The following is a 54460-nucleotide window of genomic DNA, read 5'->3' on the forward strand; positions in this document are numbered from 1 at the left end:
CTGCACGCAGTTCGCGCCAGCTTCGCCCATGTGGTAGCCGCTGATACTGATGGTGTTAAAGCGCGGCATGTTGCCAGAACACCAGGCGATGATGTCGGCGATAATGCGCATCGAAGGTTTTGGCGGATAAATGTAGGTGTTGCGACACAGGTATTCTTTCAGAATATCGTTCTGAATGGTCCCGGTGAGCTGTTCCGGCGTTACGCCTTGTTCTTCTGCAGCGACGATGTAAAACGCCAGTACCGGCAGCACTGCGCCGTTCATGGTCATTGATACCGACATCTTATCCAGCGGGATCTGGTCGAACAGTACCTTCATATCTTCGACAGTATCGATCGCCACGCCCGCTTTGCCGACGTCACCCGCCACACGAGGATTATCAGAGTCATAGCCACGGTGAGTGGCAAGATCAAAGGCGACGGAAAGCCCTTTTTGCCCGGCGGCGAGGTTGCGGCGGTAAAAGGCGTTGGACTCTTTGGCAGTTGAGAAACCGGCGTACTGGCGAATGGTCCACGGCTGCGCGGTATACATGGTGGCGCGCGGACCGCGCACATACGGCGGCAGGCCGGGGAGAGTACCGGTTACTTCCAGATTATCGAGATCGGCCTCGGTATACAGCGGCTTGATGGCAATCCCTTCCGCCGTCTGTCTTTCCAGAGATTCGACGGTTTTTTCCCGGCGACTGAGTTCTTTATTGGCGAGTGTTTGCCACTCCTGTACGTTTGCCATTTTTTGCTCCGTATTACGCAATAAGTTGAATCTTTACGAATACGGTGAGCTTTTTCCGTCAGCTTGTCGCCAGCAAAAAATAGCCAACAGGGCGTCGTTTTTTGCCGCATGGTGTGTTTGATTTTGTGATGTCTTTCAAAGACGTGGCATGAATAACATGAAAAAGCGGTAAGAGGAGGGGAGGCCGGATAAGGCGTTACGCTGCCATCCGGCACTCAGAGACTATAAACAGTTTAATCCTGGCGCAGCACGTTGTGACCGTAAGCCAGCAGAGCGTCGGTGACGTTGCGCATCATGCGGCTTTCCGGCGCAAAGCGATGCCAGTAGAGCATCCGGCGCTGGAACAGGCCCGGCGTTAAGTCGATAAGCTCGCCGCTTGCCAGTTCTTTCTCAATCTGTAAGTGTGGGATCATGCAGCAGGTGGTGCCCTGACGCGCCAACTGGACGAAGGCTTCAGACGAGTTAACGATGTGGCACGGTACGCTGCCCGGCGGCAAATCGAAGTTCTGCTGCAGGAAGGCCTGATGCATATCGTCGAGGTGGTCAAAAGCCACCGCTGGTGCTTTCAGCAGGGCGGAGCGGGTAACACCATTTGGGAAGTAGCGTTCGGCAAACGCTTTGGAGCCAACAAAAAGATAATCGAGCGCGCCGAGCTTATCCACCAGGCAGCTTGGCAGCGCCTGATGCTGAATACTCACTGCACCCACTACTTCACCCCGGCGCAGACGTTCCTGGGTCCGGGTTTCATCTTCAACCTGCAGGTTCAGACGAATCGGTGAATTGGCCAGTACCGGCGCCAGCGCCGGAAGCAACCAGGTTGCCAGGCTGTCGGCGTTCACCGCCAGCGAGAGCAGCAGCGGCGTGGACCCGGTTTGTTCATCACCCAGCCACTCATCTTCCAGCAGCTCAACCTGGCGCAACAGGGCCAGAAGCTTTTGTCCTTGTTCGGTAGGGCGCGGGGGGACGGTACGCACCAGCAACGGTTGTCCGAACATATTCTCAAGCTGTTTTATGCGCTGTGAAACCGCGGATTGCGTGATGCACAGCTTTTGCGCCGCGCGCTCAAATCCTCGTTCACGAATAACCGCATCCAGTGCTTGTAGTGTTCTGTAGTCCGGACGTTTCATTGCTTTGACGCACTCCTGAAATTTTTGCTTGTTCTGCACTATGACACAATTTTAGGTTGGGTAAAGACGAAATCCGCCGCCAGCTTGCGGGTGTGGGAACATTTTTCTGCACAATGTTCTATAATGCGCGTGAATTTTCCCACCATATTCACACCACAGGCGAAACGATCATGACGCAGGATGAACTGAAAAAAGCAGTAGGATGGGCGGCACTTCAGTATGTACAGCCCGGCACCATTGTGGGCGTAGGTACCGGTTCAACAGCCGCACACTTTATTGATGCGCTGGGCACAATGAAAGGTCAGATTGAAGGCGCAGTGTCCAGCTCGGACGCCTCGACTGAAAAACTGAAAAGCCTCGGTATCCACGTGTTCGATCTTAACGAAGTGGACAGCCTCGGCGTATACGTTGATGGCGCGGATGAAATCAACGGCCATATGCAGATGATCAAAGGCGGCGGCGCTGCGCTGACGCGTGAAAAAATCATTGCTTCCGTGGCGAAGAAATTTATCTGCATCGCGGACGCGTCCAAGGAAGTCGATATTCTTGGCAACTTCCCGCTGCCGGTGGAAGTGATCCCAATGGCGCGTAGCGCAGTTGCGCGTCAACTGGTGAAGTTGGGCGGTCGTCCTGAATATCGTCAGGGCGTGGTCACTGACAATGGTAACGTGATCCTTGATGTACACGGCCTGGAGATCCTCGACGCCGTGGCCATGGAAAACGCCATCAATGCGATTCCGGGCGTAGTAACCGTGGGTCTGTTCGCTAACCGTGGTGCGGATGTGGCGCTGATTGGCACACCGGACGGCGTGAAAACTATCGTAAAATGATCTGACGGGAGCGTCTTCTCCCGTTAAAAAAATTTTGGCAGGGCAAATTTGGTGACTTGTGTCACGTTTATAATATTGTCCTGCCGATCCCTCCAAAGAAAAAGTTATCGCCAGTATTTTCCTCTGACAATTCCCGCTGAATGACATTTCCTCAGCATGACGACGCAAACGTTCATATTGCCGCAATATTATTTTTTGATATGTTGAAGAGGAGGATGAAAATCCCACACACAACACATCAGTTTGAACAAAAAAAGACAGGGTCGGGAAATGGCAAAGGTATCACTGGAGAAAGATAAGATTAAATTTCTGCTGGTTGAAGGTGTGCACCAAAAAGCACTCGAGAACCTTCGTGCAGCAGGTTATACCAACATTGAGTTTCACAAAGGCGCTCTGGACACCGAACAGCTGAAAGAGTCCATCCGTGACGCCCACTTCATTGGCCTGCGATCCCGAACCCATCTGACTGAAGATGTGATTGACGCCGCAGAGAAACTGGTCGCGATTGGCTGCTTCTGTATTGGTACCAATCAGGTTGATCTGAGCGCGGCGGCAAAGCGCGGGATCCCCGTGTTTAACGCGCCATTCTCTAACACACGTTCCGTTGCCGAACTGGTGATTGGCGAACTGCTGCTACTGCTACGCGGCGTGCCGGAAGCGAACGCCAAAGCGCACCGCGGCGTGTGGAATAAACTGGCTACCGGCTCTTTTGAAGCGCGTGGCAAAAAACTGGGGATTATCGGCTACGGCCACATTGGTACTCAGCTGGGCATTCTGGCGGAATCGCTGGGGATGCACGTTTATTTCTATGATATTGAAAATAAACTGCCGCTGGGCAACGCCACGCAGGTACAGCATCTTTCCGACCTGCTGAATATGAGCGATGTAGTCAGCCTCCATGTGCCGGAAAACGCCTCCACCAAAAATCTGATGGGCGCGCATGAGATTGCGCTGATGAAACCAGGCGCACTGCTGATCAACGCTGCACGCGGAACGGTTGTCGATATCCCTGCGCTGTGTGATGCGCTGGCAACGAAACATCTGGCAGGAGCGGCCATCGATGTCTTCCCAACGGAGCCTGCATCTAACAGCGATCCGTTCACCTCGCCGCTGTGTGATTTTGATAACGTGATCCTGACGCCGCATATCGGTGGTTCCACGCTGGAAGCGCAGGAAAACATCGGCCTGGAAGTGGCGGGTAAACTGACGAAGTATTCCGACAATGGCTCTACGCTGTCTGCCGTTAACTTCCCGGAAGTCTCGCTGCCGCTGCACGGCGGTCGTCGTCTGATGCACATTCACGAAAACCGCCCAGGCGTACTGACCGCGCTGAACCAGATTTTTGCCGAGCAGGGCGTCAACATTGCCGCGCAGTATCTGCAGACTTCCGCGCAGGTCGGTTACGTGGTTATCGATATTGAAGCGGATGAAGATGTGGCGGAGAAAGCTCTGCTGGCGATGAAAGCCCTGCCGGGAACCATTCGCGCTCGTCTGCTGTACTAATTTCCTCTACATGGGCAGGCGGTTGACCTGCCCATCTTTCCTTTGCTTTCCCTGCCTCAACATCTATTCCTGTAACGCATACATTCTGTTTTCGAGCCTTGCCGCAATGGGTAATTAAAGGCAGCGTTGCGTGTTGTACAGCACTAAAAGGAATTTACGATAGAGGCTCAGCATCGCGCTGAAACGGGAAAGCCCCTACCGAAGCAGGGGCTCTAAAAAGGAAAGGGACGATGATGAGAGTCGTCATCATGCTGCTGATCCTGTTAATCATCGCTTGGCCAGCATATTAACAGAGAGTACGCAGGGGGGAGGTTCGCCTCCCTCACCCTTCACCGAGGAATTTAGGTCAAAAAAACGGCGCTGTCAATCGGCAAAAAACGGCTACCACTCCCAAATTTTGGATGGCGTCACCACCGCAGGCAGCGGGATATCCCACTCTTCGACAGGCAATTTTTCCACTCGCTGACAATCGTGCGCGTAGCCTACGGGCTGGATCTGATGCTGCTGCCAGTTTTGCAATGTACGGTCATAAAATCCACCTCCCATACCCAGGCGTTGCCCGACCTCATCAAACGCCACTAACGGCGTAATCAGCACATCCAGCTGTGACAGCGGCAATACGTCGCGTACATCAAGCCGTGGCTCCCGGATTTTTAAGCGATTGGTGACCAGCTCGCTGTGCGGATGATAGTGCAGGAACAGTAAATTACCGGGGCTGAAGGGATGAAGAACCGGAAGATAGACGCGCTTGCCCACTCGCCACAGTTGATCTATTAGCGGCTGGGTATCGAGTTCGCCATCGAACGAGAGGAATACCGCCACGGTATGAGCGAGTACAACAGGGGGATAGCTGAGCATTCGGGTCGCGGCTTGCTGGCCGAAATGTTCTTGTTGATCGGGCGTTAATGCACGACGGCGTTGCCGAATGAGTTTACGTATTTCTTGTCGGGATAAAGGAAGTTCAGAAAGTAGTGTCATGGCTGTTGCCAGGTAGAAGGGAATCTCCGAGATGCCGCCGCAGGCTGTAACCCTTGAACCCTTGGTTCAAGGTGAATGCGTCGTCACAGTTTTAAGGCTTCTCGGACGGGCCGAGCATGCTCACCAACCGTGGAGCGCCACATTCTTGTGGTATGAAATATCGGCTCAGGGGACTGGCCCGCTTGCAAACATCTCAGAGAAATTTTGTCTTCACGGTCACTCTACCACAGTAAACCGAAAAGTGTTATTCAAAGTTTTGGCCCGTTTTTTCGGTTATGCGACCCTGATCAAGCAACGCCTGTTCGATGGTCTGTTGTAGCATCCGAATACGTTGTTCCATGCTCGCCGCGTAATCACGCGTCTTCGCTTTTTCCTGAGTTAATTCATAGCTGATGTTCAACGCGGCGATGAAAACCAACTGCTCAGTATTTGTGACTCTAGTGCGAACTTTCAGATCTTGCAATCGCTGATTCAGATCGTCCGCAGCCTGATTCAACGCATCCCTTTGTTCAGGCGGGCAATTCACTCGCAGTGAACGGCCAAATATTTGGATATCGACGGGTTGTGCAGACATGCCACCTTCCTGCTGATTGACTGCGCTGCCTTCGTCTCCAGACCGTGGGTCCGCGAAGGGGCGACACTATAGCTACCCTGGTATCAAGATACAAGCCCTTTTCTGGTCCACCAGGGTCCAAAGTGGTAGCATATCATGAATATCCTCCCTTTGATGACGAATGCTTATGTCTATACAGAACGAAATGCCTGGTTACAACGAAGTTAGCCAGTTTTTGAACCAACAAGGGGCCGGATTGACCCCCGCTGAAATGCACGGTTTGATCAGCGGGATGATTTGCGGTGGCAACAACGACAGCTCATGGCAGCCGCTGTTGCACGACCTGACGAACGAAGGTCTGGCCTTCGGTCACGAGCTGGCTCAGGCGCTGCTGAAAATGCACTCTGCCACCAGCGATGCGCTGGAAGATGATGGCTTCCTTTTTCAGCTTTATCTGCCTGAAGGCGATGACGTTAGCGTGTTCGATCGCGCCGATGCGTTGGCTGGCTGGGTAAACCACTTTTTGCTGGGCCTCGGTGTGACACAACCGAAGCTCGACAAAGTGACCGGTGAAACCGGCGAAGCGATCGATGATCTGCGTAATATCGCCCAGTTGGGCTATGACGAAGACGAAGATCAGGAAGAGCTGGAAATGTCGCTCGAAGAGATCATCGAATACGTGCGTGTTGCCGCGTTGCTGTGCCATGACACATTCACGCGTCAGCAACCGACCGCACCGGAAGTCCGTAAACCGACTCTGCACTAAGAACGAAACGCAAAGGAGAGTGTGATGAGCGAGATATCTCAGCAAGAATTCCAGCGTCGTCGCCAGGCATTATTGGCGCAAATGCAGCCCGGGAGCGCCGCGCTAATTTTCGCGGCACCCGAAGCGACACGCAGCGCGGACAGTGAATATCCGTACCGCCAAAGCAGTGATTTCTGGTACTTCACCGGTTTTAACGAACCTGAAGCCGTGCTGGTGCTGATTAAAAGTGATGACACTCATAACCACAGCGTTTTGTTCAACCGGGTTCGCGACCTGACTGCAGAGATCTGGTTTGGCCGCCGTCTGGGCCAGGATGCTGCCCCGGCAAAACTTGGCGTTGACCGGGCGCTGGCCTTCAGCGAAATCAACCAACAGCTGCACCTGTTGCTCAATGGCCTGGACGCGGTGTATCACGCGCAGGGTGAATATGCCTGGGCCGACGAGATTGTGTGCACTGCACTGGATAAACTGCGCAAAGGCTCCAGACAAAATCTGCATGCGCCTGCCGCGATTATCGACTGGCGTCCAATGGTGCATGAAATGCGCCTGTTCAAATCGCCAGAAGAGATTGCTGTTATGCGCCGGGCTGGGGAAATTACCGCACTGGCGCATACCCGGGCGATGGAAAAATGCCGTCCGGGGATGTTTGAGTACCACCTGGAAGGGGAAATTCATCACGAATTCACCCGTCATGGTGCGCGTTACCCATCCTATAACACTATCGTTGGCAGCGGCGCAAACGGCTGTATCCTGCATTACACCGAAAACGAAAGTGAAATGCGTGATGGCGACCTGGTACTGATTGACGCTGGATGCGAATACAAAGGCTACGCGGGCGATATCACGCGTACCTTCCCGGTTAACGGCAAATTTACGCCAGCCCAGCGTGAAGTCTACGACATTGTGCTGGAGTCGTTAGAGACTAGCCTGCGTCTGTATCGTCCCGGAACGTCCATTCAGGAAGTCACTGGCGAAGTGGTGCGCATCATGATTACCGGCCTGGTGAAGCTTGGTATTCTGCACGGTGATGTCGATCAGTTGATTACCGAGAATGCGCACCGACCTTTCTTTATGCATGGTCTCAGCCACTGGCTGGGTCTGGATGTTCATGACGTCGGTGTCTATGGCCAGGATCGTTCGCGTATTCTGGAGCCGGGAATGGTGCTCACGGTTGAGCCTGGGTTGTATATCGCTCCGGATGCTGATGTACCGCCGGCTTACCGCGGTATCGGCATTCGTATTGAAGATGACATCCTTATTACCGAAGACGGTAACGAAAACCTGACCGCTGGTGTGGTCAAGAAGGCGGATGACATTGAAGCTCTGATGGCTGTGGCGCGACTGCAATGAGCGTGATTATTGTCGGTGGCGGTATGGTCGGCGCGACGCTGGCGCTGGCCATTTCAGCGTTGAGCCATGGGACGTTGCCTGTTCATCTGATAGAAGCGAGCGAGCCTGAAACCGATCGCCACCCGGGATTTGACGCCCGGGCAATTGCGCTGGCGGCAGGAACCTGCCAACAGCTGGCGCGAATTGGCGTGTGGCAGGCGATTGCCGATTGCGCAACGGCAATCAAAACGGTACACGTCAGTGACCGTGGGCATGCCGGATTTGTTACGCTGGATGCGCAGGAATACTGTATTCCGGCTCTGGGCCAGGTGGTAGAACTGCACGACGTCGGGCTGCGTCTGTTTGCGCTGCTGCGTACAGCGCCGGGTGTTACATTGCACTGTCCTGACCGCGTAGCCAGCGTGTCGCGCACGCAGGAGCGCGTTGAAGTGACGCTGGAGAATGGCGAGATGATTACCGGTCGCCTGCTGGTGGCTGCCGACGGTACGCGTTCCGCACTGGCGACTGCCTGCGGTGTTGACTGGCTGCAACAGCCGTATGAACAACTGGCCGTCATTGCTAACGTCACGACTTCCGTTCCTCACGACGGGCGTGCCTATGAGCGTTTCACGCCGCATGGCCCGCTGGCTATGTTGCCAATGGCGGAGGGGCGATGCTCGCTGGTGTGGTGTCATCCGCTGGAGAAGCGTGAAGAGATCATTTCCTGGTCAGATGAACAGTTTTGCCGCGAACTGCAAAACGCTTTTGGCTGGCGACTGGGACGTATTACCCAGGCTGGTAAACGCAGCGCTTACCCGCTGTCTTTAACAACCGCGCTGAAAGCGATTACCCATCGTACCGTGCTGGTAGGGAACGCCGCCCAGACGCTGCATCCCATTGCCGGGCAAGGTTTCAACCTTGGCCTGCGCGATGTAATGAGCCTTGCTGAGACGTTGACGCAGGCGCAAAACGGCGCGGAAGATGTCGGTGATTATGCGGTGCTGGCACGTTATCAGCAGCGCCGCGCGCGCGATCGCGAGGCGACGATTGGTGTGACCAACAATTTAGTGTATTTGTTTGCCAATCACTGGGCCCCGCTGGTTGTTGGGCGCAATGTCGGGTTGATGGCGATGGAATTATTCACCCCTGCGCGCGATGCGCTGGCGGAGCGGACCCTGGGTTGGGTTGCACGATAAATATGACCTGTAGGCCGGATAAGGCAACGCCGACATCCGGCAAGGGTCCCCGCAAAAATGCCTGATGGCGCTGCGCTTATCAGGCCTACGGATTACAGGTTTCGAGGTATAAACAGTGCAAAGTGTTGATGTAGCAATTGTTGGTGGCGGCATGGTGGGACTGGCGGTTGCCTGCGGCCTGCAGGGAAGTGGGTTGCGCGTTGCTGTATTAGAACAACATGTTCCGCAGCCGTTGGCGGCGGATGCACCCCCTCAGCTTCGCGTGTCGGCAATTAACGCGGCCAGTGAAAAACTGCTGACGCGCCTTGGCGTCTGGTCGGATATTGTTGCCCGTCGCGCTTGCTGTTACCACGGCATGGAAGTCTGGGATAAAGACAGCTTTGGACGTATTGCGTTTGATGACCAGAGTATGGGTTACAGCCATTTGGGCCACATCGTTGAAAACTCAGAAATTCACTACGCTCTGTGGCAAAAAGCGCAGCGTTCAGCGGATATCTCGCTGATGGCACCGGCTGAGTTACAGCAGGTGGCCTGGGGAGAAAACGAGGCGTTCCTGACGCTGAAAGATGGCTCCATGCTGACCGCCCGTCTGGTGATTGGTGCTGACGGTGCAAACTCGTGGCTGCGCAATAAAGCGGATATTCCACTGACGTTCTGGGATTACCGTCATCATGCGCTGGTGGCGACGATCCGCACGCAAGAAGCCCATGGCGCGGTTGCGCGTCAGGCGTTTCATGGCGAAGGTATCCTGGCGTTCCTGCCGCTTAGCGACCCCCATCTATGCTCTATTGTCTGGTCACTCTCGCCGCAGGATGCTGAACGTATGCAGCAGGCAAGCGCAGAGGATTTCAATCAGGCGCTGAATATCGCTTTTGATAATCGCCTGGGGTTATGCCAGCTTGAAAGCGAACGCCAGACGTTTCCGCTGACGGGACGCTATGCCCGTCAGTTTGCCGCCCATCGCATGGCGCTGGTGGGGGATGCGGCGCATACCATTCATCCGCTGGCAGGACAGGGCGTGAACCTCGGTTTTATGGATGCGGCGGAGTTGATCGATGAACTTAAGCGCCTGCAACGCCAGGGGAAAGACATCGGTCAGTACCTCTATCTGCGCCGTTATGAGCGTAGCCGTAAGCACAGTGCTGCGCTAATGCTGGCTGGAATGCAGGGGTTCCGTGAACTGTTTGCCGGGGAAAATCCGGCGAAGAAATTGCTGCGTGATATTGGTCTGAAACTGGCCGATACCCTGCCGGGCGTAAAACCACAACTCATCCGCCAGGCGATGGGACTGAACGATCTTCCCGAGTGGCTACGCTAGTGTCCGTAAGGACAATCTTAAGAGTTTGAAACCCGTCACACTTTCCTCTCCCGGCCTGCGCGCCGGGATGGCTCTCTCATTTGAAATAATCTAATTCCACGCCTTTTTTCGCATTAGTTTTTTTAATATTACGTTTTTTTCATAACGCCATTTTTGACATTTTTTCCACATTTAATATGGATTGATGCGGCTCAACTTCGCTTATCTATACCTGTTATTCTGACATAATGGCATTTGACTGGTTTTTTATGCTGTCGACGATCTGGTTGTTTTTAGTCATAAGCTAATGTGATGGTTAATTTTGCCTTATGGTTTAGCGCCTGTTTCGGTGGTAAGTTCAGGACAAAGAGAACGTTTGCGTCGCAGCCCCTGGAGCGGCTGTGGTGCTGGGTTTCGTGGCGAAGATTTCGCCACGAAAGAGTTGATAGCCCCGCTTATTCAACGAGGAAAAGATGGCTCAACAGACTCCTTTGTACGAACAACACACGCTATGTGGCGCGCGCATGGTTGATTTCCATGGCTGGATGATGCCACTGCATTACGGTTCTCAGCTCGATGAGCACCATGCTGTCCGCACCGATGCCGGTATGTTTGATGTGTCGCACATGACCATCGTCGACCTGCGCGGCAGCCGCACCCGGGAGTTCTTGCGTTATCTGCTGGCAAACGACGTCGCGAAGCTAACGAAGACAGGGAAAGCCCTTTACTCCGGCATGCTCAATGCGTCGGGCGGTGTGATAGATGACCTGATTGTCTACTACTTCACTGAAGATTTCTTCCGCCTCGTTGTAAACTCCGCCACCCGCGAAAAAGACCTCTCCTGGATTACCCAACACGCTGAACCTTACGCCATCGACATCACTGTTCGTGATGACCTGTCGCTGATCGCGGTGCAGGGACCAAACGCGCAGGCAAAAGCTGCCACACTGTTTACTGACGAACAACGCCATGCTGTTGAAGGTATGAAACCGTTCTTCGGCGTTCAGGCGGGTGATTTGTTTATCGCGACCACGGGTTATACCGGCGAAGCGGGATATGAAATTGCCATGCCGAATGAAAAAGCCGCGGATTTCTGGCGTGCGCTGGTCGAAGCCGGTGTTCAGCCTTGTGGCCTGGGCGCGCGTGATACGCTGCGTTTAGAAGCCGGTATGAACCTGTATGGTCAGGAGATGGATGAAGGTATCTCTCCGCTGGCGGCCAACATGGGCTGGACTATCGTGTGGGAACCGACCGATCGCGACTTTATTGGTCGTGAAGCGCTGGAAATGCAGCGCGAAAAAGGCCACGAACAGCTGGTCGGCCTGGTCATGACGGAGAAAGGTGTGCTGCGTAATGAACTGCCAGTGCGTTTTACTGATGCGTCGGGCAACCAGCATGAAGGCATCATCACCAGCGGAACCTTCTCCCCAACCTTGGGCTACAGCATCGCGCTGGCACGCGTTCCGGCGGGTATCGGCGAAACGGCGATTGTGCAAATTCGTAACCGCGAAATGCCAGTTAAAGTCACTAAACCTATTTTTGTGCGTAACGGCAAAGCCGTCGCGTAATTCATCCTTTTTTGGAGATTGATTGATGAGCAACGTACCTGCAGAACTGAAATACAGCAAAGAACACGAATGGCTGCGCAAAGAAGCTGACGGTTCTTACACCGTTGGTATCACCGAACACGCTCAGGAGCTGCTGGGCGACATGGTTTTCGTTGATCTGCCTGACGTTGGCACGACCGTTAGCGCGGGTGATGACTGCGCCGTTGCGGAATCCGTAAAAGCGGCATCTGATATTTATGCGCCAGTCGGCGGTGAGATTGTTGCGGTGAATGATGCACTCAGCGACTCTCCGGAACTGGTTAACAGCGAGCCGTATGCCGGTGGCTGGATCTTCAAAATCAAAGCAAGCGATGAAAGTGAGATTGAATCGCTGCTGGATGCCACTGCGTACGAAGCATTGTTAGAAGACGAATAAATACGCTTCATTCTTCACGTTGCAGGTGTGTTGGCTTCCTCGCTCACCCCAGTCACTTACTTATGTAAGCTCCTGGGGATGTGCTGCATCGCCGCCGTCCTGCAACGCGAATTATTTTGCGTATTCAGGTAAGTAGAGACACCTACGATTCACTGCACGTTTCAGGAACCATCGCCCATGACACAGACGTTAAGCCAGCTTGAAAACAGCGGCGCTTTCATTGAACGCCACATCGGACCGGACGCCGCGCAGCAGCAAGAGATGCTGAATGCGGTTGGCGCCGAGTCGTTAAACGCGCTGATCGGCCAGATTGTGCCGAAAGACATTCAGCTCGCAACCCCGCCGCAGGTGGGCGAGGCGGCGACCGAATACGCTGCGCTGGCTGAATTAAAAGCCATCGCAGGGCGTAACAAGCGCTTCACGTCCTACATTGGCATGGGCTACACCGCCGTGCAGTTGCCACCGGTTATCCTGCGTAACATGCTGGAAAACCCAGGCTGGTACACCGCGTACACGCCGTATCAGCCAGAAGTTTCTCAGGGCCGTCTGGAAGCGCTGCTGAACTTCCAGCAGGTCACGCTGGACTTGACGGGTCTGGATATGGCCTCCGCCTCTCTGCTGGATGAAGCCACTGCGGCTGCTGAAGCCATGGCGATGGCCAAACGCGTCAGTAAACTGAAAAACGCCAACCGTTTCTTTGTGGCGGCTGATGTTCATCCGCAAACCCTGGACGTGGTTCGTACTCGTGCAGAAACCTTTGGCTTTGACGTTATCGTCGATGACGCGGAAAAAGCACTGGATCACCAGGATGTATTTGGCGTGCTGCTGCAACAGGTGGGTACCACCGGTGAAGTGCACGACTACAGCACACTGATTGCTGAACTGAAATCACGTAAAGTCGTGGTCAGCGTCGCTGCCGATTTTATGGCGCTGGTTCTACTGACCGCGCCGGGTAAACAGGGCGCAGACATTGTGTTCGGCTCTGCGCAGCGTTTCGGCGTACCGATGGGCTACGGCGGCCCGCACGCGGCGTTCTTTGCTGCTAAAGATGAATTCAAACGCTCTATGCCTGGCCGTATTATCGGCGTATCGAAAGATGCGGCGGGCAATACCGCACTGCGTATGGCGATGCAGACTCGTGAGCAGCATATCCGTCGCGAGAAAGCGAACTCCAACATTTGTACCTCGCAGGTCCTGCTGGCCAACATCGCCAGCCTGTATGCCGTTTATCATGGCCCGGTAGGCCTGAAACGTATTGCTAACCGCATCCACCGCCTGGCTGATATTCTGGCCGCCGGTCTGCAACAGAAAGGGCTGAAGCTGCGTCATGCGCATTACTTCGACACTCTGTGTGTTGAAGTGACCGATAAAGCGGCGGTTCTGGCGCGTGCTGAAGCGGCAGAAATCAACCTGCGCAGCGATATCCACAACGCGGTAGGCATTACCCTCGACGAAACCACTACCCGTGAAAACGTGGTGCAGCTGTTCAATGTTCTGCTGGGCGACAGCCACGGCCTGAACATCGACACCCTGGATAAAGACGTGGCGCTCGACAGCCGTTCTATTCAGGACAGCATGCTGCGTGATGACGCAATCCTCAGCCATCCGGTATTTAATCGCTACCATAGCGAAACCGAAATGATGCGCTACATGCACTCGCTGGAGCGCAAAGATCTGGCGCTGAACCAGGCGATGATCCCGCTGGGCTCCTGCACCATGAAGCTGAATGCGGCTGCTGAGATGATTCCAATCACCTGGCCGGAATTTGCCGAACTGCACCCGTTCTGTCCGCCAGAACAGGCAGAAGGTTATCACCAGATGATCGGCCAGCTTTCCGAGTGGCTGGTAAAACTGACCGGTTATGACGCCGTTTGCATGCAGCCGAACTCCGGCGCACAGGGCGAATATGCTGGCCTGCTGGCGATTCGTCATTATCACGAAAGCCGTAATGAAGGGCATCGAGATATCTGCCTGATCCCGGCCTCTGCACATGGTACCAACCCGGCCTCTGCTCAAATGGCAGGTATGCAGGTCGTCGTTGTTGCGTGTGATAAGAACGGCAACATCGATCTTGGCGATCTGCGCGAAAAAGCGGCACAGGCGGGTGAAAACCTCTCTTGCATCATGGTCACCTATCCGTCTACGCACGGCGTATATGAAGAAACCATCCGTGAAGTATGCGAAATTGTGCACCAGTTTGGCGGTCAGGTTTATCTTGATGGCGCGAACATGAACGCCCAGGTTGGTATCACTTCGCCAGGCTTTATCGGCGCAGATGTCTCACACCTCAACCTGCATAAAACGTTCTGCATTCCGCACGGCGGCGGCGGCCCAGGTATGGGGCCGATTGGCGTTAAATCGCATCTGGCACCGTTCGTGCCGGGCCACAGTGTGGTACAGATTGAAGGGATGCTCACCCGTCAGGGCGCAGTTTCTGCGGCCCCGTTCGGTAGCGCATCTATTCTGCCAATCAGTTGGATGTACATCCGCATGATGGGGGCAGAAGGCCTGAAGCAGGCAAGTCAGGTGGCTATTCTAAATGCCAACTACATTGCCAGCCGTCTGAAGGATGCATATCCGGTGCTGTATACCGGTCGTGATGGCCGCGTGGCACATGAATGTATTCTCGACATTCGCCCGCTGAAAGAAGAGACCGGCATCAGCGAGCTGGATATTGCCAAGCGTCTGATCGATTACGGTTTCCATGCGCCGACCATGTCATTCCCGGTTGCGGGTACGCTGATGGTCGAACCAACGGAATCCGAAGGCAAAGTGGAACTGGATCGCTTTATCAATGCGATGCTGGCTATCCGCGCTGAGATCGAGCGCGTGAAAGCCGGTGAGTGGCCGCTGGAAGATAACCCGCTGGTTAACGCACCGCACACCCAGAACGAGCTGGTGGCGGAGTGGACCCACGGTTATAGCCGCGAAATCGCTGTCTTCCCGGCGGGTGTAGCAAACAAATACTGGCCGACCGTGAAACGCCTTGATGATGTTTACGGCGACCGTAACCTGTTCTGCTCCTGCGTACCGATGAGCGAATATCAGTAACTTTTTCGCGTAGTAAAGCCGTTTCCAGGCCGGGTAAGGTGAAGCCGCCTCCCGGCTTTTTCATATCTGGAGGAAAGCATGGGTATCGCACTGGTTACTGGCGGCAGTCGTGGTATTGGGCGGGCAACCGCGTTGCAGCTGGCAGAAGAGGGCTACACGGTTGCAGTTAACTTTCATCATAATATTCGTGCAGCAACGGAGGTGGTCAATCGCATCATCGCTGCTGGAGGGAACGCGTTCATTCTGCGTGCGGATATCAGCGATGAGAGTCAGGTGGCGGCGATGTTTGACGCGATTGACCGCGAAAGCGAACCATTGGCTGCACTGGTCAATAATGCCGGGATTTTGTTTGAGCAGAGCACGGTGGAGAACCTAACGGCTGAGCGAATCAACCGTGTCCTGGCAACCAATGTGACCGGCTATTTTCTGTGTTGTCGGGAAGCGGTAAAACGGATGTCGTTCAAGCACGGGGGGCAAGGCGGGGCGATTGTGAATGTTTCTTCAGCGGCATCACGACTTGGCGCGCCTTTCGAATATGTTGATTATGCCGCATCGAAAGGCGCTGTGGATTCGCTAACGACCGGACTGGCGCTGGAAGTGGCGGCGCAGGGGATTCGTGTAAACTGCGTACGACCGGGTCTTATCTACACTGAGATGCATGCGTCAGGTGGAGAGCCTGGAAGGGTTGATCGCGTGAAATCCATGTTGCCGATGCAGCGGGGCGGACAGCCGGAAGAGGTCGCGCAGGCGATAGTTTGGCTGCTGAGCGAAAAGGCCTCTTACGTGACGGGCAGTTTTCTTGAGCTGGCGGGCGGGAAGTAGAATTTAATCGCCGGATGGCGCTACGCTTATCCGGCCTACGGGAATTTAATCTGTAGGCTGGATAAGGCGTTTACGCCGCCATCCGGCAAAAAATCACAGTTTCTCGCCGTTGCTGGCAATCACCTCTTTGTACCAGTTAAAACTTTTCTTGCGTGAACGCGACATATCGCCGGTGCCGTCGTCGTGTTTGTTCACGTAGATAAAGCCGTAACGTTTGCTGTACTGACCGGTGGTGAACGAGACGCAGTCGATGCACCCCCACGGCGTGTAGCCCATCAGATCCACGCCATCATACGTTACCGCTTTCATCATCTCTTCGACATGAGCACGCAGATAGTCGATACGATAGTCATCGTTGATGCTACCGTCTGGTTCCACTTTGTCGTAGGCACCAAAACCGTTTTCGACGATAAACAGCGGTTTCTGATAGCGCTCGTACAGTTCGCATAACGCATAGCGCAGCCCAACGGGATCTACCTGCCAGCCCCAGTCGGAGGCCTTGACGTGTGGGTTTGGCACACTGCCTTCAAAACCCGAGATTGCATCGCCGCTGCCGCCTTCTGCTTTTACTGCGTTAGTCATGTAATAGCTGAAGCCGAGATAGTCGCAGGTGCCTTCGCGCAGAATTTGTTTATCACCCTCTTCCATCGTGATGTTGAATTCGCGGCGTTCCCATTCGTTCAGCACATAAGACGGGTAGTAACCGCGCAGTTGAACGTCGGTGAAAACGTAGCGTTCACGCATTGATTCCTGCGCGAACATCACATCCTCAGGCTTACAGGAAAACGGATACAGCGGCACCATCGCCAGCATGCAGCCCACTTTCATTTCCGGGTTGATGCGACGTGCCGCCTTTACCGCCAGCGCACTGGCAATAAACTGGTGATGCAGCACCTGATACATGGTTTCTTCTGGATTTTCATGTTCGGTATACACCACACCGGAGCAGCAATAGCCAAACAGTGGTGCGCGCCAGTTACGCTGGTTGTTGATTTCATTGAAGGTCATCCAGTATTTGACCTTGTGCTTGTAGCGCTCAAAGACTACTTCAGCAAAACGAACAAAGAAATCGACGACTTTACGATTGGTCCAGCTACCGTACTGTTGAACCAGATGCAGCGGCATTTCGAAGTGGGAAAGGGTGATAACCGGCTCGATGTTGTATTTGAGCAATTCATCAAACATATCATCGTAAAACTTCAGACCTTCTTCGTTCGGTTGTGATTCGTCACCTTGCGGGAAGATACGGGTCCATGCGATGGAGGTACGGAAACATTTGAAGCCCATTTCGGCAAACAGCTTGATGTCTTCTTTGTAATGACCGTAAAAATCGACAGCTTCATGGTTGGGGTAGTATTTACCGGGCACAACTTCCTGAGTGATTTCTCGTGGAACGCCGTGTGCCCCACCGGTCAGTACGTCGCAAATGCTGGGACCTTTGCCACCTTTGTTCCAGCCGCCTTCAACCTGATGCGCCGCTACTGCGCCGCCCCATAAAAAATCTTTTGGTAAGGTTAGTTTTTTCATCTGCGCTCAGTCTCAAATTAATACAATCTGATTTTGAGTCTAACAAAGGAAAGATAAATGTCACGATATAACAAAATAGCCGGAATGTGATTTGTTACATCAAAAAAACATATTGTTTTTTACGCTAATCTTTTCGCCAGCTTGCGGCCGAGTGATTCCAGAATATAAATAACAGGGATTTGCGTGGTAATATCATAGACCCCAGCAATACGGGTTTGCGGTACGTGCCAGGAGAGGTTAAAGTCGGCGAGTTTCGCCAGTCGCGAGTGCTCATGGCAGGTAATCGACAGGACTTTACAGTTATGTAGGCTGAATTGACTGGCGAAACGCAGGATTTCCTCTGTTTCGCCAGAGACGGACAGGACAATCGCCAGCGCGTTTCTGGCCATATCATTGGTTACCGGAAAATAAGGATCGTCGATATGGTTACTGAATTTACCCACATTTGAGAAAAAACGTGCACCATATTTTGCAAGCGCTCCTGATGTTCCCGCACCGACGAATATGATGCGCTCGGAGGATAATATAATATCAACAGCCTGATCGAGCAGATTATCAAACTCGTCATTGTTCACGCCTTTAAAAAAGCTGATTATCTCGCTGGCGCCAAAATTAGCCTGTTGCGGTTCATTCTGCTCTAAATATAATTTAAAGCGTACGCGAAATTCTGAGTAGCCCTCACACTTAAGCTTGCGGCAAAAGCGCAACACGGTCGTTGTGGATACGCCCACGGCATCGGCCAGTTCGCGAATGGTCATGTACATGACTTTGTCACGGTTTTTGATGACATAGTTATAGACCAGAATCTCAAGATTGTTGAGACTGGCGATGGCAGCGTGGGAGAACATACTCACAATGGCAAAACTCACTCATCAGACTTCATCTACAGGGAATAATAACATGCAGCCAAATGACATCACTTTTTTTCAACGCTTCCAGGATGACATTCTGGCCGGACGTAAGACCATCACCATTCGCGATGAGTCTGAATCACACTTCAAAGCCGGCGATATTCTGCGCGTTGGGCGCTTCGAGGATGATGACTACTTCTGCACGATTGAAGTTGTCGGCACCTCAACCGTTACACTGGATACGCTAACGGAAAAACATGCCCAGCAGGAAAACATGACGCTTGAAGAACTTAAACAGGTGATTGCCGAGATTTACCCGGATCAAACGCAATTTTATGTGATTGATTTTAAATGTCTTTAACTTTTTAGGTACAGCTGTTAGCTGAAATGCAAAATGTAATTATATGATTTTTATTAATTATTTATTATTTGATAAATATTTTAGCTAACAGGTGTTCACTGGAACCATTCTCAGTTACGCTAGAGGCGCAATCACGAAAGTGTTCGTTTTACCGGAGTAACATATGGTTCAGAAGCCATTAATCGCGCAGGGATATTCGCTGGCTGAGGAAATAGCCAATAGCATCAGTCACGGTATCGGGCTGGTGTTTGGGATTGTCGGACTGGTGCTGTTGCTGGTTCAGGCAGTGGATACCAATGCCAGTGCTATGGCGATTACCAGCTATAGCCTGTATGGCGGCAGCATGATCCTGCTGTTCCTTGCTTCAACCTTGTATCACGCCATCCCTCATCAGAAAGCGAAAATCTGGCTGAAAAAATTCGACCATTGCGCTATTTATCTGCTGATTGCCGGGACTTATACGCCGTTTCTGCTGGTGGGACTGGATTCGCCGCTGGCGCGTGGATTGATGATCGTTATCTGGAGTCTGGCGCTGCTTGGTATTTTATTCAAACTGACTATTGCTCACCGCTTTAAGATTTTGTCGCTGGTGACCTATCTGACGATGGGGTGGTTATCGCTGATTGTGGTGTATCAACTGGCGATTAAGCTGGCGGCGGGCGGTGTGACGTTGTTGGCTGTGGGTGGCGTGGTCTATTCGCTGGGCGTGATTTTCTACGTCTGCAAACGTATTCCTTACAACCATGCTATCTGGCATGGGTTTGTGCTGGGTGGCAGTGTTTGTCACTTTCTGGCGATTTATTTGTATGTTGGACAGGCGTAACCCTTGATGCCGGATGGCGGTTAACGCCTTATCCTCTCTACAAAATGTGCTTTAGGCCGGATGAGCGTAGCGCCATCCGGCGTTAATCTTTTACTCTTCCAGCGAATACGGCAGCGGCACAATGTGCAGCGTTTTCGCATCATCACGAACGCGGAACACGCTGTCTGCTTCCATATCGTTATTCATCACGACCTGTACTAATACCTGACCATCGGCCAGTTGCACGGCAGCAAGAACGGTACCGGTACGACGCCAGTTCTCACCCATTTTTAGTTCCAGATCTTCACCCGCTTCCGGTACCCGGCTGGCAGTACCCGCCAGGGTCCACATTGCGCGTTTATTGGCGCCGCGGAATTTTGCGCGGGCAACCATTTCCTGGCCGGTGTAACAGCCTTTTTTGAAGCTAATACCCCCCAGAGCCTGAAGGTTAGTGGCCTGAGGAATAAACTGACCGCTGTTGGCGGTGTCGATCACCGGGATACCTGCTTCGATATCCAGCGCCAGCCATTGCTGGCTGTTATTCAATTCTGCTTCGCCACGCAGTTTCTCTGCAATCATCTCAGCGGTTGCGACATCAACGATCAGCAGGAAGCGTTCAGACGGATGCTCGAACCACAGCAGGGTTGAAGCACCGTGGGTAACGACCTGCTTATCGCTGGTTGGCAGTTCGCTAAAGAGATTGGCTAGCGCCGCACGCGCCTGGAAGCCCGCCACGCCCAGCAGGACACGCTCATCATCCGGGGCAATCACGACCTTCGAGAAGACGGCGTATTTTTTCAGTTCGGTTAATTGGGCTTCACGCAGGCTACGGCGTTCAAGCCAGGCAAAGCCATCAGCCTGACGGAAGAGACGCAGGTTGCTCCACATTTTGCCTTTGGCGTCGCAATGAGCTGCCAGCAGGTGTTGCTGTTCGGTCATCTGGCTGACATCAGCGGTGACCTGGCCCTGGATGTACTTTTCACTGTCGACACCGGTAATGGTGGCGAGAGCCCAGTCGTCGAGCGTCATTAGCGTCAGAGGCAAACGTGCCGACGCAAACGGCTGGCGAGGAGGAAACGATGTAAAAGCCATAATAATGTCCTGATTTGCTTAACGCGGTAATAATGACTAATGGTAAAAGAGCTATGGGCTATTGCAAGCGGTTTAAACGTCCTGTTTGTGCCTTATATTAAGCTTTGCGAGGAGACATCCAAAAAAGTGAACCCTTTGACTTAATGTGGTTTTATTTAGCGATCGCGCTTCCGTTTACTGATATTCCCGCAAAAGAGCGTGAAAAACACGTTACAATAGCCGGATACTTCGTTTTCGCGAGACAGGGAAAAGAACATGGATATTAACAACAAAGCACGTATTCATTGGGCATGCCGCCGCGGTATGCGTGAACTGGACATCTCTATCATGCCGTTTTTCGAACATGAGTATGACAATTTAAGTGACGAAGAAAAACGCATCTTTATCCGTCTGCTGGAATGCGATGATCCAGACTTATTTAACTGGTTGATGAATCATGGGAAACCGGCTGATGAGCAGCTGGAGCAGATGGTGCGACTCATCCAGACACGGAATCGGGAACGTGGTCCAGTGGCAATCTGATTTACGCGTTTCATGGCGCGCACAGTGGCTCTCTCTGCTCATTCATGGGCTGGTTGCGGTATTCATTTTATTGATGCCCTGGCCATTGAGCTACACCCCATTATGGTTGGTTCTGCTCTCTCTGGTGGTGTTTGATAGCGTACGCAGTCAGCGTCGCATTAACGCTTGTCAGGGAGAGATTAGACTGCTAATGGACGGTCGCCTGCGCTGGCAGGGGCAGGAGTGGTCTATCGTTTGTGCTCCCTGGATGATTAAAACGGGCATGATGCTGCGTTTGCGTTCAGATGCGGGAAAACGTCAGCATTTGTGGCTGGCAGCGGACAGCATGGATGACGCTGAGTGGCGGGATTTGCGGCGGTTAATGCTGCAACAGGCGAAGCAGGGTTAACGCAGGCGAATGACTGATGGCGAGCAGCTACGGTTTAGTGCGCTATGTAGGCCGGAGAAGGCATTCACGCCGTTATCCGGCAACACGGCTATCAGGACCAGTGTTCGGCCATTTCACCGAGAATTTGCTCACACCAGGCCTGGATTCGTTCATCGCTGAGGTCGTATTGGTTAGTTTCATCCAGCGCTAAACCGACAAACAGCTGCCCATCGGCAATCACGGGTTTATCGCTGGTGAATTCATAACCTTCTGTTGGCCAGTAACCGACAAACTTAACGCCTTTGGTGACCAGTTTATCATGCAGCATACCCAGTGCATCAAGGAACCACTCACCGTACCCCAGTTGATCGCCCATGCCGTAAAGCGCGACAATCTTGCCTTCCAGGTTGAGGTTGTCCAGTTGATCCCAGACCGCTTCCCAGTCTTCCTGAATTTCACCGAAATCCCAGGTTGGAATACCCAAAATGAGCACGTCATACTGCTCCATTAGGGCCGGGGAATCATCCTTGAGATTGTGCAATGTCACCAGTTCGGGACCAAGGATATCGCGGATTTTTTCTGCTGCCATTTCGGTGTAGCACGTGCTGGAACCGTAAAAAAGACCCATGTTCATGACGTAAACATCTCAATTCTGTTGTAGCGTTGCGGCTAGTGTAACAGAATCGCCGCAATCTCGGCACAATGAGGCATAATGCATCAAAAATGAGAGTGAATTAAGGGGCGCGAGTGGAACAAGATCTGGCACGCATCGAGCAATTTCTTGATGCCCTGTGGCTGGAGCGAAATCTGGCGGAGAACACGTTAAGTGCGTATCGTCGCGATCTGACAATGCTTGTTGAATGGTTGCACCATCGTGGCGTTTCACTGGCGACGGCGCAGAGCGATGATTTGCAGGCATTGCTGGCTGAGCGGATGGATGGCGGGTATAAAGCCACCAGTTCAGCACGTTTGCTCAGTGCCATGCGGCGTTTTTTTCAGCATCTTTACGGCGAAAAATTTCGCGAAGACGATCCAAGCGCCTCGCTTGCTTCACCTAAACTTCCGCAGCGTTTGCCAAAAGATCTTAGCGAAGCGCAGGTAGAACGCCTGCTGCAGGCCCCGCTTATTGACCAACCGCTTGAGCTACGCGACAAAGCGATGCTGGAGGTTTTGTATGCCACGGGGTTGCGCGTATCAGAGTTGGTGGGGCTGACGATGAGCGATATTAGTCTGCGCCAGGGCGTTGTGCGGGTGATTGGTAAAGGCAACAAAGAGCGGCTTGTGCCGTTGGGCGAAGAAGCCGTGTACTGGCTGGAAACATACCTGGAACACGGTCGTCCATGGTTGCTCAATGGCGTATCGATTGACGTACTGTTTCCCAGCCAGCGTGCGCAGCAGATGACCCGTCAGACTTTCTGGCATCGGATTAAACACTATGCTGTGTTAGCCGGGATCGACAGCGAGAAACTGTCACCGCACGTATTGCGGCACGCTTTTGCCACGCATCTGCTCAATCACGGCGCTGACCTGCGCGTGGTGCAGATGCTGCTGGGGCATAGCGATCTCTCGACTACGCAGATTTATACACATGTCGCAACGGAGCGCTTGCGTCAACTACATCAACAGCATCACCCACGAGCGTGAGTGCTGACAGTAAAGGATAGGTTATGAAGAAACGTTTTATGATGCTCACCCTGCTGGCTACTGCGTTTTCAGGCATGGTGCATGCAGATGATGCGGCTATTCGCCAGTCATTAGCGAAGCTGGGCGTGCAGAGCACCGAAATTCAACCTGCTCCGGTTGCGGGCATGAAAACCGTACTGACCAATAGCGGTGTACTGTACGTGACTGAAGACGGCAAGCATATTATTCAGGGGCCGATGTATGACGTAAGTGGCGCAAGCCCGGTGAATGTCACTAACCAACTGCTGATGAAACATCTGAATGCGCTGGAAAATGAGATGATCGTCTACAAAGCGCCGCAAGAAAAACACGTCATCACCATTTTCACCGACATCACCTGTGGTTACTGCCACAAGTTGCATGAAGAGATGAAAGACTACAATGCGCTGGGCATCACCGTCCGTTATCTGGCCTTCCCTCGCCAGGGGCTGGAAAGCCAGGCCGAGCAGGACATGAAGTCAATCTGGTGTGCAAAAGACAAAAACAAAGCCTTTGACGATGCGATGGCGGGTAAGGGCGTGAAAGCGGCGACCTGTGATGTAGATATTGCGAATCATTACGCACTGGGCGTGCAGTTTGGCGTGAGTGGCACTCCGGCGATTGTCCTGAGCAACGGCTATGTTGTTCCGGGCTATCAGGGGCCGAAAGAGATGAAAGAATTCCTCGACGCACACGAAAAACAGACCAGCGGTAAATAACTCGCGTGAAACAACAGATACAACTTCGTCGGCGTGAAGCCGACGAGACCGTCGAGCTGCCTGCCGACTTGCCGCCATTGCTGCGGCGTTTATACGCCAGTCGCGGCGTGCGCAGCGCGCAGGAGCTTGAACGTAGCGTGAAAGGGATGTTGCCGTGGCAGCATTTGAACGGCGTCGAAAAAGCGGTTGAGATCCTCTATAACGCCTTTCGCGAAGGAACCCGCATCATTGTGGTGGGGGATTTCGATGCCGATGGTGCGACCAGTACGGCACTGAGCATCCTGGCGATGCGTGCGTTGGGCTGTAGTAATGTTGACTACCTGGTGCCCAATCGTTTTGAAGACGGATATGGCTTAAGCCCGGAAGTCGTGGATCAGGCGCATGCCCGTGGCGCTCAGTTGATCGTTACTGTGGACAACGGCATCTCTTCTCATGCGGGTGTTGAGCATGCCAGAGCGCTGAAGATTCCGGTGGTGGTGACCGATCACCACCTACCAGGCGATACGCTGCCGGGCGCGGAAGCAATCATCAATCCTAACCTGCACGACTGTGAATTTCCGTCGAAATCGCTGGCAGGCGTGGGGGTAGCCTTCTACCTGATGTTGGCGCTGCGCACCTTCCTGCGCGACAAAGGCTGGTTTGATGAACGCGGAATTGCACCGCCGAACCTGGCTGATTTGCTCGATCTGGTTGCTTTGGGCACGGTAGCAGACGTGGTGCCGCTGGATGCCAATAACCGTATCCTGACGTGGCAAGGTTTGAGCCGCATTCGTGCTGGAAAGTGCCGCCCTGGCATTAAGGCGCTACTGGAGATTTCCAATCGTGACCCGCTCAAACTGGCCGCCAGTGATTTAGGTTTTGCGCTTGGCCCTCGGCTGAACGCGGCAGGTCGTCTGGATGATATGTCCGTCGGCGTTGCGCTGTTGCTGTGCGATAACATTGGCGAAGCGCGCGTGTTGGCCAATGAGCTGGACGCACTCAACCAGACGCGCAAAGAGATTGAACAGGGGATGCAGGCAGAAGCCCTGACCCTGTGTGAAAAGCTGGAGCGCAGTAGTGACACACTCCCGGGTGGCCTGGCGATGTATCATCCCGAATGGCACCAGGGGGTGGTCGGCATTCTGGCGTCGCGTATTAAAGAGCGTTTCCATCGTCCGGTAATCGCTTTTGCTCCTGCGGGGGATGGCACCTTAAAAGGTTCCGGACGTTCGATCCAGGGACTGCATATGCGTGATGTACTGGAGCGTCTGGATACGCTTTATCCCGGCATGATCATTAAGTTTGGTGGACATGCGATGGCAGCAGGTCTGTCGCTGGAAGAAGCGCAGTTCGAGCATTTCCAGCAGCGTTTTGGCGAGCTGGTAACAGAATGGCTTGACCCCGCTTTATTACAGGGTGAGGTAGTCTCTGATGGTCCGCTGAGTGTGGCAGAGATGACCATGGAGGTTGCGCAAATGCTGCGCGATGCCGGTCCGTGGGGGCAGATGTTCCCGGAGCCGCTGTTTGATGGACATTTTCGCCTGCTCCAGCAACGTCTGGTTGGTGAACGTCACCTGAAAGTGATGGTGGAACCGGTTGGCGGCGGGCCGCTGCTGGACGGCATTGCGTTTAACGTCGATACCGCTATCTGGCCGGATAACGGCGTACGTGAAGTTCAGCTTGCCTACAAACTGGATATTAATGAGTTTCGCGGCAACCGCTCATTGCAAATTATTATCGATAATATCTGGCCACTTTAGCGTCACTATATCTATAAAAAAGAGCGTGAATTGGTTACAATCCCGCTCTTATAACCGCATTTTGACTCGTTCAATAAAAGAAATCAGACCATGTTTGAAATTAATCCGGTAAATAACCGCATTCAGGACCTCACGGAACGCTCTGACGTTCTTAGGGGGTATCTTTGACTATGATGCAAAGAAAGAGCGTCTGGAAGAAGTAAACGCCGAGCTGGAACAGCCTGACGTCTGGAACGAACCCGAACGCGCACAGGCGCTGGGTAAAGAACGTTCTTCCCTTGAGGCCATTGTCGACACGCTCGACCAGATGAGCCAGGGCCTGGAAGATGTCTCCGGCCTGCTGGAACTGGCTGTAGAAGCCGACGACGAAGAAACCTTTAACGAAGCCGTAGCAGAACTCGATACGCTGGAAGATAAACTGGCACAGCTGGAATTCCGTCGTATGTTCTCCGGTGAATATGACAGCGCAGATTGCTATCTTGATATTCAGGCGGGCTCCGGCGGTACCGAAGCGCAGGATTGGGCCAGCATGCTGATGCGTATGTATCTGCGTTGGGCTGAAGCTCGCGGCTTTAAGACGGAAATTATTGAAGAGTCTGAAGGTGAAGTGGCGGGTATTAAATCCGTGACCATCAGAATCGCTGGAGAATATGCTTACGGTTGGTTGCGCACGGAAACCGGTGTACATCGTCTGGTGCGTAAGAGCCCGTTCGATTCCGGCGGCCGTCGCCATACGTCATTTAGTTCTGCGTTTGTTTATCCGGAAGTTGACGATGATATCGATATCGATATCAACCCAGCAGACCTGCGTATCGACGTTTACCGCGCCTCGGGTGCGGGCGGTCAGCACGTTAACCGTACGGAATCTGCGGTACGTATCACTCACATCCCGACCGGGATTGTAACGCAGTGCCAGAACGACCGTTCCCAGCACAAGAATAAAGACCAGGCCATGAAGCAGATGAAAGCGAAGCTTTATGAACTGGAAATGCAGAAGAAGAATGCCGAGAAACAGGCGATGGAAGACACCAAGTCCGACATCGGCTGGGGTAGCCAGATTCGTTCTTATGTCCTTGATGACTCCCGCATTAAAGATCTGCGTACCGGGGTTGAAACCCGCAACACGCAGGCCGTGCTGGATGGCAGCCTGGATCAATTTATCGAAGCAAGTTTGAAAGCAGGGTTATGAGGAACCAACATGTCTGAACAACACGCACAGGGCGCTGACGCGGTAGCCGACCTTAACAATGAACTGAAAACGCGTCGTGAGAAGCTGGCTAGCCTGCGTGAGCAGGGGATCCCGTTCCCGAACGATTTCCGTCGCGATCATACCTCAGACCAACTGCACGCTGACTTCGACGCGAAAGAAAACGAAGAGCTGGAAGCGCTGAACATTGAGGTATCCGTTGCTGGCCGCATGATGACCCGTCGTATTATGGGTAAAGCATCATTCGTTACGCTGCAGGATGTTGGCGGCCGTATTCAGCTGTACGTTGCGCGCGACGATCTGCCGGAAGGCGTCTACAACGAGCAGTTCAAAAAATGGGATCTGGGCGATATCCTCGGCGCGAAAGGTAAGTTGTTTAAGACCAAAACCGGCGAACTGTCCATCCATTGCACCGAGCTGCGTCTGCTGACCAAAGCCCTGCGTCCGCTGCCGGATAAATTCCATGGTCTGCAGGATCAGGAAGCGCGCTACCGCCAGCGTTACCTGGATCTCATCTCTAACGATGAATCCCGCAACACCTTTAAAGTGCGTTCACAGATTATGGCGGGTATCCGTCAGTTCATGGTGGGTCGCGGCTTTATGGAAGTAGAAACCCCGATGATGCAGGTGATCCCCGGCGGTGCGGCAGCGCGTCCGTTTATCACTCATCATAACGCGCTGGATCTGGACATGTACCTGCGTATCGCGCCGGAACTGTACCTCAAGCGTCTGGTGGTGGGCGGTTTCGAACGCGTATTCGAAATTAACCGTAACTTCCGTAATGAAGGCATCTCTGTTCGCCATAACCCTGAGTTCACCATGATGGAACTCTACATGGCTTATGCGGACTACAAAGATCTGATCGAACTGACCGAATCGTTGTTCCGTACTTTGGCACAGAACGTTCTCGGAACGACCGAAGTGCCTTACGGTGAAGAAGTCTTCGACTTTGGCAAGCCGTTCGAAAAACTGACCATGCGCGAAGCGATTCAGAAATACCGTCCGGAAACCAATATGACGGATCTGGACAACTTCGACTCAGCGAAAGCGATTGCTGAATCTATCGGCATCAAAGTTGAGAAGAGCTGGGGTCTGGGCCGTATCGTGACGGAGATCTTTGAAGAAGTGGCGGAAGCGCACCTGATTCAGCCGACCTTCATCACCGAATATCCGGCAGAGGTTTCTCCGCTGGCGCGTCGTAATGATGAAAACCCGGAAATCACCGATCGCTTTGAATTCTTCATTGGCGGTCGCGAAATCGGTAACGGTTTCAGCGAGCTGAACGATGCAGAAGATCAGGCGCAGCGTTTCCAGGATCAGGTTAATGCTAAAGATGCAGGCGATGACGAAGCGATGTTCTACGACGAAGACTACGTCACCGCTCTGGAACATGGTCTGCCGCCGACTGCGGGTCTGGGTATTGGTATCGACCGTATGGTGATGCTGTTCACTAACAGCCACACTATCCGCGACGTGATCCTGTTCCCGGCAATGCGCCCGGTTAAGTAAGATGTGAACTGCCGGATGGCGGCTGATGCCTTTTCCGGCCTACGGGGAAGACGATTCGTAGGCCGGATAAAACGCGTTTGCGTTGCCATCCGGCAATCAATTACGGTTAGCAAACTCGCGCAATAATTCTCGTGCTTTATCATTCGATGCCTGCATTACCATCCACGGGCTGAAGGCCCACGGTGTAGCGTCAACCCCGCATAACACATCCTCAAGATTGCTCCACCGATAATCCATCACTTCCTCTGTATTAGGCTGTAGCGTGCTGATTAGCTGTGCGGCATATACCGGGCAAACTTCATTTTCCACAATTCCACTGGGATCTGCGGCACAATAGCGAAAATCAGCGTAGACGGGCGTGAGTGCGTGAATGTCAGCTCCCAACTCGAAGCGGGCGCGACGGATAATGGCGTCTTCAGTTGTTTCCCCTGATTGTGGATGACCGCACACCGAGTTTGTCCAGACACCTGGCCAGGCTTTTTTGTGCAGTGAACGACGGGTAACTAACAGCTGGCCCTGGTCGTTAAAAATCCAACAGGAAAACGCGAGATGTAGAGGGGTATTGTGGGTGTGAGCGGCATACTTCTCGAGTATACCTGAAGGTATATCTTGCTCATCCAGCAAAACGACATGTTCCCCGGCCATGACAACTCCTGAAAAGAAAAAATAACCCAGCACAAACCCGCCGGGTCATGTACTCAGGCCACTAGGGTAGCCCATAAATGGGACAAAGGCATTACCAAAACAAGCCCTGGCAGCATGTTGGCGACCGAAAATAGTTTAATGTTGCAGATGCGCAATCCGGTCGCGACCATGAGTAATCCGCCATCATGTCGGGGGGGGATCCTCGACTGGCTGGAGTCCGGCCTGGAAGCCGCGATATTGCTACCCTCTTTAAAAGTTGACGCCGATAAACTCAGCCAGTGCTGAGTGGTGGATGTATTCCCCTCGCCACACATATTTTATCCGGTGCTGGTGAAATTACCGTCCATGCCTTATTTACCCGCGCTGATGGATATTATTGCGCGGGGATATCCGTTTACTACATCAGGTGGAGCCGAAGCGATTGGGGATCCTCCAACTGGCTGGTATGATAATTGCCTCTGGTTTGGAGGTGAACGTTCGTGTTTAGTGCAGAATGTCTGATGAGTAAACGCTTTTATATCTTGATAATGTTGGTGGGCAGCCTGATCGTTGCAGGATGTTCCAGTTCATCTGATTCCGGCTCTACGTATACCGTGAAGCGTGGCGATACGCTGTACGCGATTTCGCGCTCTACCGGTACCAGCGTCAGGGATCTCGCCCGTCTCAACAACATCTCTCCTCCCTATACCATCGAAGTAGGGCAAAGGCTGAAGCTTATCGGTAGCACGAAAACCAGCCCGACTTCCGGCAAGACCACCACAAAATCGTCCACAAAGACAGCGGCAGTCAGACCGTCGTCCTCCGTACCGCAGTCATCCTGGCCGCCGGTGGGACAACGCTGCTGGCAGTGGCCAGCCAGCGGAAAAGTGATCCTGCCTTATTCAACGGCGGATGGCGGCAACAAGGGTATTGATATCTCAGCTGCGCGCGGCACGCCGGTTTATGCGGCGGGAGCAGGGAAGGTGGTTTATGTCGGCAACCAGCTGCGGGGCTATGGCAACCTCATCATGATTAAGCACAGTGAGGATTACATTACCGCTTATGCGCATAATGATACGCTACTGGTGAATAACGGGCAGAGCGTGAAGGCCGGGCAGAAAATTGCCACCATGGGTAGCACTGATGCGGCATCTGTTCGCCTGCACTTCCAGATTCGCTATCGCGCAACGGCGATTGATCCGCTGCGTTATTTACCGCCGCAGGGGAGTAAACCTAAGTGCTAAAAGGCTATTTTATCAGCAGTTAGCATCGTTTGGGCTTGTCAGAGGATGCGTAAGGTCTATAATGGCCCACGCACCTCTTCGCGGGCGTAGTTCAATGGTAGAACGAGAGCTTCCCAAGCTCTATACGAGGGTTCGATTCCCTTCGCCCGCTCCAAACTTAAGTTTCCTGAAGTCTGTCCTACTCAATTACCCCTTGATAAATCGGCAGTTATAGCATTCTTTTCATCAATTGAACTCAATGGACTCCTTCATGGTGAGTACATAAAATACCGGCCATAATGACCGGTATTCAGCATTATTATCTATTCTTTAATAATGTCTCTGGTGAGTGGAGTAGAGGGGGTTAATATTCCACGCCGTTAACCCAAAGCATGCTCTTATTCTTCCAGATCACGTAAGGTCAGCAGTTTGGTTTTTTTCACCTGCTCGATGTCTTTGGTTCCACCGAGCATCATATTGATGACTAATTCCTTGTTGAGTTGCTCGATAACAGAAGCAACACCTTGAGCTCCGCCGAGGTTTAGACCGTACAGGACAGGACGTCCGATAGCCACTATATCAGCGCCGCTAGCGATAGCTTTAAATACATGTGAACCACGACGCACACCACTATCAAAAATAATGGGCACGCGTTTATTTACAACTTTTGCGATAGAGGGCAATACATCAAATGAAGATGGCCCACTATCGAGTTGCCTTCCCCCGTGGTTAGAAACCCAGATAGCTGCAGCCCCGGCCTTAATAGCAACCTCTGCATCTTCCGGCGACTGAATTCCTTTCACAATGACCGGCAAACCGGAGATTTGGTGAACGTATTTAATATCTTCCGGTGTGAAGGCTTGTTTGGCTTGTGCGTAAATTTCGCTGATACCAGAACCTTTGCCTGTTTTTGAACCGTCATCACTCTGCTTCGCAAACATCTCAAGATTTGCAAAGCCGAGAGGGAACTGGAAATTATTCTTTATATCGTCTTCGCGATATCCACCAACGGGTGAATCGACAGTCAGAATGATCGCTTTTGCACCATGTTTAACCGCTTCATTCAATATAAATTCGTTAAATTTATTATTTTTACTCATATAGAGCTGGAAGAAGAAAGGGTTTCCCTCTGATGCCCTGGAAACGTCTTCAATGGTTTTATTTCCGTAGGTGCTTAAAGAGAAAATTGAACCTACCTGGGCCATTCCTCGGGCTGTGGCGAGTTCACCGGCTTCGTGCGCCAGACCCTGGGCTGCCATTGGCGCCTGGATTATGGGGGTTTTTAGCGGAATGCCCAGCAAACTGGTTGAAAGATTGATATTTTTTAATTCAATACCTTGCAATACTCGTGGAACGATGAATTTCTTATCAAAGCTCTCGGTATTACTGCGCAGATTATTTTCATCTTCCGCGCCTCCACGAATATAACCAAATGCTCCCTTTTCCATTCTGGCTTTTACTTGATCTTCAAGAGAGTCAATGTTGACCATTTTAATGGGGTGCTCTTCGGTGCTGGCTTTATATGCTTCGGCTTGCGCCAGACCTGATGAAATCATCATCGCGACAGAGGCTATGGCCAGAATTTTTTTATTCACTTTCATTCTTACTTCCTTGTTATTGGCGTATTGCTTCAGCCTGAATATTAATATCAACTGTTTTGCTCATTCCTATGTTGACGAGATAATCAACACCCCATTGGGTACGATCAATTTTTGCAGAGAAATCGCCACCGCAGACCTGAGCGTTGAAAACCGGACTCATATAGCAGCCGAATTTGGTCGTCGTTAACGTGACAGGTTTAGTAACACCTTTCATCGTCAACATCCCTTCAATGGAGGCGGGCTTGCCCTCAGAGAAGTTCCATTTTATTGATTTGAATACAATATCCGGATATTTTTCTGCATCAAGTATATCGCTGCTACGGATATGTTTATCAAATGCTTCCAGACCGGTATTGAGAGATTTAACAGGAATGGTTACCTGCATTTCACCTTGCTGTTTCTCTGGAAGATATTTCACTTCTCCGCTGATGGAGTAAAAGCCACCATGGTTGGTTGATGTCTGAAAATGGTCGATATTAAATATCGCATTCGTATGCGTACTATCTAATTTATATATTTCGGCATGTGCAATATTCACAAAGCCTAATGCGCATACTGCGATCAATATGTTCTTGTTCATGGTGTAACCTCAGAGATAGAAAACAGATGCATTTATAATTCATGTGTTATAACCCGTCCAGATTGAAAAGTGGGAAGCAGTGTCCCATTTATAGAACGATAGGGAGATGTAGGGAGATTATTCGCTGTTGAATAATCCCCCTGTATCACTTTTGAATTATAAGGGTATACTGGATTTAATATTACCCGCTCAATCTCTGATAACGCTTAGAAAATAAATTTTCCTGCGATAACAGGTTATCCTTGCATGAGATATTCTCTATGTTCCAAAATTTTTTCCACCAGGAGATTCACACCATTGTCGTTCGCGATATCTATCAGCGGCACTGAAAATCCGATACCGCGAATTTGGTTATTGTCAGAAAATTGTACTTTGGAATGGGTATCAGGATAGCCCTCATAGCTGTCCCACATCTCTTCTGGAGAGGAATACGGTGTGTCATTGTTTGCTGCGGAGAAGAGATAAATATTCAGATAACTTTGGGATTTGTCGACGGGGGTTTTCAGCCGGGTTGCCAGTGGTTCTTCATCTTTTGGGTACTGTGATGTGCGTCGGTGATACTCTAATTCACTGTCAGTAACCAGTTTAAAATCAATCACATAATCGGTCATCAACATCGGTAAAGAAGGCTGCTTTTGTTTGCCAAAGACGAATGACACATCCATCATTGGCAGGTAGTCCCATTTCCAACTCTCCAGTGGATTCATGCCGCGACGAGGAGGTTTATTGAAACTCCATGTATCCCAGAGGAGAAAAGATGTTTCTATTTTCTGCGCAACTTCATTGATCATTGGCAGAATTTGCTGGTAATACGCCCCGCAGATGCGGTGAGCCTGACGAACCTGAGCAAAGGGATCATGTGTCATTATTGTTCCTTAATAAGTGATAAATCGCCGGAGAGGGGATTCTCTGTCAGAAATTGACTAAATCTGTGCCAGGGAAGCAGAGGTTCACGGATGCCGTACAGCGCAAGGGCTTTCAGGCAATCAGCAACGATGCGCTTATCCTGAGGAGCATTCCATTCTGAATGCTGGAAAATTTCTCTGAGTCTACGCCATTCCAGTCCATGAAATTCAACCTGGGGAAACTCTGTCGCTAATTCGTGAAACCAGGTTTCTGCTGCGGCGGGCAGGTTGCCCAGGGCTAAAAAATGGACAACAGGTTTGGCGTCATCATCGTGTAAATAAGTATAAAGTTCTTTTCGCCATTGCTGCTGATATTGCATCCCTCCAGCAGGTGGTTTTACCTCGACAATCAGTGCTGCATGTTCGAAGGTGATGACCACATCCGGTTCAGAAAATTGTTCCAGACCAGATGTGAATGGCTGCATTTTTTCATCAATGGAATCGGGAAAAGCGAATTTTGGCCAGAAAGTGATAGCTTCATAAGCTCCCCAGTCATCCCTGGATTTCCCTGTCAATGCAGAAAAGAAATGACGCATTGCAGCAGGTGATAAATAGTTAACCCGGCTCCAGATTGCAGCTGTGAGTAGATCTTCATAGGACTGAAAAACAGTTCGCCAGCTTTGTCGCATCCCTTCATTTAGCGTTATTCTTCCCGCTTTACCTTCCAGAATGGCATTTAACATCCAATATTCCTTAATGTGGCTTAGATAATAAAATTAGTCGGTTAGCTTTATTTTCGAATCGTTTATACGGACAGACCAAGCGTAACAATCATCTACCTTATCATTCCATCTTGCCAGTCCGGCAGCACAGAAATTTATCCGATGAAACCCCTCTGGGTATCGTGTTGTTGTGCGGAAAAGTTGTTTGGGAAAATGGGCATTACCGTGCGGGCACTGCTGCGCCAAAACGTTGAGCCTGATGAGGTGCAGGAAATCCTCCCGGATGCGCAAAAAGGTGCTTTCGCAAAGGAGGATGGCGAGTAGCTGGTAGATAAAGCAGGTAAACGACTGGAATAGGTATTAAGGGGGGCTGCCCCCCTCCGTTTTCCCTCAGAGTATCACGCCAGCATCGGGCGGTAGTGTGCTGTTACCTTCACCCAGATTACGTTGTAGCAATACGGTATCGAGCCAGCGACCATGCTTGAAGCCAATATTCTTTAGCGTGCCGACCTCGGTAAATCCGACCTGCTGGTGGACTTTCAGCGATCCCTGATTATTGCTGTCGCCGACGATGGCAATCATCTGTCGGTAGCCGTGTGTTTCTGCCCATGAAATGACATGGTGTAGTAGCGCTTTGCCCGCGCCCTGACGTTGTGCTGCCGGATCGATATAAATCGAATCTTCGAGCGTATAGCGGTAGGCATAGCGCTCACGGTAGCGGGTGAGATAACAGTAACCGATGACTTTTTCGTCCTGCAGGGCCACAACCCACGGCAACCCCAGCTCGCGGATCTTAGTCAGGCGAACAAGCATTTCGCGAGTATCTGGCGGGTCAGTCTCAAAGCTGGCAGTCCCGTGAAGAACATGATGTGCGTAGATAGTATGGATAGCGGGGATGTGCTTTTCTTCCGCGTTAACGATTTTCATTGACCAGCTCCCGTTGGCGTCTTTTGCCAGATTACCTGAAAGAATGCGCAAAGGGTAAGCGCAAACGCTTATGGTTCAATGGACATCATTCTATAGCATTAGGCTTATATTTTGTAAGGGTAAAAATTGATTGTCGTTGATATTGGCAATAATTTAACAAATAGATAAGTACAGTTTTGCGGAATGATAAATACATCAGGGCGTAGTGGAATTAACAATTACCTGCGGGGATTCATTGGGGGATTCCACAATGCCATTTTTGGTAGGGGATAAACTTACTGTTCATAAAATCCTTTAATTTCACTTTGTTATATCTTTACCTAATTCTTTTTACCTGGTTTTATGTTGCTCATTTCACCCTGAAACTTAGCCGTTTAAAATTAACTGATGTTATTTATAGTGTTATCAGTTACTGTTAATTATCAGGTTTTTCCTGTCAATTCTCAAAATGCTTATCAGGCAAACAGTTACCTGGTGTTTCTATATTTGCTGATAATAGTTATCATGGTTACGTGGTTTCGTCACGGAAACTTAATCTAAATCCAGTATTCGATCCCAAGAGTATTAGGATAATTTGGTTTAAAATACTTTTTTTGCCTAAGAGTTTTCTTATAACATAGCAAGACCCCACACTGAGTGATAAAATTCCTGAGCTTTCGCCAGCCTCTCAACGACGAGTGGAAGAGTCATACGGAGTCAATAAGACGAAAGAATTAAATGATTTTTAGCCATATTACGAAATAAGCGGCAGTGCACTTTACATGGTCGGCAACCGTCAAGGAATGACTATAACTTATTGAAAACGCTTATTTTTACTATGATGTAAGATATAAGGGCAGATATGTTCAGTATGCGTCGACATGCCAACTTTATTAAACGCTTCAAGTCAGTAACCTGTTTATTTACGGCAAGCGTTCTTTTCCCAATGCAAGCCTCTGCAGCAGTATCAGATTATGATGCGTTGATTATTGAAGCACGAGGTGGTAATAGCACACCGTTATTGCGCTACCTTGAGGAGCAGGGAAAGAAAAGTGCGTTAACGCCAAATCAGGTGGCTGACTGGCTGCAGGTATCCAGTTGGGTTGATAACAACGATAAAGCAACCATTGATATCTGGCAGCGGTATCGTGGGCAGATGGATGTGCCTGCACGCGGCAAAGTGGCCGCTGCGCGTGCGTATCGCAATCAGAAGAGCTGGAATGAATCATTAGCGATCTGGGAGAGCGTTGTACAGGAAGAGCCGGAGAACGCCGATGTACGTACCGGCTGGATCATGACGCTGGCGGATGCACGTTACAATCAGCAGGCCCTGACTGAAGCGAATAAATGGGCACGCGCGCATCCGGGGGCTGACTCTGATGCGCTGCTTGCCTATGTGTATCATTCACAGGGTAAAAACTGGGATGCGCTGTTAGTCGCCAGCCAGGCGGATGAAGTCGATCCGGGTAACAAAAATGCGAAATCCACGCTGTTGTCAGCGCTGTCAGCCAACCGTGTCGCTGAACCGGCGTTGGGGCTGACGGAAGTGGTTCCGACATCTGACCCCGTTAAGCGGCGTCTGGCGCTTGATGCTGCAGCCGAAAAGGTGCGCGCTTCTTATACCTCTGCACGAAATGAAGATGAGCGTTTTCTCGTGGCGGATAAAGCGCTTGCCCGCTATGACCAGTTGCTGGCAGCCTGGAAAGATGATCCCGCGGCCCAGGGCGATGTGCGCCGGGCGAGAATTGACCGCATGGGCGCCCTGCTGGTGCGTAAGCGTACTGCCGACGTGATTCAGGAATACGAATCTCTCTCCGCGGACGGTGAAGTGCCCAACTATGCCAAACGTTGGGTGGCTTCGGCGTGGCTTAGCGAACGTCAGCCGGAAAAGACCGAAGCAATGCTGGCGAGCATCTATTATCCGAACGGACCTATCCCTGTGACGCCGCTCACTCCTGAAGATCAACAGGATCTGTTCTATGCGCATATTGATAATGAAAACTTTGCTGCCGCTAAAAAACAAGTCGATGACTTGATCAAAGAGAGCCCGTATCTGCGTCGTATCTATGGCTCGCCAACGCCACAGCCTAACGATAACTGGCTGCTCGGGCAGACGCTGCTGACGCAATATCATCTTGCTGCCAATGAACTGCCAGAGGCAGAAAAACTTTCAGAACATCTGGCACGAACGGGTTCCGGTAACCAGGGGCTACGCATAACCTATGCCTCCGTTTTAGAAGCCCGTGGATTGCCACATGCGGCGGAAAAAGAACTTAAGCTTGCGGAAGTGATCGAGCCCAGCAACCTGGAGCTGGAGCGTCAGCAGGCCTATGTGGCGCTGGATCTTCAGGAGTGGAAACAGGCCGACGAGCTGACCGATGATGTCATCGCCCGAAGCCCGGATGACGAAGCGACACTACGTCTGGCACGGATCCGCGATGTACACAAAATGTCGGAAGTGCGTATCAGCGGTACGCAGGGTATCTCCTCCGATAGTCCGGTCAGCGGTAAGAATGACTTCAACATCAATACTGCGATTTACAGCCCGCCGATTAATGACAACTGGCGACTGTTTACCGGTTTCAACTTTGCCACCGGCGAGTTTGAAGAAGGAAAAGGCATCAGCCGCGATCTGGCGGCCGGTGCTGAATGGACTTCACGTGATTACTGGGCCGAAATGGAACTGTCTGGCCGTAATTATGGCGACGGGCAGAAAATGGGGGGCCGTCTTTCAGCCTGGCATGACTTCAATGATAACTGGCGTGTGGGTGGGTCAGCTGAGCGTCTTTCCCGCAATACGCCACTGCGTGCGCTGCGTAGCGGCGTATATGCCAACGGCGGCGATATGTATGTCCGCTGGTACCAAAACGAACGGCGAGAGTATCAATTGTCGTTTGCTGCTTCACATTTCTCGGATGGCAACGATCGTATCGAATACGGGCTTAGTGGAAAAGAGCGTATGTGGACAACACCACGTTTCACGCTGGACTTTACCCCGGGTATCGGCGGTAGCACCAACACCAAAGAGAATGTGCCGTATTACAACCCCAAAAGTGATTTCTCTGTGGTACCCGGCTTGACCGCGGAGCAGGTGCTTTACCGACACTATGACACCGTGTGGACACAGCAGGGAGTGGCTGGCGTGGGCGGCTACTGGCAGCAAGGTGAAGACGCGGGGGCTATCGTCCAGTTGGGTTACGGTCAACGGCTTAAATGGAACAACGTTGTAGATGGCGGGGTGATGCTGGTGTGGGATAAACGCCCCTACGACGGTAAACGTGAGCGGAATATCTCCCTCGCTTTCGATTTGAATGTCAGGTTTTAAGGATAGTTCATGCTGAAAAGATGCCTATGGCTTAGCGCACTCATCGCTGGCTGGTTGATGATTACCGCGTGCAGTAGTGCGCACAATACGACGCCTCGCTACGTTCCTCCTGATGAGAGAACGCCGCTGACGGCCGATCACCCGTGGCCGAAAAATAGTTTTTTGGTTCTCGGCTATCACGATGTAGAGGATGATGCAGCCGATCAGCGCTACCTCTCTGTGCGTACCAGCGCGCTGAGCGATCAAATCGCCTGGCTGCGTGATAATGGCTATAACCCGATCAGCGTCCAGCAAATTCTGGATGCTCATGACGGTAAAATCGTGCTGCCGGAAAAAGCAGTTCTGCTCACCTTTGATGACGGGTATAGCAGTTTCTATACCCGCGTCTGGCCGCTGCTGAAAGCTTACAACTGGCCAGCTCTTTGGGCACCGGTTGGAAGCTGGGTGGATGCCCCTGCGGACAAAAAAGTCGATTTTGGTGGCCTGATGACGGCGCGCGACAAATTCGCCACCTGGAAGATGGTTGAAGAAATGGGTAAATCGCCGTTGGTGGAAATCGGCGCGCATACCTGGAATTCGCACTTCGGTGCAGAGGCGAACCCGCAGGGAAGTAAAGAACCTGCTGTGGCAAACCGTCTCTACGATAAGAAAACCGGCACTTACGAAACGGACGAGCAATACTATCGCCGTATTAATACCGATATCTCTTTGATCACCAATAAAATTAAAGCGGTAACGGGGAAATCGCCACGTGCCTGGGTCTGGCCATACGGTGCCGCCAGTGGGACGACCTTAAACCTGGCCAAAGAGCAAGGTTATAAGATGGCGTTTACGCTCAATGAAGGGCTGGCGAATGCGGCATTCCTTGATGATATCCCGCGCGTACTGATTTCTGATAACCCATCGCTCAAGCGTTTTGCCAGCCAGGTTGCTCAGGTGCGCGAACCGCAGACGATGCGCGTGATGCATGTCGATCTGGATTACGTCTATGACAAAGATCCCGCCCAGCAGAAGAGAAACATCGATAAGCTGATTCAGCGTGTCTATGACATGCGTATCTCTCATGTCTTCCTGCAGGCATATGCCGATCCGCAGGGGGATGGGAATATTCGCGAGGTCTATTTCCCTAACCGCTGGCTGCCGATGCGCGCCGATCTGTTTAACTATATCTCCTGGCAGTTACAAACCCGTGCCGGGGTTACCGTGTACGCCTGGATGCCGGTGCTGGCTTTCGATCTGGATGCCTCAATTCCGCGTGTAACGGCATGGGATCCGAAAACCGGACGTACGGCTATCGATCGTGAACAGTATGTGCGTCTTTCTCCGTGGGATAGCGAAGCGCGTAAACGCATTACCGAGATCTACGAAGACCTGGCGAAGCACGCCAGCTTCAAAGGTATCTTGTTCCATGACGATGCCTTCCTGACGGATTTTGAAGATGCGTCGCCAGAGGCGTTAGCCGCCTACCGTGCCGCAGGACTTCCGGGGAGCATCGAGCAAATCCGTAATAACCCTCAGGCGTTTGAGCGCTGGACGCGCCTGAAAAGTAAGATGCTGATCGACTTCACTAAGCAGTTGACGCAATCGGTACGCAATATTCGCGGTCCGCAGGTGCAAACCGCCCGTAATATCTATGCTATGCCGGTACTGGAACCTGAAAGTGAAGCCTGGTTTGCGCAAAACCTGAATGATTTCCTGAATACCTATGACTGGACAGCGCCCATGGCGATGCCATTCATGGAGAAAATCCCGGCCAATGATGCTAACGCCTGGCTTGATCGACTGGTGAATGCTGTTGCACAGACGCCCGGCGCGCTGGATAAAACCGTGTTTGAACTGCAGGCACGCGACTGGCGTAAATCCGGGGAACAGGCCGAAATCAGCGGTAAACAACTCGCCGAATGGATGCGTCAGCTTAAGTTAAGCGGCGCAGGCAACTACGGCTATTACCCAGATGATTTCATCAGCGATAAACCTGAGATGTCAGAGATTCGTTCGACGTTCTCCTCATACTGGTACCCGCAAAAATGACCGATCGCATAATTGCTTTCCTGATACTTTGCCTGATGTTCAGCCTGCCGTTTGGCGTGGCTGTCGTCTTCACGGGTGAAGTGATGTTGAATTTTGTCTTCTTCTGGCCCTTGTTCATGTCTGCATTGTGGATAAGCGGCGGGGTCTATTTCTGGTTTTACCGTGAGCGTCACTGGAAATGGGGAGATGAAACGCCGCCGCCGACTCTGGAGGGAAATCCGCTGGTCTCGATTTTGATCCCGTGTTTTAACGAAGGGATCAACGCGCGCGAAACGATCGAGGCTGCACTGGCTCAGCGATATAAGAATATTGAAGTTATTGCCATCAATGATGGTTCGACGGATGACACGCACGATGTTCTGGAACAGCTGGCAACAGAGTACCCCAGCCTGCGAGTGATTCACTTAGCGGAAAACCAGGGGAAAGCCCTGGCGCTTAAGACCGGTGCAGCGGCAGCGCGCAGTGATTACCTGGTTTGCATCGATGGGGATGCGTTACTGGATCGTGATGCCGTCGCCTATATCGTGGCTCCGCTTATCCAGTTCCCGCGCGTTGGTGCGGTGACCGGTAACCCGCGTATTCGTACCCGCTCGACGTTAATTGGCCGCGTACAGGTCGGCGAGTTCTCGTCGATTATCGGCTTAATCAAACGTACCCAGCGAGTCTACGGGCAGATATTTACCGTTTCAGGTGTCGTTGCCGCGTTTCGTCGCCGGGCGTTGGCTGAAGTTGGCTACTGGAGCCCGGACATGATCACCGAAGATATCGACATCAGTTGGAAGCTGCAATTGCGCCACTGGTCGGTATTCTTTGAGCCGCGTGCGCTGTGCTGGATCCTGATGCCTGAAACGTTGAAAGGACTGTGGAAGCAGCGTCTGCGCTGGGCACAAGGTGGGGCGGAGGTGTTTATCGTTAACATGCGCCGCCTGTGGTCGTGGGAATTCCGCCGTATGTGGCCGCTGTTCCTTGAGTTCTGTTTCTCTACCGCCTGGGCATTTGCTTATGCGGTTAGTATCGTGCTGTTCCTGTTAGGGCTGCTATTCCCGATGCCAGACACGCTGTATGTCCAGCATCTGTTCCCGCCAGCCTTCACTGGACTTATCCTCGGCGTGGTCTGCCTGTTGCAGTTTGCGGTGAGCCTGATGATTGAACGGCGCTATGAAAAAGGGATTGGGGCCTCGTTGTTCTGGATCATCTGGTTCCCGGTGGTGTACTGGATGTTGAGTCTGTTCACCACGCTGGTGGCGTTCCCTAAAGTGATGCTCAAACGCAAACGCGGCAGGGCGCGCTGGGTCAGTCCTGACCGCGGTATCGGGAGGATTGAATCATGAACCAACCGCTGATTTTTACCGAACGGCGTCTGCTGCCGCGCCTCATCGATGTGCTATTGACGGTCATCGCCTGGGTTGGATTTATCTATTTGATCTACAAAGGACTAATCACCGCCCTGGCGCATTCACCGTATATGGGGGTGCGTCCCTTTTTCACGACCCTGGATACGGTGACGTTTTACATTCTTATCGCCCTGGTCAATGGTCTGGTGCTTATTGGTTGGGCGAAGTACAACCAGTATCGTTTTCGGGTAGAACGCCGCAGCCGCAGGCCGGGTCTGGAAGACCATGAGCTGGCCGAAAGTTTACGCATTACCCGCGAGCTGGTTACAGAACTGAACAAAGCGAGGGTGCTGACGGTTCACCATCATGAGAATGGCGAGATCAGCCATATCGATGTGGACAGAGATATTGCCGATAATCGCCTGCCGCCGCCAACGCCGGCGATGCTGGAGTATTTGCCGACGGAGCCGCAGCCGTCGTTGCACAAAAGGGCCGAGTGATATTTCTGCTTTCCGCCGCTTCCTTCAGCCTCGCATGGGTCTATGATTAGACCCAGACAATAAAAAAATGCGAGGCAATGTCGTGAATAAGGAACTACTGGATGCAGGTTACCGGGCCTATACCGGCGAGAAGATCGATGTCTATTTCAACACGGGGATGTGCCAACATTCGGGCAATTGCGTACGAGGAAGCGCAAAACTTTTCAACCTGAAGCGTAAACCGTGGATCATCCCGGATGAAGTCGATGTTGCGACGGTTATCAGGGTTATTGATACCTGTCCGAGTGGTGCGCTGAAATATCGCCAGAAATAAGTGAGGGAACCATGGAAATTCTTGCAGGCCATAACAAGTTTTATGTTAACGATGCTGAAGGCAAGCAGGTCGCCGAGATTGTTTTTGTGCCGACGGGCGAGCATCTAAGCATCATTGAGCATACCGATGTTGACCCCAGTCTGAAAGGTCAGGGCGTGGGTAAACTGCTGGTGGCGAAGGTGGTGGAGAAAATGCGCGCCGAAAACCGCAAAGTGATCCCGCTGTGTCCGTTTGCCAAACATGAGTTTGATAAAACGCGCGAGTATGACGATATTCGTGCCTGAAGACTGATTTCCGCCGGATAGTCTTATCCGGCACATCACTGCCGATGCAGCAGATCCTGATAAATCCCCGTCAGTACCCCTTGTGGGCCAAACTCTTTTTTAATCCACTGCGTTACGCGACCGGTTGCCGCGTGCTGGGTTGCCAACAGCATGCGTGAATCCTGACGAGGGTTATGGATCTGTCGCGTGACCAGCAGCGACTTTTCCATCGCTTCGCGTACCATATAGTCCGGCAGAAAACCGATGCCTTCACCCAGAATCTGGCACTGACACTTGGTATTAAAATCAGGAACCAGAATCGACTCCTGCCCGTGCAGCAACCAGCCGACCTTCTTGTTGATGGTGTGCGCGGTGTCCTCCACCATAATGTTTGGGTACAGGCGCAACTGACTCTCTGAAATCGGCTCAGGCATAAAGGCCAGTGGGTGATCCGGTGCGATAGCAAACGACCAGCGGATCGCGCCGATTTCGGTGTAATCAATCCCGCCGCCGTCCAGCAGGGTATCGGGCGCGCCAATAGCGATATTGGCCAGGTTATTGATGATGGAGTCCCAGACACCGTTATAGACCTCGGTGGTCACGGTTATCTGGCAGGTCGGAAACTGCTTTTTGAGCACCTGTAACAGCCGGGCAGTGTGCTGTGGGGTATACAACAGCTGGTTAATGCAAATGCGTACCCTGGCTTCAATCCCCTGGGCGATGGTATCGATGCTGCGCTTGATGGCGTGGAAGTCATTCAGCAGGTCGGTTGCTTTGCGAAAGAAGTAGCGACCGGACTCGGTGAGCTCAATGCTGCGGGTACTGCGGGTAAACAGTACCACATCGAGCCCCATCTCCATGCGTTTAATGGTGTAGCTGATGGCCGATGTGGTTAAGCCAAGCTCCTCAGCGGCCTTGCTGAAACTGCTATAGCGCGCTGCCATCGTAAAGGCCAGCAGGTTTTCCTCGGTAAAAATTGAATTCATCCGTTCTCCCCTCAGGCCATGCTGCGATGTCCACGATACGATGATTGTTGAATGTATTTGTAATCCTTATCGAGAGCAATCAGTTTTGAACAGAATTTAACACTAGAGTTACATTTGATTTGAAGGCAATCACACTTCTGTATTTTAGTTGCGGCCCGCTATCTGTGCTGCATGCCGCCTGATTTCCCCAGGCTCTGATTCGCCGCTAAAACGGCTTCAGTCATAAGGGAAAGATTGCACTACAGCACGTTTTACTCTCATTGTTAAATTTGATTCAACAATCGACACGCTTACGATGAATGAAATTTAAGCGGATGTTATTCTCTAAACTCTGTTGCTATTCTCAGGTTATCGGAAATATGAAGAGTCTAAAAAACTGCAGGAGAGTGATTATGTCAGAGAAAGAACTTATTACTGAATTTCTGCTGGCGGCAGAACAGGGTAACGCCGAAGGATTAAAATCCTGTCTGGAAAACAATGTGGATATTAACGCCACCAACCGCCAGGGCCGTACTGCCATTATTATTGCCAGCCTGAATAAACATTATGACTGCGTTTCTTTATTGATTGCTGCCGGTGCTGATATTAATAAACAAGATCAAACCTGTTTTAATCCATTTCTGATTAGCTGCCTGACAAATGATTTAACACTGCTGCGCACGGTCTTACCGGCTAACCCGGATCTTGAGCGCCTGAGTCGTTTTGGCGGTGTCGGCATTACGCCTGCCAGTGAGAAAGGTCATGTTGAGATCGTCCGTGAGCTGCTGCTGCGTACCGATATTAATGTTAACCACACCAATTTCGTTGGCTGGACGCCGCTGCTGGAAGCTATCGTACTCAACGACGGTGGCGCAAAGCAGCAGGAGATCGTCAAGCTGCTGCTCGACCATGGTGCGAACCCGCACATGACGGATAAATACGGTAAAACCCCGCTGGAGCTGGCGAGGGAAAAGGGGTATCACGAAATTGCCGAGCTGCTGATTGCCGCCGGAGCCTGACAGAGGAGCGCCGCTATCGCCACGCCATCACGGCGATGCGTTCGGGCGTTAACCGCCGACGGCGCGTTTCTTTCATTCCGGGGAACCGGGCGAGTAGAACAGGTTTTTTCCCGCGCGGTGAATCTGTTCATACCCGAGCAGCAGCGATTATTGACGTTACTGAGTGACGGCTGTGATAACGCGCCCAATAGCTGTCGGCTGGCGCTGACGCATTGTGAAGACCTGTTTCATCCCGGTGAGCCGGTCAGTTTTACCGAATCAGGGATTGTCGTTGGTAAGGATAAGTGGATAGAGACTTCCGGGTGCCTGCCGTGGCGAATGCCACAGTGGACGCCAGATGCAACAGCGTTCTCAGCTATTCGGTGGCCGCGCTGGGAAGAGGATATCCGCCAACAGCTTAAAAACGATGACACATTATTTCTGTACCAGGGTGACAACCCGTTTTATCAGGAAATCACCCGTGAGCTACTCCAGCGTCGCCAGACATTAATGACGGCGCTGAACACAGGAGAAAATATCTCTGCTGCCGTCAGTCGTTTAATTGGTCTGGGTATTGGGCTGACGCCATCATCCGATGATTATTTAGTGGGTCTAAGTACCATCTTATTTATTCCAGGACACCCACTGGGAAAATATCGGGGAGCGTTTTTAGCCGCCTTGCAGCGTGACGGAAATAATACGACATTGCTCAGTAAAATTACGCTGGAGGAGGCTTTTCATCAGCGCTATCGGGAAAGTGTCGCACGACTGCTGAACCATATTATTAATGAGCAACAACACGTTTCTACGCAATATATAACTGATATTAAAAATATCGGCTCAAGTTCTGGCTGCGACATGCTGTACGGCATGGCGGATGCCTGCGCCCTGAGCCACAGGTCCGGAGGGAATTATGTCGATCAGGATAGTTGTTAAAAAGAATACGTATTTTGATTCTGTCTCACTGATGTCTATTTCAACACGCGCAAATAAGCTCGATGGTGTGGAGCAGGCATTCGTGGCAATGGCGACAGAAATGAACAAGGGCGTGCTGAAGAATCTTGGCTTGCTCACGCCTGAGCTGGAAGACGCGAAGAGTGGCGATCTGATGATTGTCATTAAAGGCGCGAGTGAAGCGGCGAACGAGCAGACGCTGGTGGCGATTGAGGATCTGTTCACGCATAAAGAGCAGGGCGGACAGCATGAAGCGCGCTACGCCACGCTCGCCAGTGCTAAAAAGCACGTACCTGACAGCAACCTGGCGGTTATCTCAGTTAACGGTCTGTTTGCCGCGCGTGAGGCGCGTCAGGCACTGCAAAATAACCTCAACGTGATGCTGTTCTCGGACAACGTTTCTCTTGAGGACGAACTGGCGCTTAAGCAACTGGCACACGAAAAAGGGCTGTTGATGATGGGGCCAGACTGCGGGACCGCCATTATTAACGGCGCGGCGCTGTGTTTTGGTAATGCGGTACGTCGCGGCAACATTGGTATTGTGGGGGCATCCGGTACCGGTAGCCAGGAACTGAGCGTGCGTATTCATGAGTTTGGCGGCGGTATTTCCCAACTGATCGGCACGGGTGGACGCGATCTGAGCGAGAAAATTGGTGGTCTGATGATGCTTGACGCGATTGGCATGTTGGAAGCCGATCCGCAAACCGAAATCATTGCACTGATCTCCAAACCGCCTGCGCCTGCGGTGGCCCGTAAGGTACTGGAACGCGCACGCGCCTGCCGCAAACCGGTCGTGGTCTGTTTCCTCGGACGTGATGCCGCTCCTGCGGATGAAGCGGGGCTGCAGTTCGCACGTGGCACAAAAGAAGCTGCGCTGAAAGCGGTACTGCTGACGGGCGTGAAAAAAGAGACTCTGGACCTGCATCCGCTGAACTGGCCGCTGATTGAAGAGGTTCGCGCCCGTCTGACGCCGCAGCAAAAGTACATTCGTGGGCTGTTCTGTGGCGGCACGCTGTGCGATGAAGCGATGTTTGCCGCAATGGAAAAACATGCCGAAGTGTACAGCAACATTCATCCGGACCCGGCATTCCGTCTACAGGATCTCAACCGCAGTATTGCACATACCTTCCTCGATTTCGGTGATGACGATTTTACCAACGGTAAACCGCACCCGATGATCGATCCGACCAACCGCATTAGTCGTCTGTTGCAGGAAGCGCGCGATCCTGAAGTGGGCGTGATCGTGATGGATTTCGTCCTCGGCTTTGGATCGCATGAAGATCCGGTTGGCGTGATGCTTGAGGCGATCGTTGAAGCCAAAGCGATCGCCGCGGCAGAGGGGCGTCCGCTTGAAATTCTTGGCTATGTGCTGGGAACCGATCAGGATACGCCGTCACTGGAAAAACAGTGCCAGATGCTGACCGATGCCGGGGTTATCTGGGCGAGCAGTAGCACCAACACCGGATTGCTGGCGCGTGAATTTATCTGTAAAGGGGAGGAAGCCTGATGAGCCAGACACTGTTTAACCAGCCGCTGAATGTGATTAACGTTGGCATCGCGATGTTCAGCGATGACCTGAAAAAGCAGAACGTACCGGTGACCCAACTCGACTGGACTCCGCCAGGGCAGGGTAACATGCAGGTGGTCGCGGCGCTGGATCAGATTGCCGATTCTCCGCTGGCAGACAAAATTGCTGCCGCTAATCAGCTGGCGCTGGAACGCATTATCCAGTCACATCCGGTGCTGGTGGGGTATGACCAGGCCATTAACGTGGTGCCGGGTATGACCCGTAACACCATCCTGCACGCCGGGCCGCCAATCCGTTGGGAAAAAATGTGCGGTGCGATGAAAGGGGCGGTCACCGGGGCGCTGGTCTTTGAAGGGCTGGCAAAAGATCTGGATGAAGCCGCAGAACTGGCGGCTTCTGGCGAAATTATCTTCTCCCCATGCCATGAACATGACTGTGTGGGATCGATGGCGGGCGTCACCTCTGCCTCAATGTTCATGCACATCGTTGAGAACAAAACCTACGGCAACCGCGCATATACCAATATGAGCGAGCAGATGGCGAAGATCCTACGTATGGGGGCGAACGATCAGAGCGTTATCGATCGTCTGAACTGGATGCGCGATGTGATGGGCCCAATGCTGCGTGATGCCATGAAGCTGGCGGGTGAAATCGATCTGCGTCTGATGTTGGCGCAGGCGCTGCACATGGGGGATGAATGCCATAACCGCAACAATGCCGGGACTGCGCTACTGATTCAGGCGCTGACGCCGTGGATCATTCAGACCGGTTATCCGGTTGAGCAACAGCGGGAAGTGTTTGAGTTTGTCCTCAGCAGTGATTACTTCTCCGGCCCGACCTGGATGGCGATGTGTAAAGCGGCGATGGACGCTGCACACGGTATTGAGTACAGCACCGTAGTGACGACGATGGCGCGTAACGGTGTTGAGTTCGGTCTGCGCATCAGTGGTTTACCGGGTCAATGGTTTACCGGTCCGGCGCAGCAGGTGATTGGCCCGATGTTTGCGGGCTATAAGCCGGAAGACTCCGGACGCGATATCGGCGATAGCGCGATTACCGAAACCTACGGTATTGGCGGTTTCGCGATGGCGACGGCACCTGCCATCGTGGCACTGGTGGGCGGTACGGTTGAAGAAGCCGTCGACTTCTCTCGCCAGATGCGTGAAATCACGTTGGGTGAAAACCCGAACGTCACCATTCCGTTGCTCGGTTTTATGGGGGTACCAACGGCTATCGATATTACGCGCGTGGGCAGCACCGGCATTCTGCCGGTGATCAATACCGCGATTGCGCATAAAGATGCCGGGATCGGCATGATCGGCGCCGGAATTGTACACCCGCCGTTCGCCTGTTTTGAAAAGGCGATCCTCAACTGGCGTGACCGCTACTGCTCATAACAATAACCGGGGCTAACACCGTTAGCCCCACGGTAGCGAAGCGAAAAACGTTGCTTACCTGCAGGGCTGGGCGATCTCCGAGATCGCAAACGATGCTTAACCTGTTAAGGATATTCCATGAACAGCATAAAACTAGAATGGAAACGTGGTGACTGGGCGGCTTACTTCGGGCTGATGACCAACAACCTGACTAACCTGCTGACAATGATGGGCCTGCTCATTTTTGTTGTCGGCATCCCGACTGAAATAGTTTACGGCCGCATTGCGCCAGCCTTTGGTCTGGCGGTGCTGGTGGCCAGTATCTGTTACGCCTGGTTTGGTTTGCAGATGGCAAAACACACCGGCCGTAATGATGTGACGGCGCTGCCGTCCGGGCCCAGCGCACCGTCAATCTTTACCGTGACGTTCCTGGTGCTGATGCCGGTTTATCAGCAAACCAAAGATGCCAACTTTGCTATCCAAATCGCGCTGGTGTGGTGCTTTGTGGAAGCGTTGATCCTGGTGGGCGGCTCCTTCCTGGGCGAGACCATCCGCAAGATGATCCCGCGTACGGTATTGCTCTCCTGTTTATCCGGTCTGGGTCTGCTGTTGTTGGCGATGAACCCCATGCTGCAGGCGTTTGAAGCGCCGACCGTTTCTTTCATCGTCCTGTTGCTGATTTTCATCAACTGGTTTGGTAAGAAACCGATTTTTGCCCGCATTCCGACCGGTTTGCTGCTGCTGATTGCCGGTACGGCCCTGGCATGGATCTCCGGTCTGCAAAGCCCGGAAGCGATTAAAGCCTCGATGTCGTCTTTTGGCTTTAACCCGCCAGAAATCCATGTCGACAGCTTCCTGCAAGGTTTGCCGCATGCGCTACCGTATCTGGCTTCTGCGGTTCCGCTGGGTCTGGCGAACTATATTTTTGACCTCGAGAACATTGAAAGTGCGCACGCCGCGGGCGATGAGTACAACACCCGTAAAGTTATGATGGCGAACGGTTTTGCCTCCATGCTTGGCTGCATGTTGGGTAACCCGTTCCCGGTGACTGTGTATGTCGGACATGCGGGCTGGAAAGCAATGGGCGCCAGCATCGGTTATACCCTCGCTTCTGGCATCACCATGTTCCTGGTACCGCTGTTTGGGCTGGGCGCGTTTATGCTCGCCATTATTCCGATGACCGCGATAGTGCCGATTCTGGTGTTTATCGGCGTGGTGACCGCCAACCAGGTGGTGCGAGAAACGCCCAAGGTCGAGGTTCCCGTCATTTTCATCTGTCTGTTCCCGTGGATTGCCAACTGGGCCTTGACCATCGTCAACAGCGTAATGGGGGCCGCCGGAACCTCTGCGGGGAAACTGGGCAGTGACCTGCTGCACAGTAAAGGCGTGTACTACGACGGGCTGGTGCATCTGGGAAGCGGTGCGCCGCTGGCCAGTATGCTGTGGGGCTGTGTCGCTATCTTCGCCATCATGAACAAGCCGTTACGTGGGGCGATTGCCGCCGCCTTCGGTGCACTGCTGTCGCTGTTTGGTGTGATTCACTCCCCGGCAGTGGGTTTTGCCGAAGGCAGCTCGATGATGTTTGTTGTGGCCTACCTGATGATGAGTGGCATGTTCGTCGTCAAACATATTCTCGACAGTCGTGAAGCGGCTACTGCGCCTGAGCAGGAACCGACGAAAACAACCTGAATCGCCTGCAAGCGGAAGAAAATACGATGAAAGAACTTGTGGTCGTTGCCATTGGCGGCAACAGCATTATCAAAGATAACGCCAGCCAGTCGATTGAGCACCAGGCTGAAGCGGTAAAAGCGGTGGCGGACACGGTGCTGGAGATGCTGGCATCGGACTACAACATTGTGCTGACACACGGTAACGGACCGCAGGTGGGGCTGGATCTGCGGCGGGCTGAAATCGCGCACGAACGCGAAGGTTTGCCGCTCACTCCGCTGGCAAACTGCGTCGCTGATACTCAGGGCGGTATTGGCTACCTGATCCAACAGGCGCTGAATAACCGTCTGGCGCGACGCGGTGAGCAGAAAGCGGTGACGGTGGTCACGCAGGTAGAGGTCGATAAGAACGATCCCGGGTTTGCGAATCCAACCAAGCCTATCGGCGCATTCTTCAGTGAAGCTCAGCGTGACGAGCTGCAGCGGATTAATCCGGGCTGGCGGTTTGTTGAGGACTCAGGGCGCGGCTACCGCCGGGTAGTCGCTTCCCCAGAGCCAAAGCGCATTGTCGAGGCTGAGGCGATCAAAACGCTGACTCAGCAAGGTTTTGTGGTGATTGGTGCAGGCGGCGGCGGGATCCCGGTAGTTCGTAGCGAGCACGGGGATTATCACAGCGTGGACGCAGTGATTGATAAAGATCTCTCTACTGCGCTGCTGGCGCAGGAGATCCGCGCCGACATTCTGGTTATCACCACTGGCGTAGAGAAAGTGTGTATTCACTTCGGCAAGCCCAACCAGCAGGCGCTGGATACGGTGGATATCGCGACAATGACCCGCTACATGCAGGAAGGTCACTTCCCGCCAGGCAGCATGTTGCCCAAAATTATCGCCAGCCTGACGTTCCTGATTCGTGGCGGTAAGCGGGTGATCATCACCACGCCGGAATGCCTGCCTGCCGCACTGCGCGGTGAAACGGGTACCCATATTGTCCATTCCTGAGAGGAGATGCGAATGAAGGAAAGTAACAGCCGCCGCGAATTTTTAAGTCAGAGCGGAAAAATGGTCACTGCTGCTGCGCTGTTTGGCGCAGTGGCGCCAGTCGCGTATGCTGCTAATCCTGTCGGGACAGCCTGCGGGGCGAAGAACACCATGACGATTAACGATAAACACTACTACCTCGATAACGTTCTGCTGGAAGCGGGATTTGATTACGAAAATGCCGTGGTGGTACATACCCGTACTGCACTGCAAACTGTCGAAATTCAGGACGGGAAGATTGTTGCGCTACGCGAGAATAAGCAGCATCCGGATGCGGCTCTGCCGCATTACGATGCGGGCGGAAAGCTCATGCTACCCGCGATGCGCGATATGCACATTCATCTGGATAAAACCTTTTACGGTGGCCCGTGGCGCTCATTGAACCGTCCGGCGGGCACCACCATTCAGGATATGATCCGCCTGGAACAAAAGCTGCTACCTGAACTGCAGCCTTATACTCAGGAGCGAGCGGAAAAGCTTATCGATCTACTGCAATCAAAAGGGACATCGATTGCCCGCAGCCACTGTAATATTGAGCCAGTTTCCGGGTTGAAAAATCTGGAGAACTTGCAGGCGGTACTGGCGCGTCGTCAGCCCGGTTTCGCTTGTGAAATCGTGGCGTTTCCCCAGCATGGTCTGCTGTTATCGAAGTCTGAACCGCTGATGCGTGAAGCAATGCAGGCGGGGGCACAGTACGTGGGCGGTCTGGACCCGACCAGCGTTGATGGGGCCATGGAAAAATCCCTCGACACCATGTTCCAGATTGCGCTCGATTACAATAAAGGTGTGGATATCCATTTGCATGAAACCAGCCCGGCAGGTGTGGCGGCGGTAAATTACATGGTGGAGACGGTGGAGAAAACGCCACAGCTGAAGGGCAAACTGACCATCAGCCATGCTTTCGCATTGGCAACGCTGAACGAACAGCAGGTTGATGCGTTGGCAACCCGTATGGCGGCGCAGCAGATTACCATTGCCTCGACGGTACCTATCGGCACCTTGCACATGCCGCTGAAACAGCTGCGTGATAAAGGCGTGGAGGTGATTACCGGCACCGACAGCGTGATTGACCACTGGTCGCCGTATGGGCTGGGGGATATGCTGGAGAAAGCCAATCTGTACGCGCAGCTGTATATTCGCCCGAACGAACTCAACCTGTCGCGGGCGCTGTTCCTCGCCACTGGCGATGTACTGCCGCTGAACGATAAAGGCGAACGTGTGTGGCCGAAAGCACAGGATGACGCGAGTTTTGTGCTGGTTGATGCGTCCTGCTCTGCGGAAGCGGTCGCGAGGATTTCCCCTCGCACCGCGACCTTCCACAAAGGGCAGTTAGTGTGGGGAAGCGTCGCCAGCTAATCCTGCTACACGCGCAGCGGCACAGGTTGCTGCGCGTTTCCCTCTGTTGGCTGTTAACCGACGATCCCCAGATAGCCGTGAATCCCCATGTAGAGTCCGACCATGCCGATGAGTGCGCTGGAAAAATAGGGCGCTTTACGCGCCAGTGTGTTAAATCCGCTCCAGCGTTTTGCCGCCTGTTGTACGCTGATAGCCGCGCCAACCCCTACCGCTACCAGCGTTATCGCCAGTCCGAGGCTAAAGCACAGCACCATCGTTGCCCCCAGCGTAAAGGCTTTGAGCTGGATACAAATCAGTAAGACGGTAATAGCCGCAGGACACGGGATCAGGCCACCGGTCAGACCAAACAGTAAAATTTGCCCGTTGGTCACCTCTTTACCCTGAAAACGGCGCTGGATATCGTTGGCATGTGCGCGTTCGTGCGCGTCCTGATACTCTTTCGAACCCTCGCTCAGCCCTGCCAACGCGGCATGGTTATGATCGTGGTCGTGGTGGTGGTCATGTTCGTGATGGTGGTGATCGTGATCGTGGCCATGGTCATGGTGGTGATCGTGGTCATGGTCGTGATGTGTCTGAGTCAGCCAGTTCTGCTCGCCTTGCCATGTCCGCCAGAACATCCAGAATGCAGTGCCTAAAATAATGATCGCAGAGACAAACTGTAGCCAGGGTTCGACGGCCTGGGCCGTGAACGCTTTGCTGATATACATTCCGCCGAGTGCAATCAACCATACTATGGCCGTATGCGACAGGGTAGCCGCCAGCCCCAGCATCACCGCCTGCTTGATAGTCCCCTTTATGGCGATAATAAACGCCGCCATCATTGTCTTTGAATGACCCGGTTCCAGGCCGTGTAACACCCCCAATAAAATTGCACTGGGAATGAAGAACCAGGCGTTGCCTTGCTGAAGAAGCGTAGAAAATTCACCCATGAGAATGATTCTTAGTTGTCTAATTTTGCCTGATTCTACTCCCCCCCAGTATCAAATACTACCCCCCAGTAGAATGTCGATGGTATTGTCGCTACGGATTTACGTTAATTAAGGTAATGCTATGTCACATACAATCCGCGACAAACAGAAGCTCAAAGCCCGTGCCAGTAAGATTCAGGGCCAGGTAGTGGCGTTGAAAACCATGCTTGATGAACCGCATGAATGCGCGGCTGTGTTGCAGCAGATTGCGGCGATCCGCGGCGCGGTAAACGGATTAATGCGTGAGGTGATTAAAGGTCATCTGACCGAGCATATTGTGCATCAGGGCGATGAAATAAAACGTGAAGAGGATTTGGACGTGGTCCTGAAGGTACTGGATTCTTACATCAAGTAAGGTGGAGTGCGGCTCATCCATGTTCAATACCGTCCAGCTAAGCATGTCGGGTGAACATGTGATTCTTGTTCAGGGTTCCGTTCACCTCAGCAGTGTCATTTATCTGAAGCACCGATACCCGTGAACGTGTAAAGGGCGTTTTCCGCCACGCCCTTTACAATCCCGGCTCCCGACGGGAAAATTGTTGCTGCGCAATACCCTCCGCTTATTCCTCCAGGCTATCGGGCCGGGCGCGAGGTAGCGTCCCTGCAAAGCGCGCCCTGAGCCAGCATCCATGCTGGCTCTCCCGGCCTTACGGAAACACGTCGGCAATTTTCAGCCGGACCAGCCACGCCTGACCATCTGTATTTTTATTTGAATATATCTGAACAGCAAAACAGATTTAACTGAAAATCAGAGAGTTGAAGCGATGGCCCATATCCGGCTGAAAATCGATAAGGCGTTGACGGCTGACCGGGGCTGCCCG

Annotated in this window: 50 protein-coding genes, 1 tRNA gene, 1 other RNA gene and 3 pseudogenes (1 of these 55 running past the window's edge); 37 read left to right on the forward strand and 18 right to left on the reverse strand. The window is 52.5% G+C overall.

The features are described 5' to 3' along the window. Both scpA and argP read right to left on the reverse strand, forming a co-directional pair. Positions 1–729: the 5' portion of a methylmalonyl-CoA mutase gene (gene scpA, locus FDX19_RS10395; protein ID WP_137382642.1), read on the reverse strand. Its footprint begins 1416 nt before the window's first position; 729 of the gene's 2145 nt are visible here — the first part of the coding sequence; its start codon is at positions 727–729; its stop codon lies off the left edge, out of view. Positions 730–962: 233 nt separating this feature from the next. After that, entirely contained in the window at positions 963–1856 is an 894-nt protein-coding gene (argP, locus tag FDX19_RS10400) for a DNA-binding transcriptional regulator ArgP (protein ID WP_137382643.1), read from the reverse strand. Positions 1857–2026: 170 nt separating this feature from the next. Here argP and rpiA point away from each other — a divergent pair, with 170 nt between their 5' ends. After that, a complete protein-coding gene (gene rpiA / locus FDX19_RS10405; RefSeq protein WP_003026986.1) occupies positions 2027–2686 on the forward strand; it encodes a ribose-5-phosphate isomerase RpiA in 660 nt (219 codons plus the stop codon). A 270-nt stretch (positions 2687–2956) separates the two neighbouring features. Next, a complete protein-coding gene (gene serA, locus FDX19_RS10410) occupies positions 2957–4189 on the forward strand; it encodes a phosphoglycerate dehydrogenase (RefSeq protein WP_137382644.1) in 1233 nt (410 codons plus the stop codon). A 381-nt stretch (positions 4190–4570) separates the two neighbouring features. On the opposite strand, the gene FDX19_RS10415 is transcribed toward serA, so the two are convergent. The 3 genes from FDX19_RS10415 to zapA form a co-directional block, all read right to left on the reverse strand. Beyond that, positions 4571–5167, reverse strand: a complete 597-nt coding sequence (locus FDX19_RS10415) for a 5-formyltetrahydrofolate cyclo-ligase (protein WP_137382645.1) — start codon at positions 5165–5167, stop codon at positions 4571–4573. A 19-nt stretch (positions 5168–5186) separates the two neighbouring features. Further along, positions 5187–5370: non-coding RNA, 6S RNA (gene ssrS / locus FDX19_RS10420), on the reverse strand. A 41-nt stretch (positions 5371–5411) separates the two neighbouring features. Further along, the gene (gene zapA, locus FDX19_RS10425; RefSeq protein WP_006686880.1) at positions 5412–5741 is read right to left on the reverse strand and encodes a cell division protein ZapA; all 330 of its coding nucleotides are present in this window, start codon (positions 5739–5741) and stop codon (positions 5412–5414) included. 166 nt (positions 5742–5907) lie between these two features. Here zapA and FDX19_RS10430 point away from each other — a divergent pair, with 166 nt between their 5' ends. The 8 genes from FDX19_RS10430 to FDX19_RS10465 all read left to right on the forward strand — a co-directional run bounded on the left by FDX19_RS10430 (position 5908) and on the right by FDX19_RS10465 (position 16164). Beyond that, positions 5908–6486 carry a YecA family protein gene (locus FDX19_RS10430; RefSeq protein WP_003026978.1) on the forward strand — a complete coding sequence of 193 codons (579 nt, stop codon included), beginning with the start codon at positions 5908–5910 and terminating at the stop codon, positions 6484–6486. A 24-nt stretch (positions 6487–6510) separates the two neighbouring features. After that, a complete protein-coding gene (pepP, locus tag FDX19_RS10435) occupies positions 6511–7836 on the forward strand; it encodes a Xaa-Pro aminopeptidase (RefSeq protein ID WP_137382646.1) in 1326 nt (441 codons plus the stop codon). Further along, on the forward strand, positions 7833–9011 hold the full coding sequence (gene ubiH, locus FDX19_RS10440; RefSeq protein WP_137382647.1) for a 2-octaprenyl-6-methoxyphenyl hydroxylase: 1179 nt from the start codon (positions 7833–7835) through the stop codon (positions 9009–9011). The genes pepP and ubiH overlap by 4 nt, the downstream gene beginning before the upstream one ends. Positions 9012–9126: 115 nt before the next feature. Continuing rightward, positions 9127–10329, forward strand: a complete 1203-nt coding sequence (ubiI, locus tag FDX19_RS10445; protein WP_137382648.1) for an FAD-dependent 2-octaprenylphenol hydroxylase — start codon at positions 9127–9129, stop codon at positions 10327–10329. A 452-nt stretch (positions 10330–10781) separates the two neighbouring features. Beyond that, complete coding sequence (gene gcvT, locus FDX19_RS10450) at positions 10782–11876, forward strand: glycine cleavage system aminomethyltransferase GcvT (RefSeq protein WP_137382649.1); 1095 nt, start codon at positions 10782–10784, stop codon at positions 11874–11876. A 25-nt stretch (positions 11877–11901) separates the two neighbouring features. After that, on the forward strand, positions 11902–12291 hold the full coding sequence (gene gcvH / locus FDX19_RS10455) for a glycine cleavage system protein GcvH (protein ID WP_137382650.1): 390 nt from the start codon (positions 11902–11904) through the stop codon (positions 12289–12291). Between the two features lie 177 nt (positions 12292–12468). Then, positions 12469–15342 carry an aminomethyl-transferring glycine dehydrogenase gene (gcvP, locus tag FDX19_RS10460; protein WP_137382651.1) on the forward strand — a complete coding sequence of 958 codons (2874 nt, stop codon included), beginning with the start codon at positions 12469–12471 and terminating at the stop codon, positions 15340–15342. Positions 15343–15420: 78 nt separating this feature from the next. Then, positions 15421–16164, forward strand: coding sequence for an SDR family oxidoreductase (locus tag FDX19_RS10465; RefSeq protein WP_137382652.1), 744 nt, complete (start codon positions 15421–15423; stop codon positions 16162–16164). Positions 16165–16257: 93 nt separating this feature from the next. Here the strand turns inward: FDX19_RS10465 and bglA are convergent, their stop codons facing one another. Then, entirely contained in the window at positions 16258–17691 is a 1434-nt protein-coding gene (gene bglA, locus FDX19_RS10470) for a 6-phospho-beta-glucosidase BglA (RefSeq protein WP_137382653.1), read from the reverse strand. A gap of 119 nt (positions 17692–17810) precedes the next feature. Then, positions 17811–18539 carry a MurR/RpiR family transcriptional regulator gene (locus tag FDX19_RS10475; RefSeq protein WP_137382806.1) on the reverse strand — a complete coding sequence of 243 codons (729 nt, stop codon included), beginning with the start codon at positions 18537–18539 and terminating at the stop codon, positions 17811–17813. A 52-nt stretch (positions 18540–18591) separates the two neighbouring features. On the opposite strand from FDX19_RS10475, the gene yqfB reads away from it, so the two are divergent. Then, a complete protein-coding gene (gene yqfB, locus FDX19_RS10480; RefSeq protein WP_137382654.1) occupies positions 18592–18903 on the forward strand; it encodes a N(4)-acetylcytidine aminohydrolase in 312 nt (103 codons plus the stop codon). Between the two features lie 163 nt (positions 18904–19066). Further along, entirely contained in the window at positions 19067–19726 is a 660-nt protein-coding gene (locus FDX19_RS10485; RefSeq protein ID WP_137382655.1) for a hemolysin III family protein, read from the forward strand. Positions 19727–19816: 90 nt separating this feature from the next. Here FDX19_RS10485 and ygfZ read toward each other — a convergent pair whose 3' ends face one another. Next, the gene (ygfZ, locus tag FDX19_RS10490) at positions 19817–20797 is read right to left on the reverse strand and encodes a tRNA-modifying protein YgfZ (protein ID WP_137382656.1); all 981 of its coding nucleotides are present in this window, start codon (positions 20795–20797) and stop codon (positions 19817–19819) included. A 255-nt stretch (positions 20798–21052) separates the two neighbouring features. Here ygfZ and sdhE point away from each other — a divergent pair, with 255 nt between their 5' ends. Next, the gene (sdhE, locus tag FDX19_RS10495) at positions 21053–21319 is read left to right on the forward strand and encodes an FAD assembly factor SdhE (RefSeq protein WP_005123351.1); all 267 of its coding nucleotides are present in this window, start codon (positions 21053–21055) and stop codon (positions 21317–21319) included. Further along, positions 21300–21707 (forward strand): protein YgfX, encoded by a 408-nt coding sequence (locus FDX19_RS10500; RefSeq protein WP_137382657.1) that lies wholly within the window; start codon positions 21300–21302, stop codon positions 21705–21707. Before sdhE ends, FDX19_RS10500 begins: the two co-directional genes overlap by 20 nt. Before the next feature lie 91 nt (positions 21708–21798). Here FDX19_RS10500 and fldB read toward each other — a convergent pair whose 3' ends face one another. Then, on the reverse strand, positions 21799–22320 hold the full coding sequence (gene fldB / locus FDX19_RS10505; RefSeq protein WP_048213164.1) for a flavodoxin FldB: 522 nt from the start codon (positions 22318–22320) through the stop codon (positions 21799–21801). 113 nt (positions 22321–22433) lie between these two features. Between fldB and xerD the strand changes: the two genes are divergently transcribed. From xerD to lysS, 5 genes are all read left to right on the forward strand, one after another. Next, positions 22434–23330: a site-specific tyrosine recombinase XerD gene (gene xerD, locus FDX19_RS10510; RefSeq protein ID WP_137382658.1), complete on the forward strand. Its 897-nt coding sequence runs from the start codon at positions 22434–22436 to the stop codon at positions 23328–23330. 23 nt (positions 23331–23353) lie between these two features. Next, positions 23354–24067, forward strand: a complete 714-nt coding sequence (gene dsbC, locus FDX19_RS10515) for a bifunctional protein-disulfide isomerase/oxidoreductase DsbC (RefSeq protein ID WP_137382659.1) — start codon at positions 23354–23356, stop codon at positions 24065–24067. A 5-nt stretch (positions 24068–24072) separates the two neighbouring features. Continuing rightward, a complete protein-coding gene (recJ, locus tag FDX19_RS10520; protein ID WP_137382660.1) occupies positions 24073–25806 on the forward strand; it encodes a single-stranded-DNA-specific exonuclease RecJ in 1734 nt (577 codons plus the stop codon). 90 nt (positions 25807–25896) lie between these two features. Continuing rightward, positions 25897–26995, forward strand: a protein-coding gene (gene prfB / locus FDX19_RS10525; protein WP_096878465.1) for a peptide chain release factor 2 whose coding sequence is annotated in 2 segments (ribosomal slippage) — positions 25897–25971 and positions 25973–26995 — 1098 coding nt in all. Because the reading frame shifts where the segments join, the coding sequence is not laid out codon by codon here. 9 nt (positions 26996–27004) lie between these two features. Beyond that, positions 27005–28522 carry a lysine--tRNA ligase gene (gene lysS / locus FDX19_RS10530; protein ID WP_137382661.1) on the forward strand — a complete coding sequence of 506 codons (1518 nt, stop codon included), beginning with the start codon at positions 27005–27007 and terminating at the stop codon, positions 28520–28522. Positions 28523–28618: 96 nt separating this feature from the next. On the opposite strand, the gene idi is transcribed toward lysS, so the two are convergent. After that, a complete protein-coding gene (gene idi / locus FDX19_RS10535; protein WP_137382662.1) occupies positions 28619–29167 on the reverse strand; it encodes an isopentenyl-diphosphate Delta-isomerase in 549 nt (182 codons plus the stop codon). 53 nt (positions 29168–29220) lie between these two features. Continuing rightward, positions 29221–29349, reverse strand: a pseudogene (locus FDX19_RS10540) (DUF554 family protein); the annotation flags it as partial. A 16-nt stretch (positions 29350–29365) separates the two neighbouring features. On the opposite strand from FDX19_RS10540, the pseudogene FDX19_RS10545 reads away from it, so the two are divergent. The 3 genes and pseudogenes from FDX19_RS10545 to FDX19_RS10555 form a co-directional block, all read left to right on the forward strand. Beyond that, positions 29366–29572: pseudogene (locus tag FDX19_RS10545) on the forward strand (LysR family transcriptional regulator); the annotation flags it as partial. Positions 29573–29667: 95 nt separating this feature from the next. Next, positions 29668–30390: an amidase activator ActS gene (gene actS, locus FDX19_RS10550; RefSeq protein WP_137382663.1), complete on the forward strand. Its 723-nt coding sequence runs from the start codon at positions 29668–29670 to the stop codon at positions 30388–30390. An 80-nt stretch (positions 30391–30470) separates the two neighbouring features. Beyond that, a tRNA-Gly gene (locus tag FDX19_RS10555) sits at positions 30471–30544 on the forward strand. Positions 30545–30767: 223 nt separating this feature from the next. Here FDX19_RS10555 and FDX19_RS10560 read toward each other — a convergent pair. The 4 genes from FDX19_RS10560 to FDX19_RS10575 form a co-directional block, all read right to left on the reverse strand. Next, positions 30768–31970: a lactate oxidase gene (locus FDX19_RS10560; RefSeq protein ID WP_137382664.1), complete on the reverse strand. Its 1203-nt coding sequence runs from the start codon at positions 31968–31970 to the stop codon at positions 30768–30770. 13 nt (positions 31971–31983) lie between these two features. Next, the gene (locus FDX19_RS10565; protein ID WP_137382665.1) at positions 31984–32550 is read right to left on the reverse strand and encodes a YceI family protein; all 567 of its coding nucleotides are present in this window, start codon (positions 32548–32550) and stop codon (positions 31984–31986) included. 236 nt (positions 32551–32786) lie between these two features. Next, a complete protein-coding gene (locus FDX19_RS10570; RefSeq protein ID WP_137382666.1) occupies positions 32787–33416 on the reverse strand; it encodes a hypothetical protein in 630 nt (209 codons plus the stop codon). Continuing rightward, positions 33416–34138: a hypothetical protein gene (locus tag FDX19_RS10575; protein WP_137382667.1), complete on the reverse strand. Its 723-nt coding sequence runs from the start codon at positions 34136–34138 to the stop codon at positions 33416–33418. Before FDX19_RS10575 ends, FDX19_RS10570 begins: the two co-directional genes overlap by 1 nt. Positions 34139–34330: 192 nt before the next feature. Here FDX19_RS10575 and FDX19_RS10580 point away from each other — a divergent pair. Beyond that, positions 34331–34441, forward strand: a pseudogene (locus FDX19_RS10580) (arsenate reductase); the annotation flags it as partial. 66 nt (positions 34442–34507) lie between these two features. Here the strand turns inward: FDX19_RS10580 and FDX19_RS10585 are convergent. Continuing rightward, positions 34508–35044, reverse strand: coding sequence for a GNAT family N-acetyltransferase (locus FDX19_RS10585; RefSeq protein ID WP_137382668.1), 537 nt, complete (start codon positions 35042–35044; stop codon positions 34508–34510). Between the two features lie 841 nt (positions 35045–35885). On the opposite strand from FDX19_RS10585, the gene pgaA reads away from it, so the two are divergent. From pgaA to FDX19_RS10615, 6 genes are all read left to right on the forward strand, one after another. After that, positions 35886–38348 carry a poly-beta-1,6 N-acetyl-D-glucosamine export porin PgaA gene (gene pgaA / locus FDX19_RS10590; RefSeq protein WP_137382669.1) on the forward strand — a complete coding sequence of 821 codons (2463 nt, stop codon included), beginning with the start codon at positions 35886–35888 and terminating at the stop codon, positions 38346–38348. Positions 38349–38357: 9 nt separating this feature from the next. Further along, positions 38358–40379, forward strand: coding sequence for a poly-beta-1,6-N-acetyl-D-glucosamine N-deacetylase PgaB (gene pgaB, locus FDX19_RS10595; RefSeq protein WP_137382670.1), 2022 nt, complete (start codon positions 38358–38360; stop codon positions 40377–40379). Next, positions 40376–41710, forward strand: a complete 1335-nt coding sequence (gene pgaC, locus FDX19_RS10600; protein WP_040232145.1) for a poly-beta-1,6-N-acetyl-D-glucosamine synthase — start codon at positions 40376–40378, stop codon at positions 41708–41710. Before pgaB ends, pgaC begins: the two co-directional genes overlap by 4 nt. Beyond that, a complete protein-coding gene (gene pgaD / locus FDX19_RS10605; protein ID WP_137382671.1) occupies positions 41707–42213 on the forward strand; it encodes a poly-beta-1,6-N-acetyl-D-glucosamine biosynthesis protein PgaD in 507 nt (168 codons plus the stop codon). The genes pgaC and pgaD overlap by 4 nt, the downstream gene beginning before the upstream one ends. A gap of 82 nt (positions 42214–42295) precedes the next feature. Next, positions 42296–42526, forward strand: a complete 231-nt coding sequence (gene yjdI / locus FDX19_RS10610; RefSeq protein WP_137382672.1) for a 4Fe-4S mono-cluster protein YjdI — start codon at positions 42296–42298, stop codon at positions 42524–42526. Positions 42527–42537: 11 nt separating this feature from the next. Further along, positions 42538–42810 carry a GNAT family N-acetyltransferase gene (locus FDX19_RS10615; protein ID WP_101741591.1) on the forward strand — a complete coding sequence of 91 codons (273 nt, stop codon included), beginning with the start codon at positions 42538–42540 and terminating at the stop codon, positions 42808–42810. A 35-nt stretch (positions 42811–42845) separates the two neighbouring features. On the opposite strand, the gene FDX19_RS10620 is transcribed toward FDX19_RS10615, so the two are convergent. Continuing rightward, complete coding sequence (locus FDX19_RS10620; RefSeq protein ID WP_005123372.1) at positions 42846–43775, reverse strand: LysR substrate-binding domain-containing protein; 930 nt, start codon at positions 43773–43775, stop codon at positions 42846–42848. A 392-nt stretch (positions 43776–44167) separates the two neighbouring features. On the opposite strand from FDX19_RS10620, the gene FDX19_RS10625 reads away from it, so the two are divergent. The 7 genes from FDX19_RS10625 (at position 44168) to FDX19_RS10655 (ending at position 52671) form a co-directional block, all read left to right on the forward strand. Next, positions 44168–44773 carry an ankyrin repeat domain-containing protein gene (locus tag FDX19_RS10625; protein ID WP_137382673.1) on the forward strand — a complete coding sequence of 202 codons (606 nt, stop codon included), beginning with the start codon at positions 44168–44170 and terminating at the stop codon, positions 44771–44773. A 117-nt stretch (positions 44774–44890) separates the two neighbouring features. Further along, positions 44891–45688 carry a DUF2877 domain-containing protein gene (locus FDX19_RS10630; protein ID WP_137382674.1) on the forward strand — a complete coding sequence of 266 codons (798 nt, stop codon included), beginning with the start codon at positions 44891–44893 and terminating at the stop codon, positions 45686–45688. Further along, the gene (gene fdrA, locus FDX19_RS10635; protein WP_137382675.1) at positions 45666–47213 is read left to right on the forward strand and encodes an acyl-CoA synthetase FdrA; all 1548 of its coding nucleotides are present in this window, start codon (positions 45666–45668) and stop codon (positions 47211–47213) included. The genes FDX19_RS10630 and fdrA overlap by 23 nt, the downstream gene beginning before the upstream one ends. Beyond that, on the forward strand, positions 47213–48631 hold the full coding sequence (locus tag FDX19_RS10640; protein ID WP_137382676.1) for a DUF1116 domain-containing protein: 1419 nt from the start codon (positions 47213–47215) through the stop codon (positions 48629–48631). The genes fdrA and FDX19_RS10640 overlap by 1 nt, the downstream gene beginning before the upstream one ends. 117 nt (positions 48632–48748) lie before the next feature. Next, the gene (locus FDX19_RS10645) at positions 48749–50299 is read left to right on the forward strand and encodes a xanthine permease (protein WP_137382677.1); all 1551 of its coding nucleotides are present in this window, start codon (positions 48749–48751) and stop codon (positions 50297–50299) included. Between the two features lie 26 nt (positions 50300–50325). Continuing rightward, positions 50326–51276 (forward strand): carbamate kinase family protein, encoded by a 951-nt coding sequence (locus tag FDX19_RS10650; protein ID WP_137382678.1) that lies wholly within the window; start codon positions 50326–50328, stop codon positions 51274–51276. A gap of 12 nt (positions 51277–51288) precedes the next feature. Further along, positions 51289–52671: an amidohydrolase family protein gene (locus FDX19_RS10655; protein WP_137382679.1), complete on the forward strand. Its 1383-nt coding sequence runs from the start codon at positions 51289–51291 to the stop codon at positions 52669–52671. Between the two features lie 53 nt (positions 52672–52724). On the opposite strand, the gene FDX19_RS10660 is transcribed toward FDX19_RS10655, so the two are convergent. Beyond that, positions 52725–53600 carry a nickel/cobalt efflux protein RcnA gene (locus FDX19_RS10660; RefSeq protein WP_137382680.1) on the reverse strand — a complete coding sequence of 292 codons (876 nt, stop codon included), beginning with the start codon at positions 53598–53600 and terminating at the stop codon, positions 52725–52727. Positions 53601–53721: 121 nt separating this feature from the next. Here FDX19_RS10660 and rcnR point away from each other — a divergent pair, with 121 nt between their 5' ends. Next, positions 53722–53994, forward strand: coding sequence for a Ni(II)/Co(II)-binding transcriptional repressor RcnR (gene rcnR / locus FDX19_RS10665; protein WP_005123385.1), 273 nt, complete (start codon positions 53722–53724; stop codon positions 53992–53994). Positions 53995–54460 lie beyond the last annotated feature (466 nt).

Source organism: Citrobacter sp. wls619 (assembly GCF_005281345.1).
Taxonomy (GTDB): domain Bacteria; phylum Pseudomonadota; class Gammaproteobacteria; order Enterobacterales; family Enterobacteriaceae; genus Citrobacter.

Bases quoted from the DNA above. Each gene is read 5' to 3' on its own strand.
- argP (WP_137382643.1), bottom strand. From the start codon at position 1,856: ATGAAACGTCCGGACTACAGAACACTACAAGCACTGGATGCGGTTATT.
- rpiA (WP_003026986.1), top strand. From the start codon at position 2,027: ATGACGCAGGATGAACTGAAAAAAGCAGTAGGATGGGCGGCACTTCAG.
- serA (WP_137382644.1), top strand. From the start codon at position 2,957: ATGGCAAAGGTATCACTGGAGAAAGATAAGATTAAATTTCTGCTGGTT.
- FDX19_RS10415 (WP_137382645.1), bottom strand. From the start codon at position 5,167: ATGACACTACTTTCTGAACTTCCTTTATCCCGACAAGAAATACGTAAA.
- zapA (WP_006686880.1), bottom strand. From the start codon at position 5,741: ATGTCTGCACAACCCGTCGATATCCAAATATTTGGCCGTTCACTGCGA.
- FDX19_RS10430 (WP_003026978.1), top strand. From the start codon at position 5,908: ATGTCTATACAGAACGAAATGCCTGGTTACAACGAAGTTAGCCAGTTT.
- pepP (WP_137382646.1), top strand. From the start codon at position 6,511: ATGAGCGAGATATCTCAGCAAGAATTCCAGCGTCGTCGCCAGGCATTA.
- ubiH (WP_137382647.1), top strand. From the start codon at position 7,833: ATGAGCGTGATTATTGTCGGTGGCGGTATGGTCGGCGCGACGCTGGCG.
- gcvT (WP_137382649.1), top strand. From the start codon at position 10,782: ATGGCTCAACAGACTCCTTTGTACGAACAACACACGCTATGTGGCGCG.
- gcvH (WP_137382650.1), top strand. From the start codon at position 11,902: ATGAGCAACGTACCTGCAGAACTGAAATACAGCAAAGAACACGAATGG.
- gcvP (WP_137382651.1), top strand. From the start codon at position 12,469: ATGACACAGACGTTAAGCCAGCTTGAAAACAGCGGCGCTTTCATTGAA.
- FDX19_RS10465 (WP_137382652.1), top strand. From the start codon at position 15,421: ATGGGTATCGCACTGGTTACTGGCGGCAGTCGTGGTATTGGGCGGGCA.
- bglA (WP_137382653.1), bottom strand. From the start codon at position 17,691: ATGAAAAAACTAACCTTACCAAAAGATTTTTTATGGGGCGGCGCAGTA.
- FDX19_RS10475 (WP_137382806.1), bottom strand. From the start codon at position 18,539: ATGTTCTCCCACGCTGCCATCGCCAGTCTCAACAATCTTGAGATTCTG.
- yqfB (WP_137382654.1), top strand. From the start codon at position 18,592: ATGCAGCCAAATGACATCACTTTTTTTCAACGCTTCCAGGATGACATT.
- FDX19_RS10485 (WP_137382655.1), top strand. From the start codon at position 19,067: ATGGTTCAGAAGCCATTAATCGCGCAGGGATATTCGCTGGCTGAGGAA.
- ygfZ (WP_137382656.1), bottom strand. From the start codon at position 20,797: ATGGCTTTTACATCGTTTCCTCCTCGCCAGCCGTTTGCGTCGGCACGT.
- sdhE (WP_005123351.1), top strand. From the start codon at position 21,053: ATGGATATTAACAACAAAGCACGTATTCATTGGGCATGCCGCCGCGGT.
- fldB (WP_048213164.1), bottom strand. From the start codon at position 22,320: ATGAACATGGGTCTTTTTTACGGTTCCAGCACGTGCTACACCGAAATG.
- dsbC (WP_137382659.1), top strand. From the start codon at position 23,354: ATGAAGAAACGTTTTATGATGCTCACCCTGCTGGCTACTGCGTTTTCA.
- lysS (WP_137382661.1), top strand. From the start codon at position 27,005: ATGTCTGAACAACACGCACAGGGCGCTGACGCGGTAGCCGACCTTAAC.
- idi (WP_137382662.1), bottom strand. From the start codon at position 29,167: ATGGCCGGGGAACATGTCGTTTTGCTGGATGAGCAAGATATACCTTCA.
- actS (WP_137382663.1), top strand. From the start codon at position 29,668: ATGAGTAAACGCTTTTATATCTTGATAATGTTGGTGGGCAGCCTGATC.
- FDX19_RS10560 (WP_137382664.1), bottom strand. From the start codon at position 31,970: ATGAAAGTGAATAAAAAAATTCTGGCCATAGCCTCTGTCGCGATGATG.
- FDX19_RS10565 (WP_137382665.1), bottom strand. From the start codon at position 32,550: ATGAACAAGAACATATTGATCGCAGTATGCGCATTAGGCTTTGTGAAT.
- FDX19_RS10570 (WP_137382666.1), bottom strand. From the start codon at position 33,416: ATGACACATGATCCCTTTGCTCAGGTTCGTCAGGCTCACCGCATCTGC.
- FDX19_RS10575 (WP_137382667.1), bottom strand. From the start codon at position 34,138: ATGTTAAATGCCATTCTGGAAGGTAAAGCGGGAAGAATAACGCTAAAT.
- FDX19_RS10585 (WP_137382668.1), bottom strand. From the start codon at position 35,044: ATGAAAATCGTTAACGCGGAAGAAAAGCACATCCCCGCTATCCATACT.
- pgaA (WP_137382669.1), top strand. From the start codon at position 35,886: ATGTTCAGTATGCGTCGACATGCCAACTTTATTAAACGCTTCAAGTCA.
- pgaB (WP_137382670.1), top strand. From the start codon at position 38,358: ATGCTGAAAAGATGCCTATGGCTTAGCGCACTCATCGCTGGCTGGTTG.
- pgaC (WP_040232145.1), top strand. From the start codon at position 40,376: ATGACCGATCGCATAATTGCTTTCCTGATACTTTGCCTGATGTTCAGC.
- pgaD (WP_137382671.1), top strand. From the start codon at position 41,707: ATGAACCAACCGCTGATTTTTACCGAACGGCGTCTGCTGCCGCGCCTC.
- FDX19_RS10615 (WP_101741591.1), top strand. From the start codon at position 42,538: ATGGAAATTCTTGCAGGCCATAACAAGTTTTATGTTAACGATGCTGAA.
- FDX19_RS10620 (WP_005123372.1), bottom strand. From the start codon at position 43,775: ATGAATTCAATTTTTACCGAGGAAAACCTGCTGGCCTTTACGATGGCA.
- FDX19_RS10625 (WP_137382673.1), top strand. From the start codon at position 44,168: ATGTCAGAGAAAGAACTTATTACTGAATTTCTGCTGGCGGCAGAACAG.
- fdrA (WP_137382675.1), top strand. From the start codon at position 45,666: ATGTCGATCAGGATAGTTGTTAAAAAGAATACGTATTTTGATTCTGTC.
- FDX19_RS10640 (WP_137382676.1), top strand. From the start codon at position 47,213: ATGAGCCAGACACTGTTTAACCAGCCGCTGAATGTGATTAACGTTGGC.
- FDX19_RS10645 (WP_137382677.1), top strand. From the start codon at position 48,749: ATGAACAGCATAAAACTAGAATGGAAACGTGGTGACTGGGCGGCTTAC.
- FDX19_RS10650 (WP_137382678.1), top strand. From the start codon at position 50,326: ATGAAAGAACTTGTGGTCGTTGCCATTGGCGGCAACAGCATTATCAAA.
- FDX19_RS10655 (WP_137382679.1), top strand. From the start codon at position 51,289: ATGAAGGAAAGTAACAGCCGCCGCGAATTTTTAAGTCAGAGCGGAAAA.
- FDX19_RS10660 (WP_137382680.1), bottom strand. From the start codon at position 53,600: ATGGGTGAATTTTCTACGCTTCTTCAGCAAGGCAACGCCTGGTTCTTC.
- rcnR (WP_005123385.1), top strand. From the start codon at position 53,722: ATGTCACATACAATCCGCGACAAACAGAAGCTCAAAGCCCGTGCCAGT.